Raw genomic sequence first — 56,878 nt, forward strand, 5'->3', positions numbered from 1 at the left:
GCCAACCTCTACTGCGACGTGCTGGTGGTGGGCGGCGGCCATGCCGGCCTGACAGCAGCAATCGAAGCCGCCCAAGGCGGCGCCGATGTGATCCTGGCCGAGATGGAGCCCGAGATGGGCGGCGCCCTGACCTATCGGCGCAGCGACGGCGCGTTGCTGCAAGACCTGCTGGATCAGGCAGGCAAGCTCCCCAACCTCCGCCTGATGACCGGAACGACCGTCAACGGCTGGTTCGAGGACAACTGGCTGCCGCTGATCCAGGGCCGCAAACTGTTCAAAACCCGCGCGCAAGAGGTGATCCTGGCCACCGGCTGCATCGAACAGCCCGCCATCTTCCGCAACAACGACCTGCCCGGCGTGATGCTTGGGAGCGCTGCACAGCGCCTGATGCGCCATTATGCGGTGAAACCCGGCAACCGCGCCGCGGTGATGGCCGCCAACCCCGACGGCTACCGCGTAGCACTGGACCTCATCGAGGCCGGTGTCGACATCGCCCTCCTCGCCGACCCGCGCCCCGGCGGCAGCGGCGGGGCACTAGCCGATGGCCTCCGCGCCAAAGGCGTGCGGATTGTGCATGGCCAGTTCGAAGAGGCCCGCGGCAAATCCCATGTCTCCGCTATCAAAGTGGCAGGCGAATGGATCTCCTGCGACCTCGCGGTGCTCTCGGTTGGCTACGCTCCGATGTGGCAGCTGCCTTGCCATGCCGGCGCCAAGCTGGGCTATGACGAGGATACCGCACAGTTCTCGCTGAACCTGCCGGATGCCCCGATTGGCGCGGCTGGCGGCGTCACTGGCCTATTCGGCACTGATGCTGTCACCGCCAGCGCCCAGACCGCTGCCCAAACAGCGCTCGCCCGCCTGGGCAGAGAGTCCCGCGAAATCACCCCGGCCTTGGACGACGAAGCACCGCTCGCCAATTTCGAGCTGCCGATCAATGCCCACCCCAAGGGCAAGGATTTCATCGACCGCGACGAGGACCTGCAGGTCAAGGATCTGCAGAACGCGGTGAAGGAAGGCTACAGCGAGCTGGAGCTGGTCAAGCGTTTCTCCACCGTCGGCATGGGTCCGTCACAAGGCCGCCACTCGGCTTTGGCCACCGCCCGTACCGTCGCCAAAGCCACCAACCGCAAGGTGGCCGAGGTCGGCGTCACCACCGCCCGCCCTCCGTTTGCACCGGAGACCCTGGGTGTGCTCTCGGGCCACCACCATCCGGCCGAGCGCCGCTCTGCCCTGCATCAGGAACACATCCGCCTTGGCGCCGACATGCGCCCCGTCGGTGCCTGGCGCAGGCCCTATTTCTATGGGCCGAAGGCAGACGCCAAACGGCTGATCGAAGAGGAAGTCCATGCCGTCCGCAACGGCGTTGGTGTGCTGGATGTCTCCACTCTCGGCGGCTTGGAGGTGCGCGGCCCGGATGCCGGTGAATTCCTCAACCGCATCTACACAATGGCTTACAAGAAACAGCCCGTGGGCCGCTGCCGCTATTGCCTGATGACCAACGAGATGGGCACGGTGATCGACGACGGCGTTGCCTACCGGCTGGCCGAGGACCTCTATTACGTCACCGCCACTACCGGCGCGGTGGCGCGGGTCTACTCCGACATGCTGTTCTGGAACGCCCAGTGGCGGCTGGATGTGGATGTGCTGAACGTCACCGCCGCCTTCAGCGGCCTCAACATTACCGGCCCCAAAGCCCGCGCTGTGGTGGAGGCTCTGGAGAGTGACATCGACTTCTCGCGCGAGGGTTTTGCCTATCTCGACGGGCGCGAGGGCACTGTGGCGGGCGTCCCGGTCCGCGCCATGCGGATCGGTTTCACCGGCGAACTGAGCTATGAACTGCACTGCCCCTCCACCTACGCCAAAACCCTATGGGATGCGGTACTGGAGGCGGGCAAATCCCACGGCTTGCGCCCCTACGGCCTGGAAGCCAGCCGGATCCTGCGCCTGGAGAAGGGCCATATCCTCATTGGTCAGGACACCGACGCGCTGACCTCGCCGGATGAACTGGGCTTCGACTGGGCGGTTTCCAAGACCAAACCGTTCTTTGTCGGCAAACGCGCCATAGAGATGCGCCGCAACAAGGGGCTGCCGCGCAAGCTGGTGGGGCTGACCTTCGACGGAGCGGATGTGCCGGGTGAAAGCTGCCTGGTGCTGAAGGATGAGGTGCCGGTGGGTCATGTGGCCTCAATCCTTTGGTCGCCGACGCTCAAGACCCATATCGCGCTGGCCTACGTCCATGGAGATGACGCAACCGAAGGCACCCCCATCACGGTGAAATGCCGCAACGGCACCCGGGTGACGACGCCGGTGCGCGGCCATGCCTTCTTTGACCCGGACAACAAACGGCAGGAGCTTTGACCATGCGCCTCTACCCGCTGGACCCGCAAGGCGCCGCCGAGGGCGTGCCCCTGATGACCGGCCCCGTCTTCTTGCGCGACGACAGCCGCACCCCTCGTTTCGGCCTCAAAGGCCGCGGCTCCATCAGCTTCCTGCTGGCGCAGGGCTATGAGGTGCCCGAGGTGAACCGCATTGCAAACGGCGTGCTGCGCCTGGGCCGCGAAGAGGCCGTGGTGCTGAATCACCCGGACGATTTGCGCGCCCGCTGGAATGCCGCCGCAGCGCCAAAAGGCTATTATTCCTGGCGTGAGGAAACTTGGGCGATGATGCACCTGTCAGGTCCGCGTCTCTTTGACCTGATGGCCAAGATCTGCCCGGTGAACCTTGCCGAAGGTGCCTTTGGCCAGGGTGCGATCGCCCAGACCCGCGTCGGCTATGTCGAGGCTATAACTTGGCGCGACGACCGCGGCGCCCCCGGCTTTTCGGTGCTGTTCGACATCGCTGCCACCGCCTTCTTTGCCAATGCCGTGGCCACTGCGGCGGGTGAATTTCAAAGGGAGACCGCATGATGAAATCCCCAGTTGTCATCCTGCACACCGACAATCCCGGCCCGGCGCGCGAGGTGCTGGCCAAAGGCCACCCGGACCTGCAGATCCACACCTGCGATACTTACGAGGGCCTGCCCGCAATGGTCGCGGAAACCGGGGCCGAGGTGGTCTATTCCGTGCGCTTCAACGGCACCCCGAGTTTCCCGCGCCAGGCGCTGCTGGACGCGGAAACGGTCAAATGGGTCTCGGTCGGCGGCTCCGGCACCGATCATATGAACCCCTGGGATCCGGCGGCGCTGACTGTTACCAACTCGGCTGGCGTTGCCGCCGACATGATGGCGCAATACGCGCTGGGGGCGATGTTCCATTTCACCCTCGGCCTGCCTGGCTTCCGTGCCGCGCAAACCCGGCGCGAGTGGCAGTCGGCACAGGTCGAACCCATCGGCGGCAAAACCGTGCTGATCATCGGCCTCGGCAAGACCGGCGAGGCGGTTGCGGCGCGCTCAAAGGCTCTGGGCCTTAATACCATCGGCGTCCGCGCCCGGCCCAAGGACACGCCCAATGTCGATGAGGTGCACGGCATGGACGCCCTGCCCGGCCTCTGGCCCCGCGCGGATTTCATCGTCACCTGCGTGCCGCTCCTGGACAGCACCCGCGGCATCGTGGGGCCGGAAGCCTTTACCGCGATGAAAGAGACCGCAGTGATCATCGACGTCTCCCGCGGCGGAGTAATCGACGAAGGCGCCCTGCTGGCCGCTCTCGACGCAAAACGTATCCGCGGCGCGGCTTTGGATGTCTTCACCGTCGAGCCGCTGCCCGCGGAACACCCGCTCTGGGCCTATGAAAACGTCATCATCACCCCGCATTGCTCCTCGGTCTACCAGGGCTGGGACCTGAAGTCGGTGGAGATGTTCTCGGACAACCTGATGCGCTACCGCCAGGGCGAAGCGCTGAGCAATATCGTCAATCCTGAAAGGGGATACTGAACCAATGGCACGTGAACGGCGCAGCGGCGGACGCCGCGGAAAATCCACCCGTTCCGGCGGCAGCATCGAACAGCTGCCTTGGACCCAGGTGAAAAACACCTACCCGGCGTATGAGCTGCTGAACCCCGAGCAGATGGACCAGCTGCACGCCACCTCGATGCGGATCCTGTCGGAGGCCGGCATCCGGGTGATGGGCGACAATGTCATGGACATTTTCGAGGGCGCGGGCGCCATCGTTGACCGCGACAGCAAGACCATCCGCATGGATGAAAGCCTCGTCATGGAGGCGCTGAAGACAGTGCCGCGCACCTTTACCCTGACCGCACGCAACCGGGCCAAGCAGATCATCATGGGCGGCAATCACGTGAACTTCGGCCTGGTCGCGGGCCCGCCGAACGTGCACGATTGCATCAACGGGCGACGGCAGGGCAACCTCACCGACTATCAGAATTTCATCAAACTGGCGCATCACTTCAACGCCATCCACCTGATCGGCAACCAGGTGACCGCGCCGCTGGAGCTGCCCGCCAACAACCGCCACCTGGACACCTATCTGGCCAACCTGATCTATTCGGACCTGTCGTTCCATTGCACCGCCATCGGCCGTGGACGGGCAGTGGACGGCATCAACATGATGGCAATCACTCGCGGCCAGAAACCCGAAGAGATGAACGGAGATCCGGGCGTGATCACCATCATCTCAGTCAACTCGCCGCGCCTGTTCGACGACACCATGGGCGACGGGCTGATTGCCATGGCAGAGCACGGCCAGCCGGTCTCGGTCACTCCCTTTACGCTGATGGGCGCAATGACCCCGGTCACCCTGCCCGCCGCGCTGGCGCAGCAGAATGCCGAGGCGCTGTTCGGCGTGGTGCTGACCCAGCTGGTCAACCCGGGCACCCCGGTGATGTATGGCTCGTTTACCTCGAATGTGGATATGCGCTCCGGCGCGCCTGCCTTCGGAACACCTGAGAACGCCAAGGCCAATATCGTTGGCGGCCAGCTGGCGCGGCGCTATGGCATTCCCTACCGGACCTCAAACGCCAATGCTTCCAATGCGGTCGACCTGCAGGCCGCTTACGAGACCATGATGGGAAGCTGGGGCGCGGTGCTGGGCGGTGCCAATATCGTCTACCACGCGGCCGGCTGGCTGGAAGGCGGCCTCACGGCGTCTTATGAGAAATTCATCATGGATGTGGAGATCATTCAGAACATGATGGAATTCCTGAAACCGATGAAGTTCGACGAGGACGAACTGGGCTTTGATGCGATCCAGTCGGTGCCTACCGGCGGCCATTTCTTTGGCGCCGAACACACGATGGCGCGCTATGAGACCGCGTTCTACAAACCGATGCTGTCTGACTGGCAGAACTACGAGAACTGGGAGGCGGCCGGCGCCAAGGACGCGCTGCAGCGGGCCACCGGTCTTTGGCAGCAGGCACTGCAGGACTACGAGGAACCCGCGATGGATCCTGCAATCAAGGAAGAACTGGAAGCCTATGTGGCCAAGCGCAAAGAAGAAATCGGCTCGGACGAACCTTGAGCGGACAGGAGCGAGGGGCCAGCCCCTCGCGCTCCCCGGGGTATTTCAGACCAGAAAGAAGCAGAACCCGGCACCCATTCAGGTGCCGGGTTTCTCATTGGAGATGTTACAGCAGATCGAACAGTCGGCCTGGCACATTGCCTTGCCGGGGGAGCCCAAGCGCTCGCATCACCGCAAACATCATCGCCTGATTGGACGTCACCACCGGCTTGCCAAGCGCTGCTTCGATCCGGTCGACCGCCTCAACCGAGCGCATGTCGGTGCAGCTGAGCACAATGGCCTGCGCCTCCGGGTGGTCGGCCTGGCTGGCGAGGTCAAAGACCTCGTCCGGTGTCAGCTCGCCCTGGCCGTAATTGCCCAGCTCGCGGCCAACATCAGCGCATTTCACCGTGGCTATCTGATTTTGCGCCAGGAACTCCACCGCCTGTTCGTTGATCTCGCCCAGATAAGGAGATGAGAAACCCACCTTGGTTGCACCCAGGGCCTTGATCGCCTCAACCAGCGCACCCGCGGCGGTGAAGGACAGCGCGCCGGAGCCTGCCTTGATGTCCTGCGCCAGCTGCTCGTCAAAGCCCGGCCCGTGGGTCAGCGTCGCCGAGGTGCAGCCGTAGAGCACCACGTCGGGGCGCACGCCGGAGATCATCCTGAGGTCCTGGCTGATGTCGGAGGCACCCAGCCCGGCCATTTGGTCGGAGCCGGGGATTTCGTCCACGTCGTAACCGCCCATGCGCTGGAAATGCACCGTCGTGTCCGGGCAGCGCATCAGCATCATGTCCGGTTCCAGGTTGGTGTTGGTGAAGGGCACCAGCACGCCGATTTTGGCGCGGGTGCGGGTCTCGTGGGTCATTTGAGCACTCCTTTCAGCACCTCCAGGGCGCGGTCCATGATCTCCTGGCTGCAGATGGTGGCGCGCAGGCAGTCGGTGAGGCCGTAACCTCCCATGCCGCGCATCAGCAGCTTTTCTGCCCGCAGCGCGTTGTCGGCTGCCTGCGCTTGCTCCGGCGAGGCGAAACGCATCAGCACAAAATTGGTGTGGCCCTGCGGCACCTCCAGACCCAGCGCGCGGCAGCCTCCGGCAAAGCTGTCCCGGATGGCTGCAGTTTTGGCGACCACATCGCGCATATACGCCTGATCCAGCATCGCCGCCGCGGCCATTGCTTGCGACGGGATGGAAATGTTGTTGGGGTTCAGCAGCTTGCGCACCTCACTGGCAATCTCCGGCGGGAAGTACCCCCAGCCGGCCCGGGCGCCCGCGAGGCCATAAGCCTTGGAGAGCGTCCGCATAACCACCGTATCGCCGTGCTCAACAAGCGCGAAGATTTCGGCTGGGCCGTTTTCTGCATCGGCAAACTCGGCATAGGCCTGATCCACCACCAGCAGCACGTCTGCAGAGAGCCCTTCGCGCAGGCGCAGGATCTCGGCGTTGGGGATCAGTGTGCCAGTGGGGTTGCCGGGGTTGCAGACAAAGACGATGCGGGTCTGCGGCGTGACGGCGGCGAGGATATCATCCACCGACACCGTCAGTTCGCGCTCGCGCGCCTTGACATAGTCCGCCTGGACCTGGGCCGAAGCAGAGGACACGAAGGCATAGCCATAGTCCGTGCCCAACACCCGGTCGCCCGGGCCGGCAAAGGCGCGGATCAGGCAGCCGATCAGCTCCATGGAACCGGCGCCGCACAGGATCTTGGCCGGATCCAGGCCGTGCACCTCAGCCACCGCGGCGCGCAAGTCAGGCCACTCCGGGTCGGGGTAAAGCGGCATCTGCTCCAGCACCGCCTTGCCCGCCGCAATTGCGGCAGGGCTGGCGGCAAAGGCGCTTTCATTTTGGGCGAGGGAAATGACCCCCTCGCCGCCCAAGTCTGCCAGCGCATAAGGCGCCATGGCGGCAACATGCGGAACTGCGCGGATCATTTGGCACCTCCATAGGCGCCTGCGCCCTCTTCCGTCACCAACCCGCGCTTCAGGTCCAGCGCCAAGGCCTCCGGGTCGCGTTCGGACGGGTCGCCAAAGCCGCCGCCGCCGGGGGTTTCAAAGATCAGGTAGTCGCCCGCCTCCACCCGCAGCTCACCCTTGCCAGGGATGTCCTGCTCGCCGTCGCGGAAGCGGATGCGGCCCGGGGCGCCGGGTTGGCCGCCCATACGGCCAAGCGCCGGGAACTTCAGGCGTTCAACTGACAGGAACACGATGAAAGGCGCGTCGTTGGAGGCGGTCATCTCAATCCGCTGGCCTAGGCCGCCGCGGTATTTGCCTGCGCCGCCGGAGTCGGGCCTCAGCTCGCGCCGCCACATCACCACTGGGGCAACGGCCTCGGTGATCTCCACCTGACTGCCGTAAACGCCCGAGGGATAGGCCGTCGCCGACAGCCCGTCCGCATGGGGCCGCGCGCCGGTACCGCCGTTGTGGACCGGCTCGATGGCGAACTCGCGGCCGCCGTCACGGGCCACCTCGGGCGCGTGGCGCATGGGCAGGTCGAACATGCAGCTGGCGCCCTCGGCCGGCACCTGGTCCGGCAGCGCCTGATGCAGGCAACCCAGCACCAGATCCGGCGTCACCTGCCCCAGCGTGTGGCGCATCGCCACCGGCACCGGACGCTGCGCGTTCAGGATGCAGCCCTTGGGGCCGTCCACAGTGAACAGCTCCAGCGAGCCGGCATTGTTGGGAATATCCGGACCCACAATGCAGCGCAGCGCAAACACAGTGTAAGCAGTCGCATAATTCAAAGGCACGTTGATGCCTTTCTTGGAACAGCCCGAAGTGCCGGTGAAATCCACATGCATGCCGTCCTTGGAGACGGTCAGCGTGGCATGCAGCTCCAGCTCATTCTCATAGCCGTCCATTTTCAGGACGTTCTTATAGACACCCTCGGGCACCTCGGCGATGGCCTCCAGCGTTCCGCGGCGGGAGGTCTCGATGATGTAGGACCCCAGCGCATCCAGATCGTCGATGCGGAACTCCTCCATCATGTCGACCAGCCGCGTCACCCCGGCCTCGCAGCAGGCGATCAGCGCATAGATGTCGCCCTCATTGGCAATCGGCTCGCGGGAGTTGGCGCGAATGATGTCCATCAAGAGCGCATTGGGTTCGCCTTCCTCGACCAGCTTGCAAGGCGGGATCAGCAGGCCCTCGTCATAGATGTCAGAGCCTTCCGGCCCCATGCCAAGGCCGCCCAGATCCACCAGATGCGAGGTGCAGGAGGTGAAGCCGACCACCTTGCCGTCCTTGAACGCGGGCATCATCAAGAGGAAGTCGTTCAGATGCCCTGAGGCCAGCCAGGGATCGTTGGTCATATAGATATCGCCGGGCTTCATGTTCTGCACCGGGAAGCGCTCGCGCAGGTGCATCACGGCTTCAGCCATAGTGTTGATGTGGCCGGGCGTGCCGGTGACGGCCTGGGCCAGCATCCGGCCCTGCACGTCGAAAATACCGGCGGAGATGTCGCCGCATTCGCGCACGATGGGGCTAAACGCGGCGCGGATCAGGGTCTGGCCCTGCTCCTCGACCACCGCCAGCAGGCGGTTCCACATGACTTGAAGGCGGGCGGGGGAAAGATCGGCAGCCATTATGCGCCTCCTTTCTGGTCGTCTTTCTGATCCTGGATCAGGACGAGGTTACCAATTGCATCCACATGGGCGGAGAAATCCGCAGAGACCAGCGTGGTGGTTTGCGGCTCAGTAATCAGCGCCGGGCCGCAAACGCGGTCGCCGGGCTTCAGACTGTCGCGCGGCACAAACGCCGCCTGCTTTGTTGTGCCGTCCACATCGCAGGTAATCGGGCGGAAGGCCTCGGCCCAGATGTTCTTCAGCTCCGGTGTCTCCGGCACCGCAGTGACCGCGGCATCCGGCGTTGCCACCCGCACGGCCCAGTTCAGGATCTCGATCTTCATGCCCGGCACGGGGCGCGAGAACTGCTTGGCATATTCTGTTTCAAAGGCTGCAGTCAGCGGACCGAGATCTTCAGCCGTCAAATCGCGGTCCGGCAGGGTGATCTCAATCTCATGCCCCTGCCCGTTGTAGCGCATGAATGCGGTGCGCTGGACCTCGGTCGGAGCATCGCCCGCGCCCTGCGCCACCACCGATTTCGCCTCATCGATCATCTGGGCGAACAAGCCGTTGATGCTGCCCATGTCCATGGTTTCCAACATGGAATAGCGCGAGCGCACGATCTCGAACGACACCGGCGCAAACAGGAAGCCCACGGCCGAGCCCACGCCCGGGTTCGGCGGGATCACGATACGGGACACGCCTGCAGAACGCGCCACCCGGCTTGCGTGCAGCGGGCCGTTGCCGCCGAAAGCAATCATGGTGCGCGGGCCCAGATCCTTGCCGGATTCCACTGCGTGCATCCGGCCGGCGCTGGCCATGCTTTCGTCGACGATGCGGCTGACACCATCAGCGGAGCCAACGCCGTCCAGCTCCAGCCGGGAGCCGATCACCCGGGCCAGCGCCTCCTTGGAAGCCTCCGGGTCGATCTGGATATGCCCCTCGGCAAAGGTGTCGGGCACGATGTAACCCAGCGTGATGTCGCTATCGGTCACGGTCGGCTCGGTGCCGCCGCGGCCGAATGCCACCGGCCCAGGCTCGGAACCGGCCGATTTCGGCCCCACGGTCAAACGTCCCAGCCGGTCCACTCCGGCGATGGAGCCGCCGCCAGCCCCGATTTCGATCATCTCGATCACCGGGATTCGCACCGGCATTCCCGAGCCCTTGATAAACCGCGCCGCGCGGGCGATTTCGAACTGGCGCGAGGTCTGCGGGCGGGCGTTGTCGATCAGGCATAGCTTGGCGGTGGTGCCGCCAACGTCAAAGGACAGCACCTCATCCAGGCCTGCGCGGGCCGCAATGCGGGCGGCCAGGATGGCGCCGCCGGCGGGGCCGGATTCCACCAGGCGGATCGGGAAGCGTGCTGCGGTCTGGATGGTGCACATGCCGCCGCCGGCAGTCATCATCAGGATCGGGCAAGTGACGCCTTCCGCCGCAAAGCGTTCGGCAAAGCGGGCCAGATAGGTCTCCATCAGCGGCTGGATATAGGCGTTGGCCACGGTGGTGCAAAGCCGGTCGAACTCCCGCGCCTCGGGGCTGACCTCGGATGAGATCGAAACAGTCAGGCCGGGACGCCGCTCTGCCAGAATATCGCGCAGCCAGCGTTCGTGATCGAGGTTTGCATAGGAGTGCATCAGGCAGATCGCGACCGCATCGGCGCCGCTTGCATCCAGCTCTTCAATCAGCGCCTCAACCGCGCTGTCCTCCATGCCGATCAGCACCTCGCCCTCGGCCGACATGCGTTCGCGGATGGTCAGCGAGCGCTCGCGCGGCACCAAAAGGTCCGGCTTTTCCAGGTTGATGTCATACTGCGAATAGCGCCGCTCATAAGCAATCTCGAGGATATCGCGGAAGCCCTCGGTTGTGACCGTCGCCACCGTGGCGCCGCGCCGCTCGATCAGCGCGTTGGTGGCCAGGGTGGTGCCGTGGATAAAGCCGGTCACTTCGCCCAGGGACCGCCCGGATTGCGCCATCACCCGCGCCGCGCCTTCCATCGCGCCGTCTGCCGGGTTCTGATGCGTTGTCAGGGTCTTAGTCGAGGCCAGAATAGTGTCTTCACCCGCTACCAGAACGGTATCGGTAAAGGTGCCGCCAATATCAATGGCAAGGCGCAGCGCAGTTGATGCTGTCATCTATCATTCCAAAAGCTGTCGTTGAGTGTCCGCCGGAAAGCCCGTCAACGGGCGGCGGAGTCAGACAGTAACCAGGTTGCACCCTGTGGCGCGGCGGTCCATGCGTTTGGGAATGAATGCGTGTTTCATGGCTGTATCCTGCGGCGCTGCCGCCCAAGCAGCTTTGCGGATAGCGACATGAATATTGCCTGATAACGGCATGGATGCGGTGTCCTGCGACTCCGCCCAGTGTCCCGGCCAGGCAGCAAGCCTGGCCGGAAGTTCTTGTTTTCTTAACCGAAATGCAGGGTTTTGACTTCCTGGTAGTCCTCCAGTCCCAGCATGCCGCCCTCGCGGCCGTTGCCGGACTGCTTGTAGCCGCCAAAGGGCGAGCCGTAGTTGAAGCCGCCGCCATTGATATGCACGGCGCCTGCGCGCAGGCGGGCGGCCACCCGCTCGGCCCGCTCCGGGTCACCGGTCTGCAGATAGGCCGCCAGGCCATAGGGCGTATCGTTGGCAATGCGGATGGCGTCTTCCTCATCCTCGAACGGGATGATCACCAGCACTGGGCCAAAGATCTCCTGCTGGGCAATCGCCATCTCATTCGTCACATCGGCAAAGACGGTCGGGCGCACATACCAGCCCTTGTCCAGCCCCTCAGGCCGGCCAAGACCGCCAGCCAGAACCGTGGCGCCTTCGTCGATGCCCTTCTGGATCATCGTCTGCACCCGGTCGAACTGGATACGGTCAAACATCGGCCCGATGTGATCGCCTTCCTGGGATGGGTCGCCCACGGCCTGGCCTTCAGCCGCAGCCTTGGCAATCTCCAGCACCTGGTCGTAGCAGCTTCGCTCCACCAGCATCCGGGTCGGCGCGTCGCAGCTTTGGCCGGTGTTGTACATGCACTCCAGCACCGAATTGGTGACCTTTTCCTGCAGGTCCGCGTCAGCAAACACCAGGTTCGGAGACTTGCCGCCCAGTTCCAGCGTCACCCGCTTCACGGTGTCGGCTGAGTCCTTGGCCACTGCCACCCCGGCCCGGGTCGATCCGGTGAAGGACATCATGTCGATATCAGGGTGCCGCGACAGCCCCGCGCCAACCGTCGGCCCGTCGCCGTGGATCAAGTTGAACACACCCGCCGGGTAGCCCGCGTCATGGATCATCTGCGCATAGACAGCGGCTGACATCGGCGTGTGCTCAGACGGCTTCAGCACGCAGGTTGAACCGGTTGCCAGTGCTGGCAGCACTTTCAAGGCAATCTGGTTCACCGGCCAATTCCAAGGGGTAATCAGCCCGCAGACCCCAATCGGCTCGCGCACCAGAACATCCCCATTGGAAAGCGTCTCACGCAATTCCTGCGTTTTCAGCGCCTCCAGAATCCCTTCCAGATGCCCAATGCCCGAATCGGCCTGGGCATCACGCGCCATGGAAATCGGCGCGCCCATCTCGGAGCTCATCGCCTGTGCCAATTCTTCCCGGCGCGCGTTGCTGATCTCCAGCAGCTTTTCCAAGAGGGCAATCCGCTCGTCGCGGCTGGTGCGCGAGAAACTTTCGAACGCGTGCTTGGCTGCTGCCACCGCGTTATTCACATCCACTTCATCGCCCAGGATGATCGTGCCGGTCCGCTCTTCCGTTGCCGGGTTCAGCACCGGGAATTCGCGGCTGGAATGCGGTGTCACCCAGGCACCGCCGATATAGAATTTTTGCAGGTCCATCAGGTTGTTCTCACTTTGTAGCGTGATTGCATTGTCAGGTGTTCAGAGAGGCGGAACCGGCCGCAGCAGCTGTGCCTGGCCGACCGTTTGGGAAACAGTGGACGGAGGCCCTGCCCCCGTCAAGCATGTGCGCGGCCTGCCGGCACCCTCCCCGTGCCCTCCGTGCTGCGCGCTGACACAGGAGCATGACCGGCTTCCCGCCGCCCCGATGCAGCAAAAACGGCAATTCGACGGCATTTTGCGAAGCTTGCAGGCTGTGGGTTCAGCGCATCACTGGGCTGTAAAGACTCCCTTAACAGCAGGAAGTTGTTCGCGGCCTCTCCAGGCGCTGACTATGCTTTTCCAAAAGCCCGCAACAAGACCGGGCGCCTAGAGGCAAGTCATGAGCAGATCCAATTGGACAGCCCGTTCCGCGCTGCTGGCCGGAACTATCCTGTGCAGCTGCACAGTCGTCGGCCTGGATTACCAGCGTCCGGACTTCGCGGTGCCGCCCGCCTATTACCAGTCGCGTACCTATGCCACGGTGCAAGGGGCAACCGAGACCTGGTGGCAAGGGCTGAACGATGCCACTCTGAACCAGCTGGTGGCAGCCGGGCTGGCCCAGAACCTGAACATCAAAGCCGCCCGCCAGCGGCTGGTTGCTGCCGAAGCCCTGCGCCGTGGATCAGGCCGCGCAGAACAACTCAGCGGCAATCTTGAAGGCAGCTCAATCTTTTCGCGCCGCGAATCGCAGAACGGCTCCACCAGCACAGATACCGCCGAAATCGGCGCCACCTATGTCTTTGATCTGTTCGGTGAATTCCAGCGCCGCTCGGAACGAGCAGTTGCGGACCGCGACGCCCAGTTCTATCAGATGGCAACTACACGGCTGGCCATCATCGACGCCATTACCCGCACCTATATCCAAGCCCGCTTTTTCCAGCGCGGCGCCGCCGTCACCCGCAAGACAATCCGGCTGCGCGAACAGATCCTGGGAACTGTGGAAGAGCTGAAGGAAGCACGCGCCGTACTGGCGCTGGACGTTGAGCGCACCAAGCTGCAGGTGGCCAGCGCCAAGGCCGACCTGCCTGGCTTCATCGCGAATTACGAGTCTTCAGTCTTTGCCCTGGCGACGCTGCTGGACCGTGACGCAGCCGAGGTGTTTGCGATGATGCGGGGCCGCTATGGCCAGCCCTACCCGGCGACCCAGCCGGAGCTGGGCGTGCCCGCCACCCTGCTGCGCAACCGCCCGGACATCCTTCTGGCCGAAGCCCAGCTGCGCAGCGCCACCGCAGACATTGGTGTGACCGAGGCCGAGCTCTACCCGTCGCTGTCGATCGAGGGTACGGTTCAGGCCACCCGAGGCGTCAACGATCTTTATCAGATCGGCCCGACACTGACCCTGCCGCTGTTCAACCGCAAGGTGCTACGCGCTTTCCACGAGAGCGCCATCGCTGAAGCCAAGGCCACCGAATACGACTACCGCGCTGCCGTGCGCAACGCGGTGGAGGAGGTGCAATCGCAGCAAAGCGCCCTGAGAGCCGCCCGCCAGCGCACCGCCGCCCAGGTTCGCGCCGTCAACCTCGGCACCCGGGTCGCCGATCTGGCGCGGGAGACGTTCAAGGCCAACGAGATCACCTTGTTCGACCTGCTGAATACGGAGGAAGCGCTGCGCGACAACGAGCTGAACCTGATCACCGCCCGCCGCGACCTGGCGCTGGCCTGGGCCAATCTGCAGATTTCCCTGGGCAAAGGCTGGGCGCCGGATCAAAGTCCGTCCAGCGCCGCGGCTGCTGCGGCGGCGGAGTGAAGGAAAGCCGTTTTCTAAGAGAAAAACGGCCATGAAAATCGATTGTTAATAGCTGAGATCCGTGCCGGATTTCAGACTCCGGCCAGCCTCAGGCCTTCTGCTCTTCCTGCATCCGTTCGACCATCTGCCGCGCGCGCTTGCACTGCAGCTTGTCGCGCAGCGGGCTGTCGGGGTCAATGTCCTTGGAGCAGACCACGCATTTGTCGGCACCAGAGATCGCATTCAGACCGCCGCAGCTGCCTTTGATCTTCTTACCCATCAGAATGACACCCAGCGACATGCCCAGGGTCACGATCAGCAGCACAAAGAAGGCCAGGAGAAAGGTGCTCATTTGTCGTCCCTCGCAAAAAGGCTTGGCGGCTCAGTTTCCGGTCAGCGCCTCAAAGGCAGCGCTTTGCGACGTCATATAGGCATTCCCGCCGGCTTGCACGTCCCGATCGATGAAAAACACGGCAAGTTTATGCTGCTCGGCCAGCTTCAGCCCGTCTGCGCTGCCCAGAACCAGCATCGCTGTGGCCCAAGCATCCGCCAGCATGGCGTTCTCTGCAATCACCGTGACCGAAGTTGTACTGTGCGTCACCGGGCGCCCGGACACCGGGTCCAGGATGTGGGAATAGCGCACGCCCTTGTGTTCAAAGTAATTACGGTAGTCGCCCGAAGTCGCCAATCCGTAGTTGCTCACCGGTACGATCAGTTGCACGGTCTGCGCCGCAGCATCCGGTTTCTCGATACCGATCTGCCAGGCTTCGCCCTTGGCGTTCTCCCCTTTGGTCACCAGATCACCGCCGATCTCGACCATGTAGTTTTCCACCCCGAAGCTTTCGAGTGTCCCGGCAACCGCATCAACACCGTAGCCTTTGGCGATGGCAGACAGATTGATGCCGGTCTCCGGCGCCGACTTCTTCAAAGTTCCGGCCGAAACATCCAGGGTCAGAAGCCGCGCCTGGCCGACCCCTTCCAGTGCCTTGGCAATCTCTGCATCCGCAGGCACAGGGTCTTCAGGCTTGCGCGGGCCAAAGCCCCACAGCTCGATAAGCGGGCCAAGGGTCACATCGAACCTGCCGCCGGTCTTTTCGTGCACGCTGTCTGCCGTGGCCAGAACATGGGCAAACTCCGGCGACACCCGTACCGGCGCCGTGCTGCGCGCGGCCGAGAATGTTGAAACCTCGGAGGCCGGATCCCAGTTCGACATCTTGGCATTGACCGCGGCCAGGGTTGCCTCCACCTCGGCGGCCAGTGTTTCCTGGTTCAGATCCTCGCCTATGGCGATCACGTTGTATGTGGTCCCCATCGTCTGCCCTGACAGCCGCACCTCTTCCGGCTGATTGCCGAACCAGCAGCCCGCAAGCAGCATCACAGGCAGGATCAGAACAAGCAGCAAGCGTTTGGACATCGGGCAACCTCCGGCGGAACAACTTGCGTTGCTATGCCCCCGCCCCGCCGCAGAGTCAAATCCGCCTCAGAACTTCAACGGCACAAAGGCCAGCGCCAGCAGCCCAAGCGCCGCCGGCACCCCGAACAGCCAGGAGCGGAACCGGGCATTGGGCGGCTGGGTTTTCCAGTTCTGCCGGTAGAGGTGGCCGCAGACCACCACCAGGAACACGGTCAGCGCGCCGGTGACGGGGGTCAGGTAGAGGGTCTCGAACATGTTGTTTTCCCGCCTATGTTAGCGCTCGCGTCATTTCGCCCCTTCCCGGATCGTATTCCCGCGTTAAGATGAACCTGTCACCTGGTTCAGGATAGGAGGAGACCCGTACATGGCACCGACCTCATACCAAGCTCCAATGCGGGGCGACAAGGAGGACAAGCACACTTACAGCCAGTCCGCCGATTCAAACCTGTCGCACGCGCAGACCACAGTAGCCAAGCTGCTGGAGGGCAAGGGGGACGCCATCTTTGCGGTACGGCCCAATGATACCATCGGCCACGTTGTGGGTGTTTTGAAGGAGAAGCACATCGGCGCCCTGGTGGTGACGGATCAGAACGGCGACCTGCAGGGCATCCTGTCGGAACGCGACATCGTGCGCCGGATGGCAGAAACGCCCGGCCAGACCCTGCCGCAGGAAGTCAGCGCCTTGATGACCACCAATGTGAAGACCTGCACGCCGGAGGATTACCTGCATGACGTGCTGAAAGTGATGAGCGAAGGCCGGTTCCGCCACATGCCGGTGATCAAGGACGGCAAATTGGCGGGCATGATCACCGTCGGTGACGTGGTCAATTTCCGCCTTAAGGAACTGGAGTACGAGACCCTGCGCATGAAGCAGATGATCGTCGGCTAGGAATTTGGCGGCGGCGGGTCAAGGAAATGGCCCACCGCCTGTCTCCTGCAGAATCTCCAGAAACTCGGGCAGGCCTTCCGCCCCCGCCAATGCTTCCATGTTGCGCGTGATAGCCGGTCCGTAGATCTCCCACATCTTCAACCGCAGCGCCGCGCCATCGGGCGTGATGTGAAGCACCTTGCCGCGCCGGTCCAGGCTGCAGACTGTTTCCCGGATCAGCCCTTGCTTTGCCATCTGGGCCAGGATCCGCGACAGGTTAGACTGCTCGAACAGCAGGTTCTTCGTCAGTTCAAAGGCACGCACTCCGCCCTCGCCCGTCATTTCGATTCCCCACAATACGTCATACCAGCGCAAGCTGGGCAGTCCGGCTTCACGCAATTCAGTTTCCATCTCACGGTGGGTCTGCCGGTAGGCTCGGTTCAGAAGAACCCAGATTTTGGTTTCACGTCTGCTCGGTGTCATGTGCGTTCACATATGAGTGAGTGTGCGGGCTTGCCGAAGAGTTTCCGGTGGATACACGAAAATACATGCCATAGCATCTATCTCGGGTTCAATACGTTACACGATCCCCAAACTTCACATTTGCACCAAGACTGAAATCAGACAGGGATACCGTCATGATGATCAAGATTGCTTCGCTCGCAACTGCAGCCCTGCTTGCAGCGCCCGCCGCCTTTGCAACCACTTACAAAACCGACCAAGGCCATACAGAAGTCCAGTTCAGCTGGAGTCACGCCGGCGTCTCAGTCCAGAGCGGCGAATTCACCGAAGCTTCGGGCACCCTGGACATCGATCCGGAAAACCCCGAAGCGGCCTCGCTGAATGTGACCATCAACGCAAAAAGCCTGGCCACCGGCTTTGGGCCGCTGGACGACCACCTTTCCAGCGCTGACTTCCTGGAAGTGGAAACCTACCCGGAAATCACCTTTGTCAGCACCGGGATTGAAAAGACCGGCGACAAGAGTGCCAAGGTAACCGGCGACCTGACCATTCACGGAACCACGCAGTCGGTTGTGCTGGACACCACCATGACCCATTTCGGCCCGCATCCGCTGGGCGGCGTGATCGAATACTACCAGGGCGACTGGGCGGCATTCGAGGCCTCTACCACCATCGACCATCAGGCGTTTGGCGTTGGCGGCTTCTCCACCGGCCCGATCACCATCCGTATCAGCACCGAGATGAAGGCGGAATAACCGCTGCAAAAGCCGGGCGCGGAGGGGCAGAGATGACAACCCCCTCCCCCGGCTCCATCATCGAAAAACGCAAAAGCCCCGGATGTTTCCATCCGGGGCTTCTTTTTTGCTCTGCTATACGGCTTAGCCGCCGAAGTCATCCAGCATGATGTCCTCGCGGTCCACGCCCAGATCCAGCAGCATGTTGATCACCGACTGGTTCATGATCGGCGGGCCGCACATGTAGAACTCGCAGTCTTCCGGCGCCGGGTGGTTCTTGAGGTATTCCTCGAACAGAACGTTATGGATAAAGCCGGTGTAGCCTTTCCAGTCGTCCTCGGGCTGGGCATCGGACAGAGCCACATGCCATTCGAAGTTGTCGAACTCTTCGGCAAGCTGGTCGAAGTCCTCGACAAAGAACATCTCTTTCTTGGAACGCGCACCGTACCAGAAGCTGATCTTGCGGTCGCGGTTCTGCAGACGCTTCAGCTGGTCGAAGATGTGGCTGCGCATCGGCGCCATGCCTGCACCGCCGCCGATGAAGACCATTTCCTTCTGGGTCTCGCGGGCGAAGAACTCGCCGAACGGGCCCGAGATGGTGACTTCATCACCCGGCTTCAGGTTGAAGATGTAGGACGACATCTTGCCGGCCGGAATGTCGCTGGAACCCGGCGGCGGCGAAGCGACGCGGACGTTCAGCATGATGATGCCCTTTTCGTCCGGGTAGTTCGCCATCGAGTAAGCACGCTCAACCGGCTCATCCACAACGGACTTGTACTGCCATAGGTTAAAGCGGTCCCAGTCCTCGCGGTATTCTTCCTGCACGTCGAAATCGGTGTAGGAGAGCTGGTGCGCAGGCGCTTCGATCTGGATATAGCCGCCGGCGCGGAAGTTCACGTCTTCGCCTTCGGGCAGTTCCAGAACCAACGCCTTGATGAAGGTCGCCACGTTGTCGTTCGAGCGCACCTTGCAGCGCCATTTCTTGACGCCGAAGACCTCTTCGGGAACTTCGACTTCCATGTCCTGCTTGACCGCAACCTGGCAGGACAGGCGGTCGCCGCAGGAGGCCTCGCGCTTGGTGATGTGGCTTTCCTCGGTCGGCAGGATCGAACCGCCGCCGGAATGCACACGCACCCGGCACTGGGCACAGGTGCCGCCGCCGCCGCAGGCGGAGGGGACAAACAGCTTTTCAGCCGCCAGTGTCTGCAAGAGCTTGCCGCCTGCAGGCACTGAGATGGTTTTTTCACCGTTGATGGTGATGTTGACGTTGCCGGTCGAGACCAGGCGAGAGCGGGCGGCCAGAATGATGGCCACCAGCGCCAGCACGATCAACGTGAACAGGACAACGCCGAGCGAGAAAGTTTCCATAACTTCAGACGCTCCCTTACAGTTTGACGCCGCTGAAGGACATGAAGGCCATCGCCATCAGACCTGCGGTGATAAAGGTGATGCCCAGGCCCTGCAGACCGTCCGGCACGTCGGAATACTTCAGCTTCTCGCGCACGCCCGCCATTGCGGTGATTGCCAGCGCCCAGCCAAAGCCGGAGGACAGACCATAGGTGGTTGCCTCAGCAAAGTTGTAGTCGCGTTCCACCATGAACAGCGAGCCGCCGAGGATCGCGCAGTTCACCGTGATCAGCGGCAGGAAGACACCCAGCGCGTTGTAAAGCGGCGGGAAATACTTATCGAGGATCATCTCCAGGATCTGCACCATCGCCGCGATCACCCCGATGTAGGAGATCAGGCCAAGGAAGGTCAGGTCCACATCCGGGAAGCCCGCCCAGGCCAGCGCGCCCGGCTTCAAGAGATAGGTCAGCAGCAGGTTGTTGGTCGGCACGGTGATGGCCTGCACCAGCATCACCGAAATCCCCAGACCCAGCGCGGTGGAGATCTTCTTGGACACCGCGATGAAGGTACACATGCCCAGGAAGAAGGAGAGCGCGAGGTTCTCGACAAAGATGGCCTTAACGGCGAGTGAAATCAGCCCTTCCATCAGTGCGCCTCCACGGATTGGATTTTGTATTCACGCTCTTCCACCTGCTGCGGTTTCCAGGTGCGGAAGGCCCAGATCAGCAGGCCGATCACGAAGAACGCCGAAGGCGGCAGCAGCAGCATGCCGTTCGGGACATACCAGCCGCCGTTGTTCACGGTTTCCAGGATGGTGATGCCGAACAGGGAGCCGGAGCCGAACAGCTCGCGGATCACGCCCACCAGCATCAGGATCAGACCATAGCCCAGACCGTTGCCGATGCCGTCGATGAAGGACGCGACCGGCGGATTGCTCATGGCAAAGGCCTCGGCGCGGCCCATCACGATGCAGTTGGTAATGATCAGGCCGACGAAGACCGACAGGGTTTTCGAGATCTCAAAGGCGTAGGCCTTCAGCACCTGGTCCACCAGGATCACCAGCGAAGCGATGATCACCATCTGCACGATGATCCGGATCGAGCTGGGGATCTGGTTGCGCAGGATCGAGATGAACATCGACGAGAACGCGGTCACAAAGGTCACCGCCAGGGTCATCACAAAGGCCACCTGCAGCGAGGAGGTCACCGCCAGCGCCGAGCAGATGCCCAGAACCTGCAGGGTGATCGGGTTGTTGTCGACCAATGGGTCGACCAGCATTTCTTTCTTGGTCTGCGCCATCAGAACTCTCCCGCTTGCAGGGCGGCCAGGAAGGGTGCGTAGCCCTCTTCGCCCATCCAGAATTTCACCAGGTTATCGACACCCACCGAGGTCAGCGTGGCACCGGCCAGCGCGTCGATGTGGTGGTCAGGTCCGGCCGGACCCTGCGCCTTGGCAACAGTGATCTGCAGGGTGCCTTCAGCATCATGCAGTTTCTTGCCGCTCCACAAGGACTTCCAGCGCGGGTTGTCCACCTCGGCGCCAAGGCCCGGGGTTTCGCCGTGCTGATAGAACTGCAGGCCAAAGATATCGTTGCCGTTTTCCTCAACCGCGATGAAGCCATAGAGCGTGGACCAGAGGCCATAGCCGTGGACCGGCAGGATCACCTTGTCCAGCGCGCCTGCTTCGTCCCGCAGCAGGTAAACTGTCTTGTAACGCGACTGGCGGCCAATACCCGCCGGGTCCACGTCCAGCGCGCGGCTCAGCTCCGGATCCTGCGCGGCAGCGCGGTCGTCAAAGCTGGCGGCGTCGAACTGATCGGTGAACTTGCCGGTCTGCAGGTCCAGCACCTGCGGCTCAAACGCTTTGAAGGCTTCGGCCACATCCTGGCCGGGCTGATAAAGGCCCGCCACCTGCAGAACGTTCAGCTGCTTGTCGAGTTTCTTGTTGATCTCCTGCACCGGGCGCAGGGACACGGCGGCGGTGGACACGATCATCGAGGCCAGCAGGCAGACGCCAACTGCGATCACCAGGGTCTTGCCGACCGAGTCCGGAGACGCGGCGAGGAAGCGGCCAATGAGGCCTTTGCTTTGGGTCTCAGCCATGGCGGCGCGCCCTCCGTTTGATGTTTGCCTGCACGACGAAGTAGTCGATCAGCGGTGCAAAGACGTTGCCGAACAGGATGGCCAGCATCATACCTTCCGGGAAGGCCGGGTTCAGCACCCGGATCAGCACCACCATCACACCGATCAGCGCGCCATAGATGTAGCGGCCGGCGTTGGTGTGCGACGCCGAAACCGGTTCGGTCACCATGAACACCAGGCCAAAGGCATAACCGCCCAGCACCAAGTGCCAGTACCACGGCATGGCAAACATCGGGTTGGTGTCGGAACCAATGACGTTCAGCAGCAGCGAAAACGCAATCATGCCGCCCAGGCAGCCAACGATCAGGCGCCAGTTGGCAATCTTGGTTGCCAGCAGGAACACGAGGCCAATGGCGCAGGCCAGGGTCGAGGTCTCGCCAAAGCTGCCCTGAATGGTGCCATAGAAAGCGTCAGACCATTCGATGCCCTTAGCCGCCAGCGCCTGCACGCCCTCGGCTGCGGAGACACCCAGCGCAGTCGCGCCGGAGAAGCCGTCAACCGGGGTCCAGACACTGTCGCCCGACATGTTGGCGGGATAAGCGAAGTACAGGAAGGCACGGCCAGTCAGCGCAGGGTTCAGGAAGTTCTTGCCGGTGCCGCCAAAGACCTCCTTGCCGATCACCACGCCGAAGATGATGCCAAGCGCCACCTGCCACAGCGGCGTCGAGGCCGGCATGATCAAGGTATAGAGCATCGAAGTAACCAGGAAGCCTTCGTTGACTTCATGGCCGCGTACAGTGGCAAAGATGACTTCAAAGATGCCGCCCGCAACCAGTGTCACGATGTAGATCGGCAGGAAGTACAGGAACCCGTGCGCGATATTCGCCATCGGGTTCGCCGCGTCCAGCGACACGCCCAGCATGTTCAGGATGGCAATCCGCCAGCCGGTGGCCGCATCAGCCCCCAGCTCGGCAATTGCCGAGTTTGCCTGGTAGCCGGTGTTCCACATGCCCCACAGGATGCAGGGGATGGTGGCAATCACCACGTAGGTCATGATCCGCTTCATATCGACGTATGAGCGGGCATGCGGCGCCACCGAGGTGACGGTCTTAGGGGTGTAAAGGAAGGACTCCACCATCTCATAGACGGGGAAGTACTTCTCGTACTTGCCGCCCTTCTCGAAATGGGGCTCGATCCTGTCAAAGAAGCTGCGCAATCCCATCCGGCTCAGCCCTCCTTTTCAATCTTGGTCAGGCAGTCGCGCAGCGCCAGCCCGTATTCGTACTTGGCCGGGCAGGCAAAGCCGACGAGGCCCATGTCCTCTTCGTCCAGCTCCAGCGCACCCAGTGCCTGTGCGGTGTCAGTGTCCATGACCAGCAGCGCGCGCAGCAATTGCGTCGGCAGGTAGTCCTGCGGCATCAGCTGCTCAAACGTGCCGGTGGGCACCATCGCGCGGCGGCCGCCATTGAGGTTGCTGGTCAGGCCGAACAGTTTGCTGGTCAGGGCCGAGCCCAGAACCGGCTGCACCGCATATTTACTGGCCATCGGACGGATCCAGCCCAGCGGGATCTGCTCGCGGTCTTCCTTTATGATGGCAACCTGACGCGCAAAACGGCCGAGGTACGCAAACGTGTCCGCGGCCTGACGGCCCGACAGGATCGACCCGGAGATCACCCGGACGGGACCATCCGCAGCAATCTCGCCGCGGGTCAGCTCGTCGGTGGAGGCGCCCATAACGGTCCGCACCAGACGCGGCGACCGTGCAACGGGACCGGCCAGCGCCACAACAATGGAAGGATCCAGATGACCAGTCTGCAGCAAGCGGCCAATGGCGATCACATCCTGATAGGAAATCGTCCAAACCTGATCCTCGGCGCGCACCGGGTTCAGGAAGTGGATGTGGGTGCCCGCCAGGCCGGAGGGATGCGGGCCGGAGAAGGCAGCCGCCTCAACCCCGGCAATATCGCCGCCCGGAATGCTGTCGCTAGCTTTCTGGCACAGGTAGGTGGTGCCCTCGGTCAAAAGGGTCAGCGCTTTCAGGCCGGCCTCGAACGCCTCTCCTGCTTCGCTGATGATCAGCGCGGCATCGGCGGCCAGCGGCTCGCTGTCCATCGCAGTGACAAAGATCGCACCCGGCTTGGAGCCCGGCACCGGCATCTTGGAATAGGGACGGGTGCGGAAGGAGGTCCACAAACCAGCGGCGCAGAGCTTATCGGTCAGCCCTTCGGCGGTATCGCCGTTGCCGGTGGCGGAAAAATCGATGCCTTTATCCTCGGCATCGGACACCTCGATCACCACGCTTTGCAGCACCCGGCGGGCGCCGCGGTTGATCGCCACGACCTTGCCGGTCATCGGCGCCACCATCATCGCGGCTTCGGCATCCTTGTGGCAGAACAGCGGAGTGCCGCGTTTGACCTCCTCGCCTTCCTGCACCAGCATGCGGGGTTTCAGGCCCAGATAGTCGGGGCCCAGCACCGCCACCGAGGTGATGGCCGGGCCGGGGTGAATGGTCTGCTCCGGTGCGCCTGTCACCGGCAGATCCAGCCCCTTCCTCAAGTTAAATGTTTTCATATTGCGCTACGTCCTTCCGAGGCCGATTCCCGTGGCGGTTCTTATCTGTTTCCGGCGGCAGAGACAAAGAAAACGCAAGTAAGCGGTCGCTTTTGACTCTTTGCCAGCCGGGTCCGGCCTAGTTTGATCCGGCGCACTCGAATCAAATTTGCCGCCGAATGGCAAGGCCGCCTCCCCGCCAGCCGGGTAAATTCCTTCGTGATCGCAGCTTCTAAGCCAGAATGCCGCATCCGGGGCCTGTTAATACGTCAGATCCGGCCCGCGGAACCGGCAACCAAAGCCCAGCCCTGTGGACAAAACGCCCCGGCAAACCTGGGTCTGCCGGGGCGGATCAGTTTGATGGCGCTAACGCAAGCGACACCCGGAATATGATTCGCGACAGGTGCTGGTGTCCGAGGCGGCGTTACAGTTCCCAGACCGCTTGCGGGTCACCCATCAGGCCGCGGTCGACGGTGATGCCCAGTCCCGGCGCATCCGGCACCAGCACGCCGCCATCCTGGACCGGCGCATCGAACTCCGCCGTCTTCAGCGTCACCATATCGCGGCAGTCCAGAATACAGCGCAGGGAGCGTTCGGGCACGGTCGCACCCAGATGCGCAATGGCCGAGAACGCCACCACCGAGCCGACCGTGTCCTGAACACTGACCGTCGCGCCCGAGGCGAGGCACATGTCCCGGTGCCGCCGCCCATGGGTCAGCCCGCCGGCCTTGGAGATCTTTAGGCCAATGCCATCTGCCACGTCTTCGGCCAGCATCAGGGCAATGTCCTCATCTTGCTGCACCAGCTCGTCCAGAATGATCGGCACATTGCAGCGTTTGCGCAGCGACATGGTCTCGCGCCAGGTCTTGCAGGGGGCCTCCAGCACAAAGTCCACCCCCTCGGGCAGCATTCGCAGCATGCGCAGAGCAGTTTCCGGCGTCAGCCCGCCATTGGCATCGACCAGGAAAAACTCGCCCGGCTGCCGGTCGGCCAGCGAGGCGCGGATGCGTTCGGCATCCAGCGCCGGGCCGCCTTCACTGTCCATCGCACCGATTTTCACCGAATGGCCCAGATACCCCATCTCGCGGTGCTGCGCGACGCGGGCGCGCATGTCTTCCGGGCTGCCTGCGTAGATAGAGGAGATCACCGGCAGGCGTTTCCCGGTCGAGCCGCCCAACAACTCGCAAACCGGCATGTTCACCGACTTGCCGAACAGATCCCAGCAGGCCAGGTCGACGGCCGACTTGGCGTGGTTGTGGCCGACCAGCGCTTCGTCCATCGCCTCGTTGATCCGGTCCATCTGCCGCGGGTCGCGGCCCAGAAGATACGGCGCAATTTCGGCGATCCCGGCGCGGGCGCCCAAGGCGTGCGAGGCGATATAAGTGGAGCCAAACGGCGTGCTTTCGCCCCAACCCTCAAGGCCCGTATCGGTGGTGATGCGCACGAAAGACGCATCAAAGCTGCGGTACTCGCGCCCGCCCGACAGCATGTAAACGCCGCCCGAGTAGGGCAGATCCAGTTGATACAGCTCGATTTTCCTGATCTTCATGACGCGGCATCCGGGATCATCAGCACCAGCTTGCCGGTGTGCTTCTTGCTCAGGAAATCCTCCTGCGCCGTGGCAATCTCGCTGAGCGGATAGGTTGCGGCGACCAACGGGCGGATTTCACCGGCCTCGATGTAAGAGATCAAGTTGGCGAACACCTCATCTTCCTGGAAGGTACAGCCCATCAGGGTCAGGTCCTTGAGGTACAGCGTGCGCACGTCGATCTCGCTGATCGGCCCGGCGATGGCGCCCGCGGTGGTGTAGCGCCCGCCCCGGCGCAACACATCAAGGAACGAGGGCCACTGCGGCCCGGCCACCAGATCAACCACCACATCGATGGAGCCTTCGCCCAGCTCCTTCACCAGATCGGCATTGCGGTCGACAACGCGATCGGCCCCAAGCGCCAGCACCTCATCCGCCTTGGCGGCAGAGGACAACGCAATCACGGTGGCGCCGCGGCGTTTGGCCAATTGCACGGCGGCAGACCCCACGCCGCCGGAGGCGCCGGAGATCAGCACGGTTTCCGCACCCAGACCAACCCGGTGCAGCATGTTCTCAGCAGTGGAGTAAGCGCAGGGGATCGAGGCCAGTTCCGCGTCGGACCAGTCGCAGTTCACCGCATGGGTTTCGCGCGCCGGCGCCACTGCGAACTGGGCAAAACCGCCGTCGCATTCGCTGCCGAAGGTCCAGCATTCATAGGGGCGGTAGTCCACATAGGTCCTTAACATGTTGCGCACCAGCACCCGCTCGCCGATCCGAGCCGGGTCCACCCCCTCGCCCACTGCGGCGATATGGCCGCACGCGTCCGCACCCTGAATGCGGGGGAACTCCAGCGGTTTTCCGGACCAGCTGGCGTCGTCATCGTTGACGCTGTCAAACCCGGCGGCACCGCCCGCGTTGGTATCGGCATCGACCGCCTTTGAGTACCAGCCGATGCGGGTGTTGATGTCGGTGTTGTTGATGCCTGCTGCGGCGACGCGGATCAGCACCTCGCCGGGGCCGGGCTGCGGCACGGCAACGTCGGTGCGGTAGTCCAGTTTCTCTATACCGCCGTGGCCGGTCAGCAGGACCGCTGCCATTTTATTGGGGATCATTGGTTTTCTCCCTTCGGATGTTAGATTGGCCGGCCCTCCCCTGCCGGCCAAAACAGGCCGCTGCCCTTGCGGAGGCAGCAGCCTGAAACTTGTGTCAGAGCTCCAGCGGGTGCGCACGGCCCCGTTCCGCCAATCGGCGGTTCAGCTCTTTGGCGTCCGGAAGCCCGGCCTCCAGCGCAAAGACAAAGGCGTGGGTCAGGAAGAAACAGGCGGCGTCAATGTCGCCTGCGTCTTCCGCCGTGTCACCAGCCAGCGTGTAAAGCCGGACCAGCTCGGCGTGATCATTGTCCTCATGCGCCTTGAGCAGTGCGCGGTCGAGGTCGTCGCGGTCCATGGCTCAGCCCTTCAGCGAAATCGCGATGTTCTTGGTGCGCACATAGTTATAGAGCGCCTCCAATCCCTTTTCACGGCCAAAGCCCGACTTGCCAACCCCGCCGAACGGCGTCGAGATGCCGCCCGCGAACCACTCGTTCACAAAGACCTGCCCTGCCCGCAAGCGGTTCGCAACGCGATGCGCCCGTGCAAGGTCGCGGGTGAAGACGCCGGCCACCAGCCCGAACTCGGTGCCGTTGGCCATGGCAATCGCTTCGGCTTCGGTGTCGAAGGGCGTGAAGCAGGTGACCGGGCCGAAGATCTCCTCCTGCGCCACGCGGGAGGCAGGATCCACATCTGCCAGGATGGTCGGCGCCATGAAGTAGCCCTCGCGCTCCAGCCGGGCACCGCCCGATGCCGCGCGGGCCCCGCTTTGGCGGGCGGTGGCGGTCAGGGTTTCGATGCCATCCAGCTGCCGTGCCGAGATTACCGGGGTGAGGCCCGGGTTTTCCAAACCGTGGCCGACGCTGAGGCCATTGGCCAGCGCAGCCGCGCGTTCGACGGCTTCGTCGTAGATCGAGCGGTGCACCAACACCCGCGACATGGCAGAACACACCTGGCCGGCATTGTAGAAGATGCCGCTTTGCAGGGAGGACATCAGCGTGTCGAGATTGGTGTCCTCAAACGCCACCGCTGCAGATTTGCCGCCCAGCTCCATCAGCGCGGGCGTCACCGGGTTGGCAGCGGCGCGCAAGATCGCCTGGCCGGTCGGGACCGAACCGGTGAAGACGATCTGATCGACGGCGGAGCTTTCCACCAGCCGCGCGCCTAGGTCTGCGCCGATGCCGTTCAAAATAGACACTGTCCCCGCGGGGACATCGGCGCGTTCCAGCGCCACGCCCAGCATCGCGAGCGCCATCGGGTCCAGCTCGGGTGATTTGATGATCACTGAATTACCCGCAGCCATGGCCGGCGCCAGCGAGCGCGCGGCAATCGACACCGGGAAGTTCCACGGCACGATTTGGGCAGAGACGCCGTAGGGCTCATAGACCGTAAAATCAGCGTAATCGGGGCCAAGCGGGATCGACTTGCCTTCGATCTTGTCGGCCATGCCGCCGTAGTATTCGAAGTACTGCGCAGCTTCTTCGAACTCGTCATGCGCCGCGCTGAGGCTCTTGCCGCTCTCCCGGCAAAGAAGTTCCGCGCCTTCATCCGCAATGCCGCGGATTTCAGCCGCGATCCGCTGCATCAACTGGCCACGTTTGGACGGCTGCATTGCGGCCAGGGCGCCGCGTTCGAAACTTGTGCGGGCAGCGTCCAGCGCTTTGGCGAGGCTCTCTTCGCCCGCCAGCGCACAATCCGCCACATGTTCCGCGTTGCCCGGGTCTTCGACGGACATGCGATTGCCGCCGTCGCCTTCGACCCAGGCACCGGCCAGGAAATTCCTGGCCAGCCCGTCGTTCAGAAAGGAACTCATACTCCGCGGCCTTTGGTCACCTGATCGGCCACCCAGGCGTGGAAGTTATGGGTCGGTCCGTCCATCGCCGGCGAGAACCGGCCGCCGTCGAACAGCTCGCCGTGGCGGCCCTTCTGCATGCCCTCAACGACAAAGACGTCTTCCTCGAACACGGTCTTCCACAGTTTAGAGTTCTCATCGCGCAAAGCGTCCAGCTCCGGCGTGTCTTCGTTCGGCTTTGCGTAATAGAGCTCGATATGCTCAACAGTGTTTTCGGTATCGACCGGTTCCAGGATGATCGCAAAGGCATGGTCGCGCTGCACACCCAGGAGGACGTTCGGGTAGACAGCCACATATTCGCCGCCCTCGTCCCACTTGCTGCTGAGCCCCTCAAAGTCCGGGAACACTTTGCCGTCTTCGCCCTTCATTTGACGATAGACCAGAGTACCCTGGCCCGAGTAATGGCCCGGCACTTCGATGTTGTAATGGTCTTCCAGGCGGGAATAGCTGTTCAGCCCCGGATGCACCCACGGCAAGTGGTAGCTTTCGCAGTAGTTCTCGACTGCCAGCTTCCAGTTTGTTTTGACTTCCAGCTTGAAGCCGGAGCCTTCGCCGCCGTGATAGACAGGGGTTTCGAACTCTTTCCAGCGCTCCAGCAGGCCTGCGTGTGCCTCTTCGAACTCCGGCGCTGTGCCGTCGACGTTCACAAAGACCACGTCGCGCCAGACGTAAGAGCGGATGCGCACCAGGCCCAGCTCGTCCAGCTTGATGTCTTCATGCTTGTTGTTGCCGGGGCCGCCCACATGCGGGGTGGAGACCAGACGGCCGTCGAGGCCATAGCACCAGCTGTGATAGGCGCAGCGGATGGCGCCGCGGATCTTGCCGGCTTTTTCGACCAGGATCATACCGCGATGGCGGCAGGTGTTCTGGAAAACGCCGATCTCGCCGTCTTTGTCGCGCACGATCAGCAGCGGCATGCCGAGGAAATCCACCGGCTTGGCATAACCCGGCTCCGGCACGTCCTTGCCAAAACCGATGCCCGACCAGTTCTTGAACAGAACCGAACGTTTCTCTTCGGCAAAAACGGCGGGGTCGATGTAATGGGCGTTCGGCAGGCCGTTTGCAACGTTGACCGGAGCCATCACCGGGGCAAGCGTGTCGTGCTTGTTCATCTGGGGTTCTCCAAAGCTGGGAAGTATCTGGCGCGTTTGGAGTGTTAGACGCGAGGGCTCGGATTCCCTCAATATCAGGAATTTTCGCCTTTGGCTTAGCTGGATTCACCCGAGCCCCGATTGACCTCGTCAATCACCCAATTGCGAAGCAAACGTGCGGATTCCGACAGATCCGCATCCGCACGGCCCACCAGATGAAACCCGTGCGGCGCTGACAGCACATGCGGGCCGATCGGCACCAGCTGGCCGGTGGTCAGCAAAGGGTGCAGCAGCCGCTGCCAGCCCAGCACCAGCCCGACCCCGTCCTGCGCCGCCTGCAAGGCAACAGCATAGTTGTTCACCCGCACGCCGGGTGCGATGGGCCCCTCGTAGCCGAGCTGCGCAAACCAGTCGGCCCAGGTTGTCCAGCTTTTGTCGTCGGATTCCAGATGCAGCAGACGCTGCTGCGCCAGCTCCTCCAGCGGGCAGCCGGTAAGCCGTTCGGCCAGTTCCGCATTTCCGACAGGCACCAGGTGGTCGCGGTAGAGTTCTGTCTGCTCCAGCCGGGTGTCCCGTTCGCGCCCGTAGCGGATATAGAAATCCACATCCGGCATGCTGCGGAACTGCCGGTCGTTCACGATCTGGTTGACGTTCACATCCGGGTTCTTGCCCCAGAAGCGCACCACCGACGGCGACAGCCACAGCGAGGCCACGGCCGAAGTGGACCCGATGGTCACGGTGTCGCCGGCCTGGCGGTCACGGATGGTCTTGAGGCTGAGGGAAATCTTTGAAAACGACGAGGCCAAGGTTTCAAACAGCGCCTCGCCTTCGTCGGTCAGTTCCACCCCGCGGTGCTTGCGCTGAAACAGCGGCGCCTGCAGCTCCGCCTCCAGCGCCTTCACCTGATGGCTGACAGCGCCGGGGGTGACAGAGAGTTCCTGGGCCGCGTTCTTGAAGCTCAGATGCCGGGCGGCAGCTTCGAAAGCAGCCAGGGTGGTGAGCGGCGGCAAGTTGTAGTGGCGGCGGGACATCTGCGGCTCCTGGCCTGCGGCAGACCACAGGGCTGGGGTGAAAAGGCTTCATTTCAATATGGGAAATGCAGCTTTGCTGGCTAGTCCGAAAATTCCGGCCGCCTATGCCGCTTGCCGCGCGCTAGCCGATCCGCCCGCGCTGCAGCATCGGGGTCACATTGAAAGCTGCCTTATAGACCCTCGAAAAATGGCCGGGGCTGTCAAAACCGCAGGCCAAAGCGACCTCGGTCACCGAGGACTCGGTCTGGATCAGCAGGTTGCGGGCCCGTTCCAGGCGCATTTCCATGAAGTACTTCTTGGGCGAGGTGTTCAGGTATTTGCCGAACAGCCGCTCCAGCTGGCGGGTGGAAATACCGATTTCCTCGGCAATCACGGTGGGAGAGATAGGATCGCTGATATGGTCGTGCATCATCTGGATGGCGCGGGCCAGATGGGTGTTGCGCATGCCGTTGCGCGATTGCAGCGAGACCTTCTGTTCAGCGGTTGCATTGCGCACCGCATTGTAGACCATCTGATCCGCCACCGCGACGGCAAGGTCGTAGCCGTGTTCGCGCTCGATCAGATGCAGCATCAGATCCGCCGTGGCGGTGCCGCCGGAGGCGGGCATATGTTTTTCATCGGCGACAAAGACGCTGCGCACCAGGTTCACCTCCGGAAAGGCCTCCATGAAACTGTCATGGTATTCCCAGTGGATCGCCGCCTGCATGCCGTTCAGAAACCCGGCCTCTGCCAGCACCCAGGCGCCGGAGCACAGCGCGCCAACCGAGATGCCCCGCGCCCGTTCCCGGCGCAGCGCGGCCAGCAAGGGCTTGGTCACATGATTGCGCATATGAATGCCCGACAAGGCAAACAGCTGGTCGCACTTCGGGACCTCATCGAACCCGTAGTGCACCAGGGTCACCGAGCCATTGGAGCAGGTGGCGGTCTCGCCATTCTCCGACCCGAAGGACCAATCATACAGATCCTCGCCGCTCACCAGGTTCGCAATGCGCAGCGGCTCCACCGCGCAGGAAAAGGCGAGATGCGAGAATTCCTCCACCAGGAGAAAGGCAAAATGCTGTGTCTTGGTCATGGCTTGCCCCAGAAATGAAACAGACTGCGCGAAGGTATCCCCGCACAGTCCAGTGAGTCGGGTCTATCCCCTATTACTTGGCTGCGGCGCGGGCGGCGTCCAGCCATCCGTCATAGGCAGCGCGGTTGGCGTCTATCCATTCTGCTACGTGGCGGTCGATGTCATCCGAGCTGTCCTCGCCATCTGCAACTTTCTTGTTCTGGATGGAGATGTCGTTGATGCTGATCTGGGCCACTTCGAACAGCTTTGCAGCTGCCGGGTTGGCGTCCAGGAACTCATCGGTGGCGACAATGCGGATGCTGTCCACCGCAAAGCCCAGATCCTTGCCGTTGAAGGTGGTTTCAGCCGTGGCGCCATCGGGCAGCGAGGAATAGGGCACCGCCAGGAACTCCACGTCTTCACCCGGAACAAGCTCGCCGGAGACCCAGTAGGGGGTCCAGGTGTAGTAGAGGACGTTTTCGCCGCCAGCGTTGCGGGCAACTGTGTCGGCGATGATGGCGTTATACTCACCCTGGTTGTGGCTGACGGTGTCGCGCAAGCCGAATTCGGTCAGCTGATGCTCGATCACGCGCTCGCAGCCCCAGCCGGGCACGCAGCCGGCCAGATCAGCCTTGCCATCGCCATCAGCGTCGAACATCGCTGCCTTGGCCGGGTCCTTCAGATCGCCCAGATTTTGCACGCCGGCCTCATAAGCCGCCTTGTTCACCAGGTAGCCCTGCAGTGCTCCGTCGATCAGGAAGCCGACCTTCTCCAGCACGTCATCGCCGCCGGATTCCTGGAAGAAGTTGTCATGCAGCTTGTTCCAGGAGGCGGTGGTGAAATCCGCGTCGCCAGTGCCCAGAGCCAGGTGCATGGTCTGGGCCAGCACTTCTTCCGGCTCGGCCACGTCATAGCCGAGGTCGCGGAGCGCCTGGAACACGATGCGGGCCTGGAAGAATTCCTCGACGGTCGGCTGGATCACCGGGCGCACGGTGACGCCTTCACCGGGATTGTCCGCCGCCAGGGCAGCGCCCGCCAGCATGGTCGTGGCTGCCAGCGCAGCCAGTGCGGTTTTTCTGAACATAAAAAGTCCTCCCTAGGTGTTCAGATGAAAGAAAATCAGGTCTTGCCGGTCACGCCTTGCCCGCCAGGCGCAGCACTGCGCCGACGGGGCCGCCCTGCCACCAGTGGCGGTGGCCGCGTTCGCGGCCCGACTGGCCCATGCCCTGGGTGATGCGGTCCAGAACAATCGCCAGGATCACGATGCCAAGGCCGCCAACCAGCGCCTTGCCCGCATCCAGCCGGCCCATGGCGCGCAGCACCTCATTGCCCAAGCCCTTGACCGAGATCATCGAGGCAATCACCACCATCGACAGCGACAGCATGATGGTCTGGTTGACGCCGGCCAGGATGGTGGGAGTCGCCAGCGGCAGCTCAACCTTGAACAGGATCTGGCGGGGGTTGGCGCCAAAGGCGCGGGCGGCTTCGACGACTGAGGGGTTCACGCCGCGGATGCCCAAGCTGGTCAGTCGGATCAGCGGCGGCAGGGCAAAGATGATCGTCACGATCACGCCGGAGACATTGCCGATGCCGATCAGCATCACCACCGGCACCAGATACACAAAAGCAGGAATGGTCTGCATGGTGTCGAGCACCGGGCGCATGGCGGTTTCGAACCGGTCGTTTTTGCCCGCAAGGATGCCCAGCGGCAGGCCGATGATGAAACAGAGGATCACCGCCGAGACCACAATCGCCAGCGTGGTCATCGCCAGCCCCCAGGCGTTGGGCGACAGGAAGCCAAGCGCGAACATCGCAACACCCACAAGAACCGCCACCCGGCGGCCCGCGGCCTGCCAGGCAATCAGGATCAGGATCACCAGCATGATCATCGGCGGCACCGCGTTCAGCACAGCGTCGATGCCGACAATCATCTCGTTAAAGAACTTCTTGACCGGCTGGATGATCGCGCGGTTCGCAATCGCCCATTGCTTCACGCCGTCCGCCGATTCCGCCAGCCCCAGATCGACCGAGGAAAACGGGTCGAGAATGCTGAATTTTTTGTCTGCCATGGGTCCCGCTCCTTAGTGCTTCAGGCTGGCTGCGTCTTCGACATCGCCCTGGATGCCGCGCAGCAGGGCGTTCTTGGTGACAATGCCGATGGCTTTGCCGCCGGCTTTGACCACCACCGGGTGCTGGGTGGCGATGGAAAGATTGACCAGATCGTCCAGAGAGTGATCGGGATGCGCCTCGGGCCAGCTGTCGGTGTTGGCAGGGCCGTTCAATTGCTCGAACTGCTCAACCGGGGTCATGATCTTGGCCGCGGAAATCAGCTCCAGCTTAGAGATGCCCGCCACGAAGTCAGCGACATAGTCATCAGCCGGGTTGGTGACGATATCCTCGGGTGTGCCGACCTGCACCAGGGCGCCGTCCTTCATGATGGCGATGCGGTCGCCGATGCGGATCGCCTCATCCAGATCGTGGGTGATGAACAGGGTGGTCTTCTTCATCTCAGCCGACAGCGACATGAACTTGTCCTGCAGCTGGCGGCGGATCAGCGGGTCGAGGGCCGAGAAGGGTTCGTCCATCAAGAGGATCGAGGGGTCCGCCGCAATTGCACGCGCCAGACCCACGCGCTGCTGCATGCCGCCGGAAAGTTCGTCGGGGTATTTCTGGTCCCAGCCATTGAGGTCCACGGCGTCGATGGCACGCATCGCATTCTCGCGGCGCGCCTTGGGGTCGTGGCCGCGCACTTCCTGGCTGAAGGAGACATTGTCCAGCACGGTGCGGTGCGGCATCAGCGCCATATTCTGGAATACCATGCCGATTTTCTCGGCCCGCACCTCGCGCAGATCCCGCGCCGACAGCTGATTGACGTCCTGGCCTTCGATGAACAGCTGGCCGGATGTGGGCTCAATCAGCCGGTTCACGTGGCGAATCAAGGTCGACTTGCCGGAGCCTGAGAGGCCCATGATGCAGAAGATCTCGCCCCGGCCGACGGTAAAGGTCGCATCCTGCACCCCCACCACACAGTCGAACTTGTCGCGCACTTCCAGTTTCCCAAGGCCCTGTTCCTGAACGGCTTTCATCGCCTCATCCGCACGGCGCCCAAAGATCTTCCACAAATTGCGGCAGTCGATCACGGCATCATCAGGTTGCATCGTCACCTGTCTTTCCCCCTCCAAAATCCGACTCGCATACAGCATATTTTTTCTCTGTACACAATTTGTATTTTCCACTAACACAATTTGAGCAATGAGGTTGCCGAACCCGTTCTGCCGCGCCATCTTGGCCGGACAGGTTCATAGGCAACGATGGAGAGTTGAATGAAAGACGCGTCCAAACGCAGAAAGGCAGAGCTTTATGGCCACCTGAAAAAGGCCATCATGACGCTTGCCCTGCGGCCGGGCGCCGATCTCGACGAATCGAAGCTGTCGGAAGAATTCGAATTGTCGCGCACGCCGCTGCGCGAGGTGCTGCGGCAGCTGGCGGGCGAAGGCTATGTCGACCTGCGGGAAAACCGCGGGGCGCGGGTCAGCGAGATGTCGCATATGACTTTGCGGGACTTCTTCCTGGCGGCGCCGATGATGTACGGCGCAGTGCTGCAGCTGGCGGCCAAGAACGCCACCGAGGCGCAGATCGCCGAGCTGAAGGAAGCGCAGGAGGCTTTCAAGGCTGCGCTGCGCTCCGGTTCCGGCGCCGACCGGGCGATGGCCAACAACCGCTTTCACGAGATCACCGGCGAGATGGCCGACAACATCTATCTCGCCCCGTCTTTTCAGCGCCTGCTGATTGATCATGCCCGCATCGGCATGACCTTCTACCGCCCCCAGGACCGCCAGATGGCGGAAAACCTGGGCGAGGCCAGCTCCCAGCATGACGCCATCATCGCCGCCATCGAGGCCGGCGACGAGGCGGCGGCGGGGCAGCTGGCGATCGACCATTGGAACCTGTCGCGCGACCAGATCGAGCTGTTCGTCATGCCCTCCGGGCTTGATGTGCCGCTGGGGACGGTGGCGCGCAAAACCCCTGCATGAGGACGCAGATGACCCCTATTTTCAAGTTTGAAGGGATCTACACCCCTGTGGTGACGCCCTATCACGAGGACGGCAGCGTCAATTGGGACGCCCAGGCCGAAGTGATCGAATACCTGGTTGAGAACGGCGTGCACGGGATGATCTCCGGCGGCTCAACCGGCGAGAACTATGCCCAGACCGTCGAGGAACGGCTGGAGCTGGCCAAATTCACCCATGAACAGCTGAAGGGCCGCCTGCCCCTGGTGGTCGGCACCGGTGCGATGCTCACCAGCGACTCCATAGCGCTGGCCGAAGGCGCCAAGTACATCGGCGCCGATGCGATCCTGCTGGCCTCGCCGCCCTACTCGGTTCCGACCGACCGCGAAAACGCGCTGAATGCGCTGGCCATCGACAAGGCCGCCGATCTGCCGGTGATGCTCTACAACTACCCGCACCGCACCGGCACCATGATGGGCGAGGAGTTCCTCGACCGGGTTGGCCGCAGCCGCAATTTCTGCGGCATCAAGGAAAGCTCGGGCGATATCAACCGGGTGCACCTCTTGGCCCGCGACTATCCGCACATCCAGCTGGGCTGCGGCATGGACGACCAGGCGCTGGAGTTCTTTGCCTGGGGCGCGCCCTTCTGGGTCTGCGGCGGTTCGAACTTCCTGCCGAAGGAACACGTGGCGCTCTATAAGGCTTGTGTGATCGAGGGCAACTTCGCCAAAGGACGCCGGATCATGTCGGCGCTGATGCCAATGATGCGGGTACTGGAGCAGGGCGGCAAGTTCATCCAGACCATCAAACACGGCGTCACCATGAACGGCATCGCCGCAGGCGCCATGCGTCCGCCGCTGAAGGGCCTGAACAAGGATGACAAACGCGCGCTGGAGCAAGTCGTGCGCGTGCTGAAACAGAAAATCGCAGATATCGAGGCGGAGGGCTGATCCATGTCGCTGCTGACCCAGGACGAATACAAATCCATCGCCGCCAATCTGGACCTGCCCACGGGCGCGTTCATCGACGGCAAATACTGCCCGGCCGCGTCCGGCAAGACCTTTGAGACTGTGAACCCGGCCACCGGCGGGAAGCTGGCCGACATCGCGGCCTGCGGTGCCGAGGACGTGGACGTGGCAGTTGAAAAGGCACGCGAAGCCTTTGACGACGGCCGCTGGTCGCGCCTGCACCCGTCCGAACGCAAGGACGTGCTGATCCGGCTGTGCAAGCTGATGACCCGCAACGCCCGCGAACTCGCCGTGATGGAGAGCCTCGACAGCGGCAAGACCATCTATGACTGCGAAACCGTCGATGTGCCGGAAACCATTCACTGCATCAAATGGCACGCCGAGGCGATCGACAAGATCTATGATCAGGTGTCGCCGGCGTCGGACGATCACATCGCCATGGTGGTGCGCGAACCCATCGGCGTGGTCGGCCTGGTGCTGCCCTGGAACTTCCCGCTCTTGATGCTGGCCTGGAAGATCGGCCCGGCGCTGGCAGCCGGCTGCTCGGTTGTGGTGAAACCGGCGGCTGAAACCACCCTGACCGCGCTGCGCGTAGCCGAACTGGCGATGGAAGCCGGCCTGCCCCGCGGCGTGCTGAACATCGTGCCCGGCGGCGGTGCTGACGTGGGTGAGCCCATCGGCCGCCACATGGATATCGACATGGTCTCTTTCACCGGCTCCACCGTGACCGGCAAGCGCTTTCTGACCTACTCAGCCGAAAGCAACGCCAAGGAAGTGGTGCTGGAAATGGGCGGCAAGAACCCGGCCATTGTCATGGATGACGCCGAGAATCTGGACCGCGTGGCCCAGCATATCGTAAACGGCGCGTTCTGGAACATGGGTGAGAACTGCTCTGCCTCCTCCCGCCTGATCGTGCACAAGAACGTCAAGGCTGAGCTTCTGGAGCGTATCGCCCACCACGCCAAGGCTTGGAACGTCGGCGATCCGCTGGACCCGGAAACCCGCATGGGCGCACTCGTCTCACGGGCGCATTTCGACAAGGTCTGCGGCTATCTGGAGCAGGCAGACAACGTGGTTCTGGGCGGCAAGGCACATGACGGTGCCTTTGTTGAGGCCACCGTGGTCGAAGTGCCCGGCAATGACGCCACGCTGGCGCGCGAAGAGATCTTTGGCCCGGTTCTGTCGGTGATTGAGATCTCCGGCTTCGACGAGGCAATCCAGATCGCCAATGACACGCCTTATGGCCTCTGCGCCTCGATCTTCACCGCCAATGCCAAGCGGGCAATCCGCGGCGCGCGGGCAATCCGGGCGGGCACGGTGACGGTGAACAGCTTTGGCGAGGGCGACATCTCGACCCCCTTCGGCGGCTATAAGCAGTCGGGCTTTGGCGGCCGCGACAACTCGGTTCACGCCCACGACCAGTACACCCAGCTGAAAACCATCTGGATCGACCTGGCCGATGACGCTGACGAGGCCGTGGATTGAGCCGCTACGACGCCAAGAGACTGCCCCGGCAGACCGGTGCGGCGGGATGGAATGCCATCCTGCCGCAGCAGGCCGCGCTGCCGGTGCTGGAAAGCGACCTGACCGCCGATGTGACGATCATCGGCGGCGGGTTTGCGGGCCTGTCAGCGGCCCGCCGCCTGCACCAGCTGGACCCGTCGCTGAAGGTGGCACTGCTGGAGGCCGGGCCCTTTGCCGAAAGCTCTGCCGGGCGCAATTCCGGCTTCATGATCGACCTGCCGCATGATCTGGCCTCGGACAACTACGCAGGCGACGCGCTGGAAGCAGACCAGGCGGCCATTGCCATGAACCGCAAGGCCATCGCCTTTGCCAAAGCGGTTGCAGAAGACTGTGCCCTGGCACAGGAGATGTTTGACCCGGCCGGCAAGATCAATGCCGCCGCCACCCGTTCAGGCGACAAGCACAACCGCGATTTTGCCGCCCATCTGGAGCGGCTGGGGGAGCCGCATACGCTTTACTCCAAAGCAGAGATGCAGGAGCTGACCGGAAGCCCGCATTACACCTCCGGCCTTTATGCGCCGGGCACAGTGATGATCCAGCCCGCAGCCTATATCCGGGCTTTGTCGGCACATCTGGCCGGGCGGATCAGCGTCTTTGAGAACTCCCCCGTCACCGGGTTCGAAAAACAGGGCCGCGGCTGGGTTGTGAAAAGCCTGAAGGGGCGCGTGACCACCGGTTCTGTCATTCTGGCCAACAATGGCCACCTGGAGAGCTTTGGATTCTGTCAGCGCCGTTTGATGCATATCTGCCTTTATGCCTCGATGACGGAACGTCTGACGCCGGAACAGGTCCAGCGCCTGGGCGGCGAGGCGCGCTGGTCTGTGACCCCGGCGGATCCGATGGGGACATCCGTGCGGCGGGTTTCCGGCTCTTATGGTGATCGCATCCTGATCCGAACCTGCTCAACTTTTCACCCGACGATCGAAACCAGCGACATGCGCCTGCGCAACGCAGGCTGGGTGCATGACCGCAAGTTCAAGGAACGGTTTCCGCATCTGGAAGGCGTGCAGATGGAACACCGCTGGGCTGGAATGCTCTGCCTCAGCCGCAACGGATCAGCTGCTTTTGGCGAGCTGGACCAAGGCGTTTACTCCGCCTGCTGCCAGAACGGCCTCGGCATCGCCCGCGGCACCCTGCAGGGCATCGGCGCCGCGGAATTGGCTGTTCAGGGCGGGTCGGAGATCGCCAGCCATTTCCTGTCGCAGCCGATGCCGCCGAAGCTGCCGCCAGAACCCTTTGCCTCTCTCGGTGCCAATACCTACTTGGCGTGGAAGGAATGGCGGTCCGGGAAGGAATAGAGTTTGGCGGGGGCTCTGCCCCCGCCGCCTGCGGCGGCTCCCCCGGGAGTATTTTCGACCAGAAAGAAGCCAGCCCCTGGGCTGCGGCAGGTATTTGCAGTGCGTGCGGCGACACTATAGCCTGCAGGCGTTTCGTTCATAAATTCCGGAACAAACCATTGTCTTGCAAATCTTTATTCACAGTTGGCCTTGGTCTGTTCTTTGCGGCCATTCAGCCGGATAAGGTTTCAGCAAGCGAAGGCCAAACAAACCTTGCCCGCCGGATTAAGCATGCCTCGGTGACGGCGCCTGAGGCAGACGCCGGCGGTGGCCTGGGCCGGGGGCTCTACACGCCGCTGCTGCCCATACGGGACATGAAGGTCGATGGCTGTAGCATCACCGCGCGCTCGTATTATGCGGAGTCTGCCGCAAGGCAGGACCGCACGGTTTTAGAGATCACTTTCGATCTCAGCCGCACAGTCATTCCTGAGCTGGATGGCAGCCCGGTTGAGTTCTGGAAACCAGACGGCCGCAAAAATGGCGGTGCCGCATCGTTCGAGTTACGGTTCCTGCCGCCTTACAAACCTGTTCTCCGAACAGCAGTGTACGGGGCCGTGCCGGAGCAGCAAGTCGGCAGTCTTCGGCTGCTGATGGAACCGTTGCCGGACGATACCCAGCCGCGGCAGCTTCTTGCACTGCTGAAAGCCTACCAGTCGCAGTACTGCACATTCGCAGGCTGAAAGGCCTGGCTGAAAGCCAGCCAGGCCTTTCCTGTATTTCAAGGCAGGCTCAGCTTGGCCATGCGGCCGCCGTCGACGGTGTAGACTTGGCCGGTGATGAAACCGGCATCCTCCGACGCCAGGAAAGCAACCAAAGCTGCCACTTCCTCCGGCTTGCCGGTGCGGGCAACCGGGTGGATGCGGCCTATTTCGCGGCGGAAGGCCTTCGGATCGGGCATGTTTTCGATGAAATCCATGTTCAGCTCTGTATCGATCCAGCCCGGCGCCACCGCGTTGCAGCGGATGCCTTCGTGCCCGTGGTCCACCGCCACTGCACGGGTGAGCCCATGCAGGCCTGCCTTGGATGCGCAATAGGCAGCGTGGCCGGGATTGCTGCCGAGACCCTCAATGGAACCGGTGTTGACGATGCTCCCCTTGGTCTTGCGCAGATGCGGCAAAGCGGCCTGGATCATCAGGAAAGGCGCCGTCAGGTTCACTGTCATGCTGCGCTGCCAGTCAGCGAGGGACATGTCCTCGACGCGCGCCTCCTGCATCATGCCGGCGTTGTTGACCAGCACGTCGAGGCGCCCTGCCCTGCTGACAGCTTCCGCTACTGCCTTCGCAGGGCTGGCTGGATCGGTGAAATCGGCGGAAATACCTTCAAACTCCGCATCCGCTCCGCGCTGCGCGGTGAAAACGCGGGCGCCTTCGTCCGCCAAGCGGCGGGCGATGGCCTGGCCAATTCCGCTGCGGCCGCCGGTGACGAGCGCAACTTTGCCCTCAAAACGGCTCATGACACCGGTTTCCCGCCGTTCACCTCCACTAGCGCACCGCACATGTAGCGGGCGGCGCCGGAAGCGAGGAACAGCACCACATCGGCGATGTCTTCCGGCTCGGCAATGCGGCCGAGCGGCACGGTCTTGCCGAGCTCTGCCACCGCGCTGTCCGGGACAAAGCCGCGTTTGGCAAAGCCGGTGCGCAGCATCGGGGTGTTCACCTCGTTGGGACAGACCGCGTTGATGCGGATGCCCTGGTGGGCGTGATCCATGCCCATACACTGCGTCAACGAAGCAATTGCCGCCTTTGTCATGCAGTAGAGCGCATGGTTCGGCCCCGGGTTCTTGCCGCCCCAGCAGGAGGCGGTGTTGACGATGGCACCGCCGCCGGTTTCGGCCATCAATGGGATGGCGGCGCGGCAAATGCGGAAAGGCGCCTCGACATTCACGCCCATCGACAGGTCCCAGTCGGCGTCCGAGGTTTCGGTCACCGGGCCGCGGGTGATGACACCGGCGTTGTTGATGACAATGTCGAGGCCGCCTAGCGCCTCTGCTGCCGCTTGCGGCAGGGCGTTAGCATAGTCTGCGTCCAGCAGGTCGCCGGGTAGATGCGCTTCGGCTTCGATGCCGCTGGTGTCGCGGTCGGCTGCAGCAACCTTGGCGCCCGCTGCGCGCAGACGCTTGACGATGGAGGCGCCGATTCCGCCCGCCGCGCCGGTCACCAGCGCGCACTTTCCTTGGAATTCCATGTTTCCTCACTCACTCAGAAGGATGCAACCGGAGCGCCGAACAGGCTCTCGTCCGGGGTGATGCCCAGGCCCGGGCCTTGCGGCACAGCGATGTGGCCGCCCTCGATGCGGATACCGTTTTCCGCGTCGTAATTGCCCTCGATGTAAGGCGCGGCCAGCCAGACACCCTCAAGGTTGCCTGGCTTCACGGTGGCGCCGATATGGGTGCAGGCGGCGGCGATGATGTCGCCGCCCCAGCTGTCATCGCAGGTATGCGGCAGGTTGCGGGCCTCGCAGATGTCGCGGAAGGCGCGCATGGGCTGCAGCCCGCCGATGCGCGTGACCTTCATGCCAAAGCCGTCGACCAGACCGGTGCCGGCCGCGGTGATCACCGTGTTCAGACTGGTGCTGTTTTCATCCATGTAGAGGCCATGGGAGATCTGCGGGCGGATTTTCTGCAGGTCTTCCAGCGTGTTGCAGGGCTGTTCCATGATAAAGGGAATCTCGGGGCACTCGCGGCTGACGCGCAGGGCGTCGCGTGTGGTCCAGCCGCGGTTGCCGTCCACCGCCAGCTTCATGCCGGTTCCCCGGACCTTCTCCCAGACCTTGCGGATGGTCTCGATGTCCAGCTCCACCGGGCGGCCGCCGACCTTGATCTGCAGGCGGGGATAGCCCTCGGCCAGCTTCTCGGCCGCCAGCCGGGCGATGCCATCCGGCGCGCCAACGCCGGTCGCGTAGTAGGAAGGCACCCGCTCCGTAGCCGCGCCGCCCAAGAGGTCTGATACGCTGACGCCCAGATGCTTGCCCAAGAGGTCATGCGCGGCGATGTCGATGGCGGCCTTGGCGTAGTTGTGGCCGGTCAAGAGCCCGTCCATGCGGCGGTGCAGGCTCACGGGCGCAACCTCGGCTCCGATCAGGCCCTCTGACATCGCTTTCAGCGCCGCACGGGCACCTCCAGCGTGGGATTCGGCGTAAGTCGGGCCAACCGGGCAGGTTTCGCCCCAGCCCACCTGGCCGTTGTCCGCCACCAGTTTCACCAGCGTAGTATCAAGCGCCCAGACCTCGGCATTGGCCATTGTGTAAGGGCCGTTCTTGACCGGCAGATCATGCTGGAAGACGTGGATTTCTGCGATTTTCATCTGTGTTTCCCATGTTGGAGGTAGAAGGCTGGCGGGGTCATTTGATCCCCGCCGCCAGCAGAATGGTATTGCCGCTGCGCAGGGCGGTGGCAGCGGCTGCCTTGGGGCCGTGGAACCGGGCGGCCTCGGTCAGCCCCTCGTGCAGCAGAAAAAGCGCGGCCGAGAGGGCTTCAGCGTCGCAATCCGGCGCTGTGTGCAGCAGGCGTTTGCGGAATTGCGCCTGCAGCCGGGTCTTGTGGCCTTCGACCGCCTGGCGGATTGCTTCACTGTCCGGATAGGCGGCGAGTGCGTTCAGAAACAGGCAGCCGGTGCTGGACACCTGCTCCAGCCAGTCGCCAAGACGCGCCAGCGGGTACAGCACATGCGCAGCCCCCTGCCCCGGCCCTCCGGCAATCCAGTCGTTGTAGGCCTGGTCGCGGTACTCCAGCGCACCCAACACCATTGCCTCGCGGCTGGGGAAGTATTTGTAGAGCGTCCGCAGTGAAACGTCGGCACCAGCCCGCAGGGCTTCGACGCCCTGGGTGGCAAATCCCATTTCGGCAAACTGGCGGTCCAGGCTCTCGGCTATTTTGTGCTGTGTCTCAGTCATAACCGCACGGTAGAGCGATCGCTCTACCCCGGACTTGCAGAATTCCGACCCCTGCCCCGGCCTCAACCGACATAAAAAAACCCGCCCTTTGCAGGACGGGTCAGTCGGGGGAGGAGAGAGTGGATCAGTAATCCTGGTTCAGCTCGTCCGCGGCAGGGATTTCCCGTTCGCGCCGGGCGATGTAGTCCAGCAGCTCTTCGTTCTTGGCTTCGTCCAGCTTCGGTTCCTGGTATTCGGCCAGCAGTTTCTTGGCGTGAGTCAGCGCACGTTCGGTGATTTCGACGCTGCCCTCGGCCTGCCACTGCTCAATCGAATTATTGTCGAACATGTCGGGCATGAAGAACGCCTGCTGGAAGTTCTCCTGGGTGTGCGGGTGGCCCAGGTAATGGCCGCCGGGGCCAACGTCCGGCACAGCAGAGATCGCCTGGTCAAAGTCATCCCATTTCGGGCCTTCCGCCATCCGGTAGGCCATGGCGCATTGCTCGGCATCGACGATGAATTTGGCGACAGAGCAATGCATGCCCGCCTCGTTCCAGCCTGCAGAGTGCCAGATGTAGTTGGCACCCGCGTGCATGACGGCGGACAGGGTGGTCGCGGATTCGTAGCCGGCCTGCGCGTCGAAGGTCTTGGCGCCGCCCAGAGTGTTGGAGGTCCGCCATGGCACATCGTAATAGCGCGCCATCTGGCCGATCATGAAGTTCATCAGGCTGATCTCAGGCGTGCCCGCCATCGGGGCGCCGGATTTCATGCTGACGGTGGACAGGTAGTGGCCGTAAATCGCCGGGGTGCCCGGGTTGCAGACCTGGGTATAGGCCAGCGCCGACAATGCTTCAGCGTTCAGCTGCGCAACCGAGGCCGCAACCGAGGCCGGGGTGTTGGCGCCGCCCAGAACAAAGGGCGAGCAGAGCACCGGCTGGCGCCGCTTGCCAAAGGCCCGCATGGCGCCCAGCATGGTTTCGTCCCAAACCAGCGGCGAGTTGCCGTTGCAGTTGCCGGTGGTGACAGGGTTGTTCATGATGAAATCTTCGCCGAACAGTATGGCACACATATCCATCACGTCCTCGGCGTTCTTGGGGCTGGTGGTCATGCCCATGAACGTCTTGTCCGAATACTTCATCGACGAATAGGTGATGCGCAGGTGACGCTGGCTGATCGGGTGGTCGTAAGGCTCAACGATGTGGTGCGCCGAGGAGTGCATGGCCGGCATCATATGCGCCAGCTTGTGGAACATCGCCAGATCTTCCAGCAGCGGGTTGCGGCGCACGTCCTCCAGATCGCGCAGGAACGGCGCGCCGGTCATCGGCACAAAGATCGAATGCTTGCCGCCCAGATGCACGTTCTTTTTCGGGTCGCGCGCGTGGTAGGTGAAATCGCTCGGAATGGTCTTGATCAGCTCGCGCACCAGTCCGCGATCGAGGTAGACAAGCTCGCCGTCGACCTTGGCACCAGCGCGTTTCCAGTCTTCCAGCGCGATTGGGTCACGGAACTGAACGCCGACATTCTCCAGAATGTCCATCGACGCATTGTCGATCTTCTCGACCTGGCTTGCATCCATCACCTCGCAGAGGGGGATATTGCGGGTGAGCCCGGGGAGCATGTCGAATTTCGGCGCAGTGCGCAGGGCGCGGCGGGCGTGGCGGCCGCCGGAACGCGAGCGGGTCGCGGTGGCTTGCTCAGTCATGGCAGTGTTCTCCTTTGACGGAGAGTTTGGCGATGGCGGCGCGGTTTGACGTGCAGGATTCCGAAATCCGCTTGCAAAAACCGACACTCCGTTTGCTGGAACCGTCCCGGCTTTGCCGGTCAGCGGAATCCCGGTCCTGGCAAGGACTTCGAAACACTGTATTAGAGCCTAAACATGCATTTTTCCCGGAGAACTTTGAGCCTGCGCGACTCGGCTAACAGCCTTTATTTGCGCATCATGCACACTGCCGGGAAAAATTACCCACAGGTCTACTCTTCTTGGAGATTTACAGTAAACCACTTGTTATTCAGTAACTTACGCTGTTTCTAGCAGCCAATTCCTGTGCTTGCCGGCAAACTGGACACCCGGCTTGCAACCTGTAAATGAAGGAATCTATTGCACAACTGCGTTCGCATTGCGTATAGAAACGATAAATAAAGCGCTGACGCAAAACAGCGTTACTATCGAGAGGGCAGCAGTTGGCAGTAGCACTCCACATCAATCAGCGAATCCGCGAGAACGCGGAAAACCTCAGTGCGGCCCTTGAAAGCCATATGCTGGCGAGTTTTGCGCCGGACGCAAGGAAGGAATTGCGCCTGTTCAGCGCGGGCGAAGCGGCAGAGATGCTGGGTATTTCACCCAGCTTCCTGCGCAAGCTGCATTTTGACGGCAAATTCCCTGAGGTTCACACCACTCCCGGAGGCAGGCGCCATTATTCGGCAGCCGATCTGCAGGAGATGCGCAAGATCCTGGATGCATCGGCCAAAACGCCGGGCACCTACCTGCGCGGCCGCAGGGAAGGCGACAAGGTGCAGGTGCTGTCGTTCCTGAACTTCAAAGGCGGTTCCGGCAAAACCACCTCGTCCATTCACACCGCGCAGCGGCTGGCCTTGAAAGGCTACCGGGTGCTGGCGGTGGATATCGATCCGCAGGCTTCGCTGACGACGCTTTTCGGCTACCGGCCTGAGGTCGATTTCCTCGAAACAGGGACGATTTATGACGCAATCCGCTATGATGATCCCCTGCCCCTGCGTCAGATCATCCAGCAGACCTATTTCGCAAACCTGGACCTGGCGCCCGGCGGGCTGATTCTGCAGGAATTCGAGCACGAAACGCCTCAGGCGCTCCTGAACAACGTGCAGCCTGCGTTCTTCTCGCGCATGGCCGCCGCACTGGAGGAGGTCGAACAGGATTACGACGTGATCATCTTCGACTGCCCGCCGCAGCTGGGCTATCTGACGATGTCGGCGCTTTGCGCATCTACCGGCGTGGTGATTACCGTTGTACCCAACATGCTGGATATCGCCTCGATGTCGCAATTCCTGCAGATGAGTGCCGAATTGCTTGATGTAGTGTCTAATGCGGGGGCTTCGCTGGAGTTTGATTTCCTGCGTTTCCTGATCAACCGATACGAGCCGAATGACGGGCCGCAGCAACAAGTGGTTGCATTCATGCGGCAATTGTTCGGGGAAGAAGTGATGGTCGCGCCAATGCTGAAATCCACCGCGATTTCCGACGCGGGCCTCACCCAGCAGACCGTTTACGAGGTAGAAAGGTCCCAGTTTCACAGGTCGACCTATGACCGTGCAGTGGATTCCCTCAATCAGGTGAACGATGAAATAGAGTCGCTCCTTCAACAGGCATGGAGGCGTTGATGGCACGCAAAGGCATCCTGAGCACAGCTCTGAACCCGCAAACTCCGGCAGCACCGGCGGCAAAACCCAAGATGATGCCGCGCGGTGCAGTCGGAGCCCTGCAGTCTTCGCTCAGCAAGCTGCAAGAAAGCGCGGTGCAGGAGGTGGATACCTCCCTGATTGACGATGCGGGTTATGAAGACCGCTTGGGGCTCGACAGCGCCGCGTTGAACCAGCTGATGGAGAGCCTGCAGACCTATGGTCAGCAGGTTCCGGTGCTTTTGCGCCCCCACCCCAAGGCGCCCGGACGGTATGAGATCGTTTACGGCCGCCGCCGCCTGCGTGCGCTGCGGGAGCTGGGCCTGCCGGTGAAGGCGATGGTCCGTCAGTTGGACGACCATGCGCTGGTGATGGCGCAGGGCCAGGAAAACACCTCGCGTCAGGACCTGAGTTTCATCGAGAAGGCCTCTTTTGCGGCGCAGCTGCAATCGGATGGCTATGAACGGCAGACAATCGCTGCGGCTTTGTCGATCGACCTTCCGATGGTGTCGCGGATGCTGAAGGTGGGCAATGCCTTCGAACTGCCGCTGCTGCGGCTGATCGGATCGGCCCCCAGCATCGGCCGCGAGCGCTGGATGGCGCTGGTTAAGCTGTTCGAGGACGCAGAGGCCAAATCCCGCGCGCTTGCTGCAACAAATACGCCGGATTTCCAGTCTAACGACTCTGATGGACGGTTCGAGGCGGTGCTTCAGGCCGCGCAGAACGCCGCAAAGGCGGCCAGACAGGCCCCTGCCCCGGCGAAATCACGCAGTCTGCAGGGCAGCAACGGCACCTCGGTGGCGGGTATCAAGTCCACCGCCAAAGGCATCACTTTGACTATCTCCGCCAAGGACGCGCCCGGGTTCGACACCTGGTTCGACGCCAACGCAGAGAGGATCATGAGCGAACTTCACGGCCGCTGGCAGCAAGACCAGCCTGAGCAGCCGGAAGACTAAGGAAGAGCAGAGAAAACAGGACAGGAGGCACGAAGCCCGGACAAAAGAAAAGCCCCCCAGGACATTACATCCCAGAAGGCCGTTCTCAGATTTAGCACCTTTGGAATAGCCTCTCAGACTCGTCACTGTCAACTCCATGCGCCGCATGGGGGCGGGTATTTTTTGTCTTTCGTGAAAAAAATGATGGAACATGCGTCCCAAATCGCGTTTGGGCGGATGGATCAGTGCGGCCAGCTGGCAGGTACCCATGACAAATGGGACCTTCTGGCTGCGCTCACCCATGCCGCCGAGGAATTCGGACTGAGCCACCGCACGCTGGGCGTGCTGAAGGCACTGATGACATTCTTCCCGGAACGGGAAATCCCGGCTGAACCAGATAGCGCTGTTGTTTTCCCTTCCAACCGCAAACTGGCAGAGCGGTTGAATGGGATGCCTGAAAGCACCCTGCGGCGTCATTTGGCAAGCCTCACAGGGATCGGCATTGTCAGCCGCAAGAACAGCCCCAACCGCAAGCGCTATGCCCGCCGGACAGGCGGGGATTGTCAGCTGGCTTTTGGGTTCGACCTTTCTCCCCTCGCCCGCCATGCCGGTCAGATCTTTGACGCGGCACTGGCGGCGAAATCCCAAGCCGAACACCTTGCCGTCCTTCGGGACAAGGTAGCCGTACTGCGCCAGAAACTGATCGAAGCAGCACCGGAACAGGCCGTTGAACTGGTCGAGGCTGTCCGTAAATTGCTGCGCCGCAAACCCTGCGAAGACAATCTTGCCCAGGCAGAAGAAGCCCTCCGCAAGGAGATCTCTGCTTTGCCGGAGAGCGGGGAACCTCCCTGCCCTGCCCTTTCTGCAACTGGAATGAGCGGCAGCTGCAACCAAAATGAGCGGCACATACAGGATTCAGATAAATCTGTTTTTGACTCTGAAACGCACGCAACAGCTGACAAAAAAAACAACGGCAAAGAAAACCAGCCAGAGAACTCTATGCCTGGGAATGACCTCAGGCAGGTGCAAAGGGCGTGCCAGGAGTTCCAAAACTTTTTCCCAGGTCAACTTCGCAACTGGCAGGATGCTGATCATGTCGCCGAGAGGCTGTCGCCAATGATGGGCATCGACATGCCGGTTCTGAGCGACGCACGCGCTGCTATGGGCCGCAAGCAGGCTGCCGTTGCGGTTCTCTGCATGCTGGAGAAGATGGGTTCCATTCGCAGTCCCGGAGCTTATCTGCGGCGTCTGGCACAGAAGGCCCGGGTTGGGCAGTTTTCAACGGCTCCTATGGTGAACGCATTGTTGCATGGAAACAGCTCAGTCCAACCAACTTGCTAGTGGATCAGGTTCGGAGAGAAAATCTGCCGTTCGTATCTCGGTGCCTTGGTCCCGTTTGAGTGGCCAAGACCCAGCCTTGTGGCCGCTTGCTGAGGTGAGAGTTGTCAGCGGACAATTTTTCCGGTGCATCGACAGTAAAGCGTTTTTAAGGGCGAAAATTGCTTGTTTCAGGTTTCCACCCGGCTGGATTGTCAGCTGACAATTGCCTTTGCCAGCATGGTTAGTTCGGAACAACAATGACCAGCTTGGGCACAGCTGTTGTTTGACTCATCCTCTAGGGGGGGATAGCTCAATTGCATGACACACACACATGAATGCCACCCGAAAATTGCCGCACGGCTGAAACGCGCCAATGGCCACCTGGCAAAAGTGATCGCAATGATCGAACAGGAAAAACCCTGCCTGGACATCGCGCAGCAGCTGCAGGCCGTCGAAAGCGCCGTCACCAATGCAAAACGCGCGCTGATCCATGATCACATCGATCACTGCCTAGTTCCCGGCAATGACTATGAAGGCGGCCAGGAAATGCTGGCCGACCTGAAGTCCATCAGCAGGTATCTCTAGCCCATGTTTGCTATCTTACAAAACCGGACCTACCGGCATCTCTTCCTTGCGCAGATCGTGGCTCTAAGCGGCACTGGTCTGGCAACTGTTGCGCTTGGCTTGCTGGCCTATGACCTCGCCGGAGACCGTGCCGGTCTGGTGCTGGGGACTGCACTGACAATCAAGATGGTGGCCTATGTTGCCGTCGCACCGGTAGCGGCAGCCTTTGCCGAACGCGTCAACCGGCGGCGCATGCTGATCAGGCTGGATCTCGTGCGGATGGGGGTGGCCATTTGCCTGCCGTTCGTCTCGGAGGTCTGGCAGGTTTACGTGCTGATCTTCGTGCTGCAATCGGCCTCGGCTGGCTTCACCCCCGCGTTCCAGGCCTCAATCCCGGACGTTCTGCCGGATCAGAAGGAATACACCCAGGCGCTGTCGCTGTCGCGGCTGGCCTATGATCTGGAGAGCCTGATCAGTCCGATGCTGGCAGCAGCCTTGCTGACGCTGGTGACGTTTGACAATCTTTTCTGGGGCACGGCCTTTGGCTTTGCAGCTTCGGCGCTTTTGCTGCTGTCTATCAGCCTGCCGTCTCCGGCACCCAAGGAGCCGCGGCCGATCTATGAGCGCACCACGCGCGGCATCCGCAACTACCTGCGGACACCGCGATTGCGCGGCCTGCTGTCGCTGAGCTGGATTGTGGCCGCCATCAGCGCGATGGTCATCGTCAATACGGTGGTCATTGTGCGCGCAGACTTGGGGCTGTCAGAGAGCGCGGTTGCGGTGGCTCTGGGCGCCTTTGGCGGCGGGTCGATGGTGGCCGCCTTTCTGCTGCCGCGGCTGCTGGAGCGAGTCACTGACCGGCGTTTGATGATCTCGGGCGGGGTGCTGGGCATTTCGGTCTTTGCCGTTCTTGGTGCAGCTGGGCTTGCTGGCGCGCTGTCATTGCCGGTTCTGCTGACTGGGTGGTTCCTGACCGGGTTCGCCTACAGCGTCATTCAAACCCCCTCCGGGCGGCTTCTGACACGCTCCGCGCATCCTGAGGACAGGCCGGCCGTCTTTGCCGCGCAGTTCACGCTGTCGCATGCCTGCTGGCTTCTGTTCTATCCGTTGTCAGCTGCCCTGACAGCTGCTTTTGGGGCAGGGGCTGCGATGCTGATCCTGGCTTTGATGTCGGCGGGCGGCCTTGCTGCGGCAATCCGGCTTTGGCCGCTGAACAGCTCAGTCCCGGTTGAACACACCCACGATGATCTGCCCCCGGACCACCCGCATCTGCAGGACGGGCATCCTCATGCGCATCCGATCATTATTGACGATTTGCATCCGGCTGTTCCCAAGACCCGATTGGGATAGGCAAGCATACCGGGTCTGGGGGGAGCAACCAGACCTCGTGCGCAACTTCTTTTCACTTTATGACTAGACATAATATCCAAATCCCGTAGTTTATTGCCAGAGAGGCAACCAAGGGACTCGGGGAATCCGTGACAGGGAATTATGTTCTGACCGGCGCGCGGCTGGCCACTATGGCCGGGACAGACGTGCCTTATGGCTTGATCGAGGACGGCGCGGTTGCCGTTTCGGACAGTAAAATCGCCTGGGCCGGCCCGCATGCGGAATTGCCAGCTGACAATTCCGCTTGGGAGCAGCGCGACCTCGGCGGACGTCTGGTGACACCGGGATTCATCGACTGCCACACCCATATCGTTTTTGGCGGCAACCGTGCGATGGAGTTCGAAATGCGCCTGAATGGCGCGTCGTACGAGGAAGTTGCCAGGGCAGGGGGCGGCATTGTTTCGACCATGTCGGCAACCCGTGCAGCCTCGCTGGAGGAGCTGGTGCAGGATGCGCTGCCGCGGCTGGACACGCTGATTGCCGAAGGTGTCACCGCGGTGGAGGTGAAGTCCGGCTACGGACTGGACCGCGAGACCGAGCTGAACATGCTGCGCGCTGCCCGCCGTCTGGGCGAGCTGCGCCCGGTGGCGGTGAAGACCACCTTCCTTGGCGCCCATGCCACGCCTGCCGAATACAAGGGCCGTGACGACGAATATATCGATGAGGTTTGCATTCCTGCCTTGCACGCCGCCCACGCCGAGGGCCTGGTGGACGCGGTCGATGGCTTCTGTGAGAACATTGCGTTTTCACCCGAACAGATCGAGCGGGTGTTCAAGGTGGCGCAGGAGCTGGGTCTGCCGGTGAAACTGCATGCCGAGCAGCTGAGCCATCAGGGCGGTACTGCTATGGCCGCGCAATACAGTGCGTTGTCAGTCGACCATGTGGAGTACGCGACCGAAGAGGACGCCAAGGCGATGGCAGCCTCCGGTTCGGTTGCGGTGATCCTGCCCGGCGCCTTCTACACAATCCGTGAAACCCAGGCGCCGCCGATTGAGCATTTCCGCACCCACGGCGTGCCGATGGCGCTGGCGACCGACTGCAACCCGGGCTCTTCGCCGCTGACATCCCTGCTGCTGACGATGAACATGGGCTGCACCCTGTTCCGGATGACGCCGGAGGAGGCGCTGGCAGGCGTCACACGCAATGCCGCCCGCGCGCTGGGGCTGACGGACCGTGGACAGATTTCCGCTGGTATGAGGGCAGATCTGGCTGTCTGGGATGTGCAGACACCTGGCGAGCTGGCCTACCGCATCGGCTTCAATCCCCTTCACTCCCGTATCTATGAGGGCAACCAATGATCGAGATGATCCCCGGCACGGTGACGCTAGCCACGCTGGAAGATATCTACCGCAATCTGATTCCGGCCAAGCTGGATGCTTCGGCTCGTGAGCCGGTCGAGGCCGCGGCGCAAATGGTGGCCGAGGCCGCCGCAGGCGAGGCGGCGGTCTATGGCATCAACACCGGTTTCGGCAAGCTGGCCTCCACCAAGATCGCACCGGATGACACGGCTACCCTGCAGCGCAACCTGATCCTCAGCCATTGCTGCGGGGTCGGAGAGGCGCTGCCGGAGGACAAGACCCGGCTGATGATGACGCTGAAGCTCTTGTCCATGGGCCGCGGCGCCTCGGGGGTGCGCTGGCTGGTGATTGAGCAGATCGAGAAGATGCTGGCGCATGGCGTGATCCCGGTGATCCCGTCGCAGGGCTCTGTCGGGGCCTCTGGCGATCTGGCACCGCTGGCGCATATGGCGGCGGCGATGATCGGGGCAGGGGAGGCGACCTTCGAAGGCACCCGTATGTCCAGCGCCGAAGCGCTGAAAAAGGCCGGATTAGAGCCTATTGTGCTGGGGCCAAAGGAAGGCTTGGGGCTGATCAATGGCACCCAGTTCTCGACCGCCTGCGCGCTGGCGGGGCTGTTTGATGCCTGGCGCATGGCCGAGGCCTCGATGACCATTGCGGCGCTGACCACCGACGCCATCATGGGCTCCACTGCACCGCTGGTTGCCGACATCCACACTCTGCGCGGTCATGCCGGGCAGATCGACGTGGCGGAACAGATGCGTGGCATCATGGACGGCTCCGAGATCCGCGAGAGCCACCGTGAGGGCGACACACGGGTGCAGGACCCGTACTGCATCCGCTGCCAGCCGCAGGTGGTGGGCGCGGCGCTGGATGTGCTTCGAATGGCTGCGAAGACGCTGGAGATCGAGGCCAACGCCGTCACCGACAACCCGCTGGTTTTGGTGGGTGAGGGGCGCATCGTCTCAGGCGGCAACTTCCATGCGGAATATGTAGGTTTTGCCGCCGACCAGATCGCGCTGGCCGTGGCCGAAATCGGCGCCATTGCGCAGCGCCGGGTGGCGCTGATGGTCGACCCGACCCTCAGCCACGACCTGCCGCCTTTCCTGACACCTGATCCGGGCCTGAATTCGGGCTTTATGATCGCCGAGGTGACCACCGCTGCGTTGATGAGCGAGAACAAGCATCTGGCCAACCCCTGCGTGACCGACTCGACGCCCACGTCGGCGAACCAAGAGGACCACGTGTCGATGGCCGCCCATGGCGCGCTGCGGTTGACCAGGATGAACGCCAACCTCTCGGTGATCCTGGGCGTGGAATTGCTCTGCGCTGCCCAAGGCGTGGAGGCGCGGGCGCCGCTGCAAACCTCGGCGCGCCTCCAGGACGTGCTGGCAATGCTGCGCGAGGATATCCCCTCGCTGGCAGAGGACCGCTATCTGGCGCCTGATATCGAGGCTGCCAGTGCCATGGTCCGTGCGGGCCGTGTCGCTGCCGCTGCAGGCGTGGAGGTCAAGGCATGATCGAAGTCACCCAAGGTTCATCGCCGCTGGTGCTGGGGCTGCCCCACACCGGCACCGATGTGCCGCCGGAGATTTGGGAGTGCCTCAATGAAACCGGCCAGGCGTTGGCGGATACCGACTGGCATATCCATGAATTGTATTCGGAGCTGGTGGAGGAGGTGACAACCGTCCGCACCCCGGTCCACCGTTATGTGATCGACGTGAACCGGGATCCGGCCGGAATCAGTCTCTATCCCGGGCAAAACACCACCACTTTGGTGCCGCTGACCGACTTTGACGGGCAGGCGATCTGGGGCCAGGGGCAGGAGCCGGACGAGGCGGAAATCACCCGCCGCCGCGAGGCCTTTCACGCGCCGTACCACGAGGCTCTGGAGGCGGAACTGGAGCGGGTGAAGGCTATCCATGGATTTGCCATCCTCTATGACTGCCACTCGATCCGCGGCGACATTCCGTTCCTGTTCGAGGGCCGCCTGCCGGACTTCAACACCGGCACCAACTTGGGCACCACTTGCGATCCGGCAATCGAGGCCATGACCGTGGCCCATTGCGAGGCGGCAGAGCGCTATAGCTCTGTCCTCAATGGCCGCTTCAAAGGCGGCTGGACCACCCGCCACTACGGGCGCCCCGCGGAGGGTTATCACGCCATCCAGATGGAACTTGCGCAAGCAACCTACTGCGAAGAGGCGGCGCCCTGGACCTATCTGCCGGAGCGCGCGGACAAACTGCGCACCCATCTCACCCGAATTCTGACTGATCTCAAAAACTGGAGGCCCGCATGAGCGATCCCCGCAAGAACACCCGCGACATCTTCCCGCCCACCGGCCCGGAAATCACCGCCAAGCATTGGGTGACCGAGGCGCCGATGCGGATGATGATGAACAACCTGCATCCCGATGTGGCTGAGAACCCGCATGAGCTGGTGGTTTATGGCGGCATTGGCCGTGCCGCGCGCACCTGGAAGGATTTCGACCTCATCGTCGAGAACCTGAAGAACCTGGAAGAAGACCAGACCCTGATGGTGCAATCGGGCAAGCCGGTCGGCGTGTTCCAGACCCACAAGGATGCGCCGCGGGTGCTGATCGCCAACTCCAACCTGGTGCCGCATTGGGCGAACTGGGACCACTTCAACGAGCTCGATAAGAAGGGCCTGATGATGTACGGCCAGATGACGGCCGGCTCGTGGATCTATATCGGCACGCAAGGGATCGTGCAGGGCACCTATGAGACCTTTGCCGAGGCCGGCCGCCAGCATTACGGCGGCGACCTCAAGGGCAAATGGATCCTGACAGGCGGCCTGGGCGGCATGGGCGGTGCGCAACCTCTGGCCGCTGTATTCGCCGGCGCCTGCTGCCTGGCGGTGGAGTGCAACCCGGATTCGATCGATTTCCGCCTGCGTACCAAATACCTGGACGAGAAGGCGGAAACCCTGGACGAGGCGCTGGAGATGATCGAGCGCTGGACCGCTGCGGGCGAGGCGAAATCCGTGGGCCTTCTGGGCAATGCGGCAGAAATCTTCCCGGAACTGGTGAAGCGCGCCGAAGCAGGCGGCATCCGCCCCGACATCGTGACCGATCAGACCTCCGCCCACGACCCGGTCAACGGCTATCTCCCGCTGGGCTGGACCATGGGCGAATGGAAGGAGCGCCGCGAAACAGACCCTAAAGCGGTCGAAAAGGCCGCCCGTGCCTCGATGAAGGTGCAAGTGGATGCCATGTGCCAGTTCCATGCCATGGGTGTCCCGACGGTCGACTACGGCAACAACATCCGCCAGATGGCGCTGGAAGAGGGGCTGGAGAACGCCTTTGACTTCCCCGGCTTCGTGCCTGCCTACATCCGCCCGCTGTTCTGCAAGGGCATCGGCCCGTTCCGCTGGTGCGCGCTGTCGGGCGACCCGGAGGATATCCGCAAGACCGACGCCAAGATGAAGGAGCTGTTCCCCGAGAACGAGCACCTGCACCGTTGGCTGGATATGGCGCAGGAACGGATTGCCTTCCAGGGCCTGCCTGCACGTATCTGCTGGATCGGCCTGGGCGACCGCCACAAAGCCGGCCTCGCGTTCAACGAAATGGTTCGCAATGGCGAGCTGTCGGCGCCTGTCGTCATTGGCCGCGACCACCTGGACTCGGGCTCGGTGGCCTCGCCGAACCGCGAGACCGAGGCGATGCAGGATGGTTCGGACGCTGTCTCTGACTGGCCGCTGCTGAACGCGTTGCTGAATACCGCTTCCGGCGCGACCTGGGTGTCGCTGCACCACGGCGGCGGCGTCGGCATGGGCTTCTCCCAGCATTCCGGCGTGGTGATCTGCTGTGACGGCACCGAGGACGCAGACCGCCGCATCGGGCGCGTCTTGTGGAACGACCCGGCAACCGGCGTCATGCGCCACGCGGATGCAGGGTATGACATTGCCAAGGATTGCGCCCGGGAGCATGGGCTTAACCTGCCCGGTATCCTGGGCTGAAAGGACGCGGCCGGAACTCGTTTACGGGTTCCGGCTGTCACTGCTCAGATCCGTTCAAGCCTGTAGTCAGGGTAGATGCCGGAAGTGGCGATGAACTTTTGCGGGTCCTGGCCGGCAAGCACCCCGTCACGGGTGACCAATACTGTTTTCCATCCCTGTGCAGATGCGCCCAGAATATCGGTGTGCAGAGTATCCCCGCACATCAGGATGCGCTCCGGTGCGATGTCCGGCAGAGACTGTGCGGCCAGCCTGTAAACCTCAGAATAGGGTTTGCCGAAAAAGCGCACATCCTGCACGCCCTGATCCGCCAGCTGATGGCCGAAAAAGCCCGGCTCAAGGGATAGGCCGCCGCTGCGCGGAGCAACCAGATCAGCGTTGGCAATTACCACGGGGCGCGGCACTTGTTCCAGGCTTGCGGACAGCATGGCCTGTTTCCCAGTGTCCCATTCAGCGCTCGACAGGAACAGGAACCCTTCGGCCTGGCTGTAAGCCGCTGCATCCTGGCCGAGCCGAAGGGCAGGGGAGGGGATATCCTCCAGCCTGTCATCCGGAGCTGCGATCACCCCCCAAAGGCGGTTGTCCAGTTCCTGAAGGGCAGCGTCGCGGCTGGTGATGATCTCGTCCGGCTCTACCGGCATGCCAAGGGTGCGGAACTTCTCTACAGTT

The 56,878-nt window shown here is 62.5% G+C and carries 52 protein-coding genes (1 of these 52 cut by a window edge); 21 read left to right on the top strand and 31 right to left on the bottom strand.

Annotated elements, in window-relative coordinates; genetic code table 11:
* From RA20_RS19345 to RA20_RS19360, 4 genes are all read left to right on the top strand, one after another.
* The coding region (locus RA20_RS19345) for a glycine cleavage T C-terminal barrel domain-containing protein (RefSeq protein WP_039132547.1) at nt 1–2,358 on the top strand (2,358 nt) is incomplete at its 5' end.
* A 2-nt stretch (nt 2,359–2,360) separates the two neighbouring features.
* Nucleotides 2,361–2,906, top strand: coding sequence for a hypothetical protein (locus RA20_RS19350; RefSeq protein WP_039132549.1), 546 nt, complete (start codon nt 2,361–2,363; stop codon nt 2,904–2,906).
* Nucleotides 2,903–3,871, top strand: coding sequence for a D-2-hydroxyacid dehydrogenase (locus RA20_RS19355; protein WP_039132551.1), 969 nt, complete (start codon nt 2,903–2,905; stop codon nt 3,869–3,871). Before RA20_RS19350 ends, RA20_RS19355 begins: the two co-directional genes overlap by 4 nt.
* A 4-nt stretch (nt 3,872–3,875) precedes the next feature.
* Nucleotides 3,876–5,414 (top strand): trimethylamine methyltransferase family protein, encoded by a 1,539-nt coding sequence (locus tag RA20_RS19360; RefSeq protein ID WP_039132553.1) that lies wholly within the window; start codon nt 3,876–3,878, stop codon nt 5,412–5,414.
* Between the two features lie 106 nt (nt 5,415–5,520).
* Here the strand turns inward: RA20_RS19360 and RA20_RS19365 are convergent, their stop codons facing one another.
* The 5 genes from RA20_RS19365 to RA20_RS19385 all read right to left on the bottom strand — a co-directional run bounded on the left by RA20_RS19365 (nt 5,521) and on the right by RA20_RS19385 (nt 12,779).
* Nucleotides 5,521–6,261 (bottom strand): maleate cis-trans isomerase family protein, encoded by a 741-nt coding sequence (locus tag RA20_RS19365; protein WP_052249090.1) that lies wholly within the window; start codon nt 6,259–6,261, stop codon nt 5,521–5,523.
* Nucleotides 6,258–7,325, bottom strand: coding sequence for a pyridoxal phosphate-dependent aminotransferase (locus RA20_RS19370; RefSeq protein ID WP_039132555.1), 1,068 nt, complete (start codon nt 7,323–7,325; stop codon nt 6,258–6,260). The genes RA20_RS19365 and RA20_RS19370 overlap by 4 nt, the downstream gene beginning before the upstream one ends.
* Nucleotides 7,322–8,974, bottom strand: coding sequence for a hydantoinase B/oxoprolinase family protein (locus tag RA20_RS19375; protein ID WP_039132557.1), 1,653 nt, complete (start codon nt 8,972–8,974; stop codon nt 7,322–7,324). Before RA20_RS19375 ends, RA20_RS19370 begins: the two co-directional genes overlap by 4 nt.
* Nucleotides 8,974–11,085, bottom strand: coding sequence for a hydantoinase/oxoprolinase family protein (locus RA20_RS19380; RefSeq protein ID WP_039132559.1), 2,112 nt, complete (start codon nt 11,083–11,085; stop codon nt 8,974–8,976). Before RA20_RS19380 ends, RA20_RS19375 begins: the two co-directional genes overlap by 1 nt.
* Before the next feature lie 272 nt (nt 11,086–11,357).
* Nucleotides 11,358–12,779 (bottom strand): aldehyde dehydrogenase family protein, encoded by a 1,422-nt coding sequence (locus RA20_RS19385; RefSeq protein WP_039132562.1) that lies wholly within the window; start codon nt 12,777–12,779, stop codon nt 11,358–11,360.
* A 382-nt stretch (nt 12,780–13,161) separates the two neighbouring features.
* On the opposite strand from RA20_RS19385, the gene RA20_RS19390 reads away from it, so the two are divergent.
* Nucleotides 13,162–14,568, top strand: a complete 1,407-nt coding sequence (locus RA20_RS19390) for an efflux transporter outer membrane subunit (RefSeq protein ID WP_039132564.1) — start codon at nt 13,162–13,164, stop codon at nt 14,566–14,568.
* Nucleotides 14,569–14,656: 88 nt separating this feature from the next.
* Here RA20_RS19390 and nqrM read toward each other — a convergent pair whose 3' ends face one another.
* From nqrM to RA20_RS19405, 3 genes are all read right to left on the bottom strand, one after another.
* Entirely contained in the window at nt 14,657–14,899 is a 243-nt protein-coding gene (gene nqrM / locus RA20_RS19395) for a (Na+)-NQR maturation NqrM (RefSeq protein WP_039132566.1), read from the bottom strand.
* A 30-nt stretch (nt 14,900–14,929) separates the two neighbouring features.
* Entirely contained in the window at nt 14,930–15,961 is a 1,032-nt protein-coding gene (locus RA20_RS19400; protein ID WP_039132568.1) for an FAD:protein FMN transferase, read from the bottom strand.
* A gap of 66 nt (nt 15,962–16,027) precedes the next feature.
* Nucleotides 16,028–16,216, bottom strand: coding sequence for a hypothetical protein (locus tag RA20_RS19405; RefSeq protein ID WP_039132571.1), 189 nt, complete (start codon nt 16,214–16,216; stop codon nt 16,028–16,030).
* Between the two features lie 109 nt (nt 16,217–16,325).
* On the opposite strand from RA20_RS19405, the gene RA20_RS19410 reads away from it, so the two are divergent.
* Complete coding sequence (locus RA20_RS19410) at nt 16,326–16,850, top strand: CBS domain-containing protein (RefSeq protein WP_039132573.1); 525 nt, start codon at nt 16,326–16,328, stop codon at nt 16,848–16,850.
* A gap of 18 nt (nt 16,851–16,868) precedes the next feature.
* Here RA20_RS19410 and RA20_RS19415 read toward each other — a convergent pair whose 3' ends face one another.
* Entirely contained in the window at nt 16,869–17,312 is a 444-nt protein-coding gene (locus tag RA20_RS19415; RefSeq protein ID WP_082018069.1) for a MarR family winged helix-turn-helix transcriptional regulator, read from the bottom strand.
* Nucleotides 17,313–17,467: 155 nt separating this feature from the next.
* Here RA20_RS19415 and RA20_RS19420 point away from each other — a divergent pair, with 155 nt between their 5' ends.
* The gene (locus tag RA20_RS19420; RefSeq protein ID WP_039132575.1) at nt 17,468–18,046 is read left to right on the top strand and encodes a YceI family protein; all 579 of its coding nucleotides are present in this window, start codon (nt 17,468–17,470) and stop codon (nt 18,044–18,046) included.
* A 123-nt stretch (nt 18,047–18,169) separates the two neighbouring features.
* Here the strand turns inward: RA20_RS19420 and nqrF are convergent, their stop codons facing one another.
* The 16 genes from nqrF to RA20_RS19500 form a co-directional block, all read right to left on the bottom strand.
* Nucleotides 18,170–19,393 carry an NADH:ubiquinone reductase (Na(+)-transporting) subunit F gene (nqrF, locus tag RA20_RS19425; protein WP_039132577.1) on the bottom strand — a complete coding sequence of 408 codons (1,224 nt, stop codon included), beginning with the start codon at nt 19,391–19,393 and terminating at the stop codon, nt 18,170–18,172.
* 16 nt (nt 19,394–19,409) lie between these two features.
* On the bottom strand, nt 19,410–20,018 hold the full coding sequence (gene nqrE, locus RA20_RS19430) for an NADH:ubiquinone reductase (Na(+)-transporting) subunit E (protein ID WP_019296950.1): 609 nt from the start codon (nt 20,016–20,018) through the stop codon (nt 19,410–19,412).
* The gene (locus RA20_RS19435) at nt 20,018–20,671 is read right to left on the bottom strand and encodes an NADH:ubiquinone reductase (Na(+)-transporting) subunit D (RefSeq protein ID WP_039132586.1); all 654 of its coding nucleotides are present in this window, start codon (nt 20,669–20,671) and stop codon (nt 20,018–20,020) included. The genes nqrE and RA20_RS19435 overlap by 1 nt, the downstream gene beginning before the upstream one ends.
* Complete coding sequence (locus tag RA20_RS19440) at nt 20,671–21,474, bottom strand: Na(+)-translocating NADH-quinone reductase subunit C (protein ID WP_039132588.1); 804 nt, start codon at nt 21,472–21,474, stop codon at nt 20,671–20,673. Before RA20_RS19440 ends, RA20_RS19435 begins: the two co-directional genes overlap by 1 nt.
* Nucleotides 21,467–22,675: an NADH:ubiquinone reductase (Na(+)-transporting) subunit B gene (locus RA20_RS19445; protein WP_039132590.1), complete on the bottom strand. Its 1,209-nt coding sequence runs from the start codon at nt 22,673–22,675 to the stop codon at nt 21,467–21,469. The genes RA20_RS19440 and RA20_RS19445 overlap by 8 nt, the downstream gene beginning before the upstream one ends.
* Before the next feature lie 5 nt (nt 22,676–22,680).
* Nucleotides 22,681–24,024 carry a Na(+)-translocating NADH-quinone reductase subunit A gene (locus RA20_RS19450; RefSeq protein WP_039132592.1) on the bottom strand — a complete coding sequence of 448 codons (1,344 nt, stop codon included), beginning with the start codon at nt 24,022–24,024 and terminating at the stop codon, nt 22,681–22,683.
* A 403-nt stretch (nt 24,025–24,427) separates the two neighbouring features.
* Nucleotides 24,428–25,552: a mandelate racemase/muconate lactonizing enzyme family protein gene (locus RA20_RS19455; RefSeq protein WP_039132594.1), complete on the bottom strand. Its 1,125-nt coding sequence runs from the start codon at nt 25,550–25,552 to the stop codon at nt 24,428–24,430.
* Nucleotides 25,549–26,643, bottom strand: a complete 1,095-nt coding sequence (locus tag RA20_RS19460) for an alcohol dehydrogenase family protein (protein WP_039132596.1) — start codon at nt 26,641–26,643, stop codon at nt 25,549–25,551. The genes RA20_RS19455 and RA20_RS19460 overlap by 4 nt, the downstream gene beginning before the upstream one ends.
* Before the next feature lie 94 nt (nt 26,644–26,737).
* Nucleotides 26,738–26,977 carry a hypothetical protein gene (locus tag RA20_RS19465; RefSeq protein WP_039132598.1) on the bottom strand — a complete coding sequence of 80 codons (240 nt, stop codon included), beginning with the start codon at nt 26,975–26,977 and terminating at the stop codon, nt 26,738–26,740.
* Nucleotides 26,978–26,980: 3 nt separating this feature from the next.
* The gene (locus RA20_RS19470) at nt 26,981–28,432 is read right to left on the bottom strand and encodes an aldehyde dehydrogenase family protein (protein WP_039132600.1); all 1,452 of its coding nucleotides are present in this window, start codon (nt 28,430–28,432) and stop codon (nt 26,981–26,983) included.
* Nucleotides 28,429–29,583: an aromatic ring-hydroxylating oxygenase subunit alpha gene (locus RA20_RS19475; RefSeq protein ID WP_039132602.1), complete on the bottom strand. Its 1,155-nt coding sequence runs from the start codon at nt 29,581–29,583 to the stop codon at nt 28,429–28,431. The genes RA20_RS19470 and RA20_RS19475 overlap by 4 nt, the downstream gene beginning before the upstream one ends.
* A 95-nt stretch (nt 29,584–29,678) precedes the next feature.
* Nucleotides 29,679–30,593: a LysR substrate-binding domain-containing protein gene (locus tag RA20_RS19480; protein ID WP_039132604.1), complete on the bottom strand. Its 915-nt coding sequence runs from the start codon at nt 30,591–30,593 to the stop codon at nt 29,679–29,681.
* A gap of 121 nt (nt 30,594–30,714) precedes the next feature.
* The gene (locus RA20_RS19485) at nt 30,715–31,665 is read right to left on the bottom strand and encodes a GlxA family transcriptional regulator (protein ID WP_039132606.1); all 951 of its coding nucleotides are present in this window, start codon (nt 31,663–31,665) and stop codon (nt 30,715–30,717) included.
* A gap of 73 nt (nt 31,666–31,738) precedes the next feature.
* Nucleotides 31,739–32,728, bottom strand: coding sequence for a glycine betaine/L-proline ABC transporter substrate-binding protein ProX (gene proX, locus RA20_RS19490; RefSeq protein ID WP_039132608.1), 990 nt, complete (start codon nt 32,726–32,728; stop codon nt 31,739–31,741).
* Nucleotides 32,729–32,777: 49 nt separating this feature from the next.
* Nucleotides 32,778–33,713: an ABC transporter permease gene (locus RA20_RS19495; protein WP_039132610.1), complete on the bottom strand. Its 936-nt coding sequence runs from the start codon at nt 33,711–33,713 to the stop codon at nt 32,778–32,780.
* 12 nt (nt 33,714–33,725) lie between these two features.
* Entirely contained in the window at nt 33,726–34,802 is a 1,077-nt protein-coding gene (locus tag RA20_RS19500) for a quaternary amine ABC transporter ATP-binding protein (protein ID WP_052249092.1), read from the bottom strand.
* Nucleotides 34,803–34,967: 165 nt separating this feature from the next.
* Between RA20_RS19500 and RA20_RS19505 the strand changes: the two genes are divergently transcribed.
* The 5 genes from RA20_RS19505 (at nt 34,968) to RA20_RS19525 (ending at nt 40,163) form a co-directional block, all read left to right on the top strand.
* Nucleotides 34,968–35,678: a GntR family transcriptional regulator gene (locus RA20_RS19505; RefSeq protein WP_039132611.1), complete on the top strand. Its 711-nt coding sequence runs from the start codon at nt 34,968–34,970 to the stop codon at nt 35,676–35,678.
* An 8-nt stretch (nt 35,679–35,686) separates the two neighbouring features.
* Complete coding sequence (locus RA20_RS19510) at nt 35,687–36,604, top strand: dihydrodipicolinate synthase family protein (protein ID WP_039132614.1); 918 nt, start codon at nt 35,687–35,689, stop codon at nt 36,602–36,604.
* A 3-nt stretch (nt 36,605–36,607) separates the two neighbouring features.
* Nucleotides 36,608–38,107, top strand: a complete 1,500-nt coding sequence (locus tag RA20_RS19515; protein WP_039132616.1) for an aldehyde dehydrogenase — start codon at nt 36,608–36,610, stop codon at nt 38,105–38,107.
* The gene (locus tag RA20_RS19520) at nt 38,104–39,444 is read left to right on the top strand and encodes an NAD(P)/FAD-dependent oxidoreductase (protein ID WP_039132618.1); all 1,341 of its coding nucleotides are present in this window, start codon (nt 38,104–38,106) and stop codon (nt 39,442–39,444) included. The genes RA20_RS19515 and RA20_RS19520 overlap by 4 nt, the downstream gene beginning before the upstream one ends.
* A 158-nt stretch (nt 39,445–39,602) precedes the next feature.
* Nucleotides 39,603–40,163 carry a hypothetical protein gene (locus RA20_RS19525; RefSeq protein ID WP_039132620.1) on the top strand — a complete coding sequence of 187 codons (561 nt, stop codon included), beginning with the start codon at nt 39,603–39,605 and terminating at the stop codon, nt 40,161–40,163.
* A gap of 38 nt (nt 40,164–40,201) precedes the next feature.
* Here the strand turns inward: RA20_RS19525 and RA20_RS19530 are convergent, their stop codons facing one another.
* From RA20_RS19530 to RA20_RS19550, 5 genes are all read right to left on the bottom strand, one after another.
* The gene (locus RA20_RS19530) at nt 40,202–40,936 is read right to left on the bottom strand and encodes an SDR family NAD(P)-dependent oxidoreductase (protein WP_039132622.1); all 735 of its coding nucleotides are present in this window, start codon (nt 40,934–40,936) and stop codon (nt 40,202–40,204) included.
* A complete protein-coding gene (locus RA20_RS19535; protein WP_039132624.1) occupies nt 40,933–41,667 on the bottom strand; it encodes an SDR family NAD(P)-dependent oxidoreductase in 735 nt (244 codons plus the stop codon). The genes RA20_RS19530 and RA20_RS19535 overlap by 4 nt, the downstream gene beginning before the upstream one ends.
* A 14-nt stretch (nt 41,668–41,681) precedes the next feature.
* Complete coding sequence (locus RA20_RS19540) at nt 41,682–42,785, bottom strand: mandelate racemase/muconate lactonizing enzyme family protein (protein ID WP_039132625.1); 1,104 nt, start codon at nt 42,783–42,785, stop codon at nt 41,682–41,684.
* A 37-nt stretch (nt 42,786–42,822) separates the two neighbouring features.
* A complete protein-coding gene (locus RA20_RS19545; RefSeq protein WP_039132627.1) occupies nt 42,823–43,374 on the bottom strand; it encodes a TetR/AcrR family transcriptional regulator in 552 nt (183 codons plus the stop codon).
* Between the two features lie 124 nt (nt 43,375–43,498).
* The gene (locus RA20_RS19550; protein ID WP_039132629.1) at nt 43,499–45,055 is read right to left on the bottom strand and encodes a trimethylamine methyltransferase family protein; all 1,557 of its coding nucleotides are present in this window, start codon (nt 45,053–45,055) and stop codon (nt 43,499–43,501) included.
* Between the two features lie 479 nt (nt 45,056–45,534).
* Between RA20_RS19550 and repA the strand changes: the two genes are divergently transcribed.
* From repA to hutU, 9 genes are all read left to right on the top strand, one after another.
* Nucleotides 45,535–46,710 (top strand): plasmid partitioning protein RepA, encoded by a 1,176-nt coding sequence (gene repA / locus RA20_RS19555; RefSeq protein WP_039132631.1) that lies wholly within the window; start codon nt 45,535–45,537, stop codon nt 46,708–46,710.
* Nucleotides 46,710–47,684 carry a plasmid partitioning protein RepB gene (repB, locus tag RA20_RS19560; protein ID WP_039132633.1) on the top strand — a complete coding sequence of 325 codons (975 nt, stop codon included), beginning with the start codon at nt 46,710–46,712 and terminating at the stop codon, nt 47,682–47,684. Before repA ends, repB begins: the two co-directional genes overlap by 1 nt.
* Nucleotides 47,685–47,855: 171 nt before the next feature.
* Nucleotides 47,856–49,004 (top strand): plasmid replication protein RepC, encoded by a 1,149-nt coding sequence (gene repC, locus RA20_RS19565; RefSeq protein WP_241482298.1) that lies wholly within the window; start codon nt 47,856–47,858, stop codon nt 49,002–49,004.
* Between the two features lie 297 nt (nt 49,005–49,301).
* Nucleotides 49,302–49,568, top strand: coding sequence for a metal-sensing transcriptional repressor (locus tag RA20_RS19570; protein WP_039132635.1), 267 nt, complete (start codon nt 49,302–49,304; stop codon nt 49,566–49,568).
* A gap of 3 nt (nt 49,569–49,571) precedes the next feature.
* Nucleotides 49,572–50,897 (top strand): MFS transporter, encoded by a 1,326-nt coding sequence (locus tag RA20_RS19575; protein ID WP_039132637.1) that lies wholly within the window; start codon nt 49,572–49,574, stop codon nt 50,895–50,897.
* A gap of 128 nt (nt 50,898–51,025) precedes the next feature.
* A complete protein-coding gene (hutI, locus tag RA20_RS19580) occupies nt 51,026–52,234 on the top strand; it encodes an imidazolonepropionase (protein WP_039132639.1) in 1,209 nt (402 codons plus the stop codon).
* The gene (gene hutH, locus RA20_RS19585; protein WP_039132641.1) at nt 52,231–53,754 is read left to right on the top strand and encodes a histidine ammonia-lyase; all 1,524 of its coding nucleotides are present in this window, start codon (nt 52,231–52,233) and stop codon (nt 53,752–53,754) included. The genes hutI and hutH overlap by 4 nt, the downstream gene beginning before the upstream one ends.
* Nucleotides 53,751–54,533, top strand: a complete 783-nt coding sequence (gene hutG, locus RA20_RS19590; RefSeq protein WP_039132643.1) for an N-formylglutamate deformylase — start codon at nt 53,751–53,753, stop codon at nt 54,531–54,533. Before hutH ends, hutG begins: the two co-directional genes overlap by 4 nt.
* On the top strand, nt 54,530–56,212 hold the full coding sequence (hutU, locus tag RA20_RS19595) for a urocanate hydratase (protein WP_039132645.1): 1,683 nt from the start codon (nt 54,530–54,532) through the stop codon (nt 56,210–56,212). The genes hutG and hutU overlap by 4 nt, the downstream gene beginning before the upstream one ends.
* 44 nt (nt 56,213–56,256) lie before the next feature.
* Here hutU and RA20_RS19600 read toward each other — a convergent pair whose 3' ends face one another.
* Nucleotides 56,257–56,878, bottom strand: the 3' portion of a protein-coding gene (locus RA20_RS19600; protein WP_039132647.1) for an HAD-IIA family hydrolase. Its footprint extends 263 nt past the window's final position; the window shows 622 of its 885 coding nt (coding positions 264–885); its start codon lies off the right edge, out of view; it ends in the stop codon at nt 56,257–56,259.

This window comes from Leisingera sp. ANG-Vp, from assembly GCF_000813725.1.
Taxonomy (GTDB): Bacteria; Pseudomonadota; Alphaproteobacteria; order Rhodobacterales; family Rhodobacteraceae; genus Leisingera.

Excerpts from the sequence above, each read along its gene's own strand:
- RA20_RS19410 (WP_039132573.1), top strand. The coding sequence starts at position 16,326 with ATGGCACCGACCTCATACCAAGCTCCAATGCGGGGCGACAAGGAGGAC.
- RA20_RS19390 (WP_039132564.1), top strand. The coding sequence starts at position 13,162 with ATGAGCAGATCCAATTGGACAGCCCGTTCCGCGCTGCTGGCCGGAACT.
- RA20_RS19445 (WP_039132590.1), bottom strand. The coding sequence starts at position 22,675 with ATGGGATTGCGCAGCTTCTTTGACAGGATCGAGCCCCATTTCGAGAAG.
- RA20_RS19460 (WP_039132596.1), bottom strand. The coding sequence starts at position 26,643 with ATGATCCCCAATAAAATGGCAGCGGTCCTGCTGACCGGCCACGGCGGT.
- RA20_RS19415 (WP_082018069.1), bottom strand. The coding sequence starts at position 17,312 with ATGACACCGAGCAGACGTGAAACCAAAATCTGGGTTCTTCTGAACCGA.
- hutH (WP_039132641.1), top strand. The coding sequence starts at position 52,231 with ATGATCGAGATGATCCCCGGCACGGTGACGCTAGCCACGCTGGAAGAT.
- RA20_RS19365 (WP_052249090.1), bottom strand. The coding sequence starts at position 6,261 with ATGACCCACGAGACCCGCACCCGCGCCAAAATCGGCGTGCTGGTGCCC.
- RA20_RS19455 (WP_039132594.1), bottom strand. The coding sequence starts at position 25,552 with ATGAAGATCAGGAAAATCGAGCTGTATCAACTGGATCTGCCCTACTCG.
- RA20_RS19510 (WP_039132614.1), top strand. The coding sequence starts at position 35,687 with ATGACCCCTATTTTCAAGTTTGAAGGGATCTACACCCCTGTGGTGACG.
- RA20_RS19350 (WP_039132549.1), top strand. The coding sequence starts at position 2,361 with ATGCGCCTCTACCCGCTGGACCCGCAAGGCGCCGCCGAGGGCGTGCCC.
- RA20_RS19405 (WP_039132571.1), bottom strand. The coding sequence starts at position 16,216 with ATGTTCGAGACCCTCTACCTGACCCCCGTCACCGGCGCGCTGACCGTG.
- RA20_RS19450 (WP_039132592.1), bottom strand. The coding sequence starts at position 24,024 with ATGAAAACATTTAACTTGAGGAAGGGGCTGGATCTGCCGGTGACAGGC.
- proX (WP_039132608.1), bottom strand. The coding sequence starts at position 32,728 with ATGTTCAGAAAAACCGCACTGGCTGCGCTGGCAGCCACGACCATGCTG.
- RA20_RS19470 (WP_039132600.1), bottom strand. The coding sequence starts at position 28,432 with ATGAGTTCCTTTCTGAACGACGGGCTGGCCAGGAATTTCCTGGCCGGT.
- RA20_RS19380 (WP_039132559.1), bottom strand. The coding sequence starts at position 11,085 with ATGACAGCATCAACTGCGCTGCGCCTTGCCATTGATATTGGCGGCACC.
- RA20_RS19535 (WP_039132624.1), bottom strand. The coding sequence starts at position 41,667 with ATGGAATTCCAAGGAAAGTGCGCGCTGGTGACCGGCGCGGCGGGCGGA.
- RA20_RS19550 (WP_039132629.1), bottom strand. The coding sequence starts at position 45,055 with ATGACTGAGCAAGCCACCGCGACCCGCTCGCGTTCCGGCGGCCGCCAC.
- nqrM (WP_039132566.1), bottom strand. The coding sequence starts at position 14,899 with ATGAGCACCTTTCTCCTGGCCTTCTTTGTGCTGCTGATCGTGACCCTG.
- repB (WP_039132633.1), top strand. The coding sequence starts at position 46,710 with ATGGCACGCAAAGGCATCCTGAGCACAGCTCTGAACCCGCAAACTCCG.
- RA20_RS19495 (WP_039132610.1), bottom strand. The coding sequence starts at position 33,713 with ATGGCAGACAAAAAATTCAGCATTCTCGACCCGTTTTCCTCGGTCGAT.
- RA20_RS19440 (WP_039132588.1), bottom strand. The coding sequence starts at position 21,474 with ATGGCTGAGACCCAAAGCAAAGGCCTCATTGGCCGCTTCCTCGCCGCG.
- RA20_RS19545 (WP_039132627.1), bottom strand. The coding sequence starts at position 43,374 with ATGACTGAGACACAGCACAAAATAGCCGAGAGCCTGGACCGCCAGTTT.
- RA20_RS19505 (WP_039132611.1), top strand. The coding sequence starts at position 34,968 with ATGAAAGACGCGTCCAAACGCAGAAAGGCAGAGCTTTATGGCCACCTG.
- RA20_RS19370 (WP_039132555.1), bottom strand. The coding sequence starts at position 7,325 with ATGATCCGCGCAGTTCCGCATGTTGCCGCCATGGCGCCTTATGCGCTG.
- RA20_RS19570 (WP_039132635.1), top strand. The coding sequence starts at position 49,302 with ATGACACACACACATGAATGCCACCCGAAAATTGCCGCACGGCTGAAA.
- nqrE (WP_019296950.1), bottom strand. The coding sequence starts at position 20,018 with ATGGAAGGGCTGATTTCACTCGCCGTTAAGGCCATCTTTGTCGAGAAC.
- RA20_RS19485 (WP_039132606.1), bottom strand. The coding sequence starts at position 31,665 with ATGACCAAGACACAGCATTTTGCCTTTCTCCTGGTGGAGGAATTCTCG.
- hutG (WP_039132643.1), top strand. The coding sequence starts at position 53,751 with ATGATCGAAGTCACCCAAGGTTCATCGCCGCTGGTGCTGGGGCTGCCC.
- RA20_RS19515 (WP_039132616.1), top strand. The coding sequence starts at position 36,608 with ATGTCGCTGCTGACCCAGGACGAATACAAATCCATCGCCGCCAATCTG.
- RA20_RS19385 (WP_039132562.1), bottom strand. The coding sequence starts at position 12,779 with ATGGACCTGCAAAAATTCTATATCGGCGGTGCCTGGGTGACACCGCAT.
- RA20_RS19575 (WP_039132637.1), top strand. The coding sequence starts at position 49,572 with ATGTTTGCTATCTTACAAAACCGGACCTACCGGCATCTCTTCCTTGCG.
- nqrF (WP_039132577.1), bottom strand. The coding sequence starts at position 19,393 with ATGGAAACTTTCTCGCTCGGCGTTGTCCTGTTCACGTTGATCGTGCTG.
- RA20_RS19465 (WP_039132598.1), bottom strand. The coding sequence starts at position 26,977 with ATGGACCGCGACGACCTCGACCGCGCACTGCTCAAGGCGCATGAGGAC.
- RA20_RS19540 (WP_039132625.1), bottom strand. The coding sequence starts at position 42,785 with ATGAAAATCGCAGAAATCCACGTCTTCCAGCATGATCTGCCGGTCAAG.
- RA20_RS19435 (WP_039132586.1), bottom strand. The coding sequence starts at position 20,671 with ATGGCGCAGACCAAGAAAGAAATGCTGGTCGACCCATTGGTCGACAAC.
- RA20_RS19355 (WP_039132551.1), top strand. The coding sequence starts at position 2,903 with ATGATGAAATCCCCAGTTGTCATCCTGCACACCGACAATCCCGGCCCG.
- RA20_RS19480 (WP_039132604.1), bottom strand. The coding sequence starts at position 30,593 with ATGTCCCGCCGCCACTACAACTTGCCGCCGCTCACCACCCTGGCTGCT.
- RA20_RS19375 (WP_039132557.1), bottom strand. The coding sequence starts at position 8,974 with ATGGCTGCCGATCTTTCCCCCGCCCGCCTTCAAGTCATGTGGAACCGC.
- RA20_RS19360 (WP_039132553.1), top strand. The coding sequence starts at position 3,876 with ATGGCACGTGAACGGCGCAGCGGCGGACGCCGCGGAAAATCCACCCGT.
- hutU (WP_039132645.1), top strand. The coding sequence starts at position 54,530 with ATGAGCGATCCCCGCAAGAACACCCGCGACATCTTCCCGCCCACCGGC.
- RA20_RS19500 (WP_052249092.1), bottom strand. The coding sequence starts at position 34,802 with ATGCAACCTGATGATGCCGTGATCGACTGCCGCAATTTGTGGAAGATC.
- RA20_RS19475 (WP_039132602.1), bottom strand. The coding sequence starts at position 29,583 with ATGAACAAGCACGACACGCTTGCCCCGGTGATGGCTCCGGTCAACGTT.
- RA20_RS19400 (WP_039132568.1), bottom strand. The coding sequence starts at position 15,961 with ATGTCCAAACGCTTGCTGCTTGTTCTGATCCTGCCTGTGATGCTGCTT.
- RA20_RS19530 (WP_039132622.1), bottom strand. The coding sequence starts at position 40,936 with ATGAGCCGTTTTGAGGGCAAAGTTGCGCTCGTCACCGGCGGCCGCAGC.
- RA20_RS19420 (WP_039132575.1), top strand. The coding sequence starts at position 17,468 with ATGATGATCAAGATTGCTTCGCTCGCAACTGCAGCCCTGCTTGCAGCG.